Source organism: Streptomyces sp. NPDC086519 (genome assembly GCF_040686075.1).
GTDB classification, from domain to species: domain Bacteria; phylum Actinomycetota; class Actinomycetes; order Streptomycetales; family Streptomycetaceae; genus Streptomyces; species Streptomyces shenzhenensis.
In genome coordinates this window covers 1-57575 of sequence record NZ_JBFBJL010000058.1, presented here as the reverse complement: position 1 = coordinate 57575, position 57575 = coordinate 1, and the positions used below count along the sequence as shown (strand labels likewise).

40 protein-coding genes and 1 pseudogene are annotated in these 57575 nt (G+C 72.8%); 22 read left to right on the top strand and 19 right to left on the bottom strand.

Annotation, left to right across the window (positions count from 1 at the left end):
* The 5 genes from AB0P24_RS37365 to AB0P24_RS37345 all read left to right on the top strand — a co-directional run.
* Positions 1–2863 (top strand): SDR family NAD(P)-dependent oxidoreductase (locus tag AB0P24_RS37365; RefSeq protein ID WP_365801985.1); only part of this gene is annotated, 2863 nt, incomplete at its 5' end.
* Between the two features lie 29 nt (positions 2864–2892).
* On the top strand, positions 2893–8439 hold the full coding sequence (locus AB0P24_RS37360; protein ID WP_365801983.1) for a type I polyketide synthase: 5547 nt from the start codon (positions 2893–2895) through the stop codon (positions 8437–8439).
* A gap of 104 nt (positions 8440–8543) precedes the next feature.
* Positions 8544–11603, top strand: coding sequence for a beta-ketoacyl synthase N-terminal-like domain-containing protein (locus tag AB0P24_RS37355; RefSeq protein WP_365801989.1), 3060 nt, complete (start codon positions 8544–8546; stop codon positions 11601–11603).
* A 29-nt stretch (positions 11604–11632) separates the two neighbouring features.
* The gene (locus AB0P24_RS37350) at positions 11633–12421 is read left to right on the top strand and encodes an arylamine N-acetyltransferase (protein WP_365801981.1); all 789 of its coding nucleotides are present in this window, start codon (positions 11633–11635) and stop codon (positions 12419–12421) included.
* Positions 12422–12432: 11 nt separating this feature from the next.
* The gene (locus tag AB0P24_RS37345; protein ID WP_365801979.1) at positions 12433–14091 is read left to right on the top strand and encodes a bifunctional 3-(3-hydroxy-phenyl)propionate/3-hydroxycinnamic acid hydroxylase; all 1659 of its coding nucleotides are present in this window, start codon (positions 12433–12435) and stop codon (positions 14089–14091) included.
* Positions 14092–14221: 130 nt separating this feature from the next.
* Here AB0P24_RS37345 and AB0P24_RS37340 read toward each other — a convergent pair whose 3' ends face one another.
* Positions 14222–15859 (bottom strand): serine/threonine-protein kinase, encoded by a 1638-nt coding sequence (locus AB0P24_RS37340; RefSeq protein WP_365801977.1) that lies wholly within the window; start codon positions 15857–15859, stop codon positions 14222–14224.
* 184 nt (positions 15860–16043) lie between these two features.
* Between AB0P24_RS37340 and AB0P24_RS37335 the strand changes: the two genes are divergently transcribed.
* The gene (locus AB0P24_RS37335) at positions 16044–16838 is read left to right on the top strand and encodes an FHA domain-containing protein (protein ID WP_365801975.1); all 795 of its coding nucleotides are present in this window, start codon (positions 16044–16046) and stop codon (positions 16836–16838) included.
* Between the two features lie 55 nt (positions 16839–16893).
* Here AB0P24_RS37335 and AB0P24_RS37330 read toward each other — a convergent pair whose 3' ends face one another.
* The 3 genes from AB0P24_RS37330 to AB0P24_RS37320 form a co-directional block, all read right to left on the bottom strand.
* A complete protein-coding gene (locus tag AB0P24_RS37330) occupies positions 16894–17121 on the bottom strand; it encodes a hypothetical protein (RefSeq protein ID WP_365801973.1) in 228 nt (75 codons plus the stop codon).
* A gap of 34 nt (positions 17122–17155) precedes the next feature.
* Positions 17156–19600 carry an ATP-binding protein gene (locus AB0P24_RS37325; protein WP_365801971.1) on the bottom strand — a complete coding sequence of 815 codons (2445 nt, stop codon included), beginning with the start codon at positions 19598–19600 and terminating at the stop codon, positions 17156–17158.
* A gap of 81 nt (positions 19601–19681) precedes the next feature.
* Positions 19682–20416 carry a Crp/Fnr family transcriptional regulator gene (locus AB0P24_RS37320; RefSeq protein ID WP_365801969.1) on the bottom strand — a complete coding sequence of 245 codons (735 nt, stop codon included), beginning with the start codon at positions 20414–20416 and terminating at the stop codon, positions 19682–19684.
* Between the two features lie 171 nt (positions 20417–20587).
* On the opposite strand from AB0P24_RS37320, the gene AB0P24_RS37315 reads away from it, so the two are divergent.
* The 5 genes from AB0P24_RS37315 to AB0P24_RS37295 all read left to right on the top strand — a co-directional run bounded on the left by AB0P24_RS37315 (position 20588) and on the right by AB0P24_RS37295 (position 24758).
* Positions 20588–21331 (top strand): hypothetical protein, encoded by a 744-nt coding sequence (locus AB0P24_RS37315; protein WP_365801967.1) that lies wholly within the window; start codon positions 20588–20590, stop codon positions 21329–21331.
* Positions 21332–21340: 9 nt separating this feature from the next.
* A complete protein-coding gene (locus AB0P24_RS37310; protein WP_365801965.1) occupies positions 21341–21757 on the top strand; it encodes a hypothetical protein in 417 nt (138 codons plus the stop codon).
* Positions 21754–22956, top strand: coding sequence for a protein phosphatase 2C domain-containing protein (locus AB0P24_RS37305; RefSeq protein WP_365801963.1), 1203 nt, complete (start codon positions 21754–21756; stop codon positions 22954–22956). Before AB0P24_RS37310 ends, AB0P24_RS37305 begins: the two co-directional genes overlap by 4 nt.
* Positions 22953–24092, top strand: a complete 1140-nt coding sequence (locus tag AB0P24_RS37300; protein WP_365801961.1) for a hypothetical protein — start codon at positions 22953–22955, stop codon at positions 24090–24092. The genes AB0P24_RS37305 and AB0P24_RS37300 overlap by 4 nt, the downstream gene beginning before the upstream one ends.
* Positions 24093–24290: 198 nt before the next feature.
* Complete coding sequence (locus tag AB0P24_RS37295) at positions 24291–24758, top strand: hypothetical protein (protein ID WP_365801959.1); 468 nt, start codon at positions 24291–24293, stop codon at positions 24756–24758.
* Between the two features lie 434 nt (positions 24759–25192).
* Here the strand turns inward: AB0P24_RS37295 and AB0P24_RS37290 are convergent, their stop codons facing one another.
* Positions 25193–26095 carry a PfkB family carbohydrate kinase gene (locus AB0P24_RS37290; RefSeq protein ID WP_365801957.1) on the bottom strand — a complete coding sequence of 301 codons (903 nt, stop codon included), beginning with the start codon at positions 26093–26095 and terminating at the stop codon, positions 25193–25195.
* A 161-nt stretch (positions 26096–26256) separates the two neighbouring features.
* Between AB0P24_RS37290 and AB0P24_RS37285 the strand changes: the two genes are divergently transcribed.
* Positions 26257–27300, top strand: a complete 1044-nt coding sequence (locus tag AB0P24_RS37285; RefSeq protein ID WP_365801955.1) for a phosphatidylinositol-specific phospholipase C domain-containing protein — start codon at positions 26257–26259, stop codon at positions 27298–27300.
* 102 nt (positions 27301–27402) lie between these two features.
* Entirely contained in the window at positions 27403–27963 is a 561-nt protein-coding gene (locus AB0P24_RS37280) for a GH25 family lysozyme (protein ID WP_365801953.1), read from the top strand.
* Positions 27964–27999: 36 nt separating this feature from the next.
* On the opposite strand, the pseudogene AB0P24_RS37275 reads toward AB0P24_RS37280, so the two are convergent.
* From AB0P24_RS37275 to AB0P24_RS37265, 3 genes and pseudogenes are all read right to left on the bottom strand, one after another.
* Positions 28000–28428: pseudogene (locus AB0P24_RS37275) on the bottom strand (NADP oxidoreductase); the annotation flags it as partial.
* A 174-nt stretch (positions 28429–28602) separates the two neighbouring features.
* On the bottom strand, positions 28603–28815 hold the full coding sequence (locus AB0P24_RS37270) for an EF-hand domain-containing protein (protein ID WP_365801951.1): 213 nt from the start codon (positions 28813–28815) through the stop codon (positions 28603–28605).
* Positions 28816–28874: 59 nt separating this feature from the next.
* Complete coding sequence (locus AB0P24_RS37265) at positions 28875–29819, bottom strand: MerR family transcriptional regulator (protein ID WP_365801949.1); 945 nt, start codon at positions 29817–29819, stop codon at positions 28875–28877.
* Positions 29820–29876: 57 nt separating this feature from the next.
* Between AB0P24_RS37265 and AB0P24_RS37260 the strand changes: the two genes are divergently transcribed.
* Positions 29877–30509 (top strand): GNAT family N-acetyltransferase, encoded by a 633-nt coding sequence (locus AB0P24_RS37260; protein ID WP_365801947.1) that lies wholly within the window; start codon positions 29877–29879, stop codon positions 30507–30509.
* 23 nt (positions 30510–30532) lie between these two features.
* Here AB0P24_RS37260 and AB0P24_RS37255 read toward each other — a convergent pair whose 3' ends face one another.
* The 6 genes from AB0P24_RS37255 to AB0P24_RS37230 all read right to left on the bottom strand — a co-directional run bounded on the left by AB0P24_RS37255 (position 30533) and on the right by AB0P24_RS37230 (position 36935).
* Positions 30533–31726: a hypothetical protein gene (locus AB0P24_RS37255; protein ID WP_365801945.1), complete on the bottom strand. Its 1194-nt coding sequence runs from the start codon at positions 31724–31726 to the stop codon at positions 30533–30535.
* Positions 31726–32499: a polysaccharide deacetylase family protein gene (locus AB0P24_RS37250; RefSeq protein ID WP_365801943.1), complete on the bottom strand. Its 774-nt coding sequence runs from the start codon at positions 32497–32499 to the stop codon at positions 31726–31728. The genes AB0P24_RS37255 and AB0P24_RS37250 overlap by 1 nt, the downstream gene beginning before the upstream one ends.
* A gap of 125 nt (positions 32500–32624) precedes the next feature.
* Complete coding sequence (locus tag AB0P24_RS37245; protein WP_365801941.1) at positions 32625–33239, bottom strand: ATP-binding protein; 615 nt, start codon at positions 33237–33239, stop codon at positions 32625–32627.
* Positions 33240–33423: 184 nt separating this feature from the next.
* A complete protein-coding gene (locus AB0P24_RS37240) occupies positions 33424–34191 on the bottom strand; it encodes an enoyl-CoA hydratase-related protein (RefSeq protein ID WP_181806845.1) in 768 nt (255 codons plus the stop codon).
* Between the two features lie 112 nt (positions 34192–34303).
* Entirely contained in the window at positions 34304–35488 is a 1185-nt protein-coding gene (locus AB0P24_RS37235; RefSeq protein ID WP_365801938.1) for an Ig-like domain-containing protein, read from the bottom strand.
* Positions 35489–35699: 211 nt separating this feature from the next.
* Complete coding sequence (locus AB0P24_RS37230; protein ID WP_365801936.1) at positions 35700–36935, bottom strand: Ig-like domain-containing protein; 1236 nt, start codon at positions 36933–36935, stop codon at positions 35700–35702.
* A 306-nt stretch (positions 36936–37241) separates the two neighbouring features.
* Between AB0P24_RS37230 and glgX the strand changes: the two genes are divergently transcribed.
* Positions 37242–39428: a glycogen debranching protein GlgX gene (glgX, locus tag AB0P24_RS37225; RefSeq protein ID WP_365801987.1), complete on the top strand. Its 2187-nt coding sequence runs from the start codon at positions 37242–37244 to the stop codon at positions 39426–39428.
* 25 nt (positions 39429–39453) lie between these two features.
* Here glgX and AB0P24_RS37220 read toward each other — a convergent pair whose 3' ends face one another.
* From AB0P24_RS37220 to AB0P24_RS37205, 4 genes are read right to left on the bottom strand one after another with little or no spacing between them, the layout of a single operon-like run.
* Positions 39454–40116, bottom strand: a complete 663-nt coding sequence (locus AB0P24_RS37220) for a response regulator transcription factor (RefSeq protein ID WP_365801934.1) — start codon at positions 40114–40116, stop codon at positions 39454–39456.
* Positions 40106–41368 (bottom strand): sensor histidine kinase, encoded by a 1263-nt coding sequence (locus AB0P24_RS37215; protein WP_365801932.1) that lies wholly within the window; start codon positions 41366–41368, stop codon positions 40106–40108. The genes AB0P24_RS37220 and AB0P24_RS37215 overlap by 11 nt, the downstream gene beginning before the upstream one ends.
* A 22-nt stretch (positions 41369–41390) precedes the next feature.
* On the bottom strand, positions 41391–42125 hold the full coding sequence (locus AB0P24_RS37210; protein ID WP_365801930.1) for an ABC transporter permease: 735 nt from the start codon (positions 42123–42125) through the stop codon (positions 41391–41393).
* Positions 42122–43030 (bottom strand): ABC transporter ATP-binding protein, encoded by a 909-nt coding sequence (locus AB0P24_RS37205; protein WP_365801928.1) that lies wholly within the window; start codon positions 43028–43030, stop codon positions 42122–42124. The genes AB0P24_RS37210 and AB0P24_RS37205 overlap by 4 nt, the downstream gene beginning before the upstream one ends.
* A gap of 191 nt (positions 43031–43221) precedes the next feature.
* Between AB0P24_RS37205 and AB0P24_RS37200 the strand changes: the two genes are divergently transcribed.
* The 7 genes from AB0P24_RS37200 to AB0P24_RS37170 all read left to right on the top strand — a co-directional run bounded on the left by AB0P24_RS37200 (position 43222) and on the right by AB0P24_RS37170 (position 55653).
* Positions 43222–45135 carry an ABC transporter ATP-binding protein gene (locus AB0P24_RS37200; RefSeq protein ID WP_365801926.1) on the top strand — a complete coding sequence of 638 codons (1914 nt, stop codon included), beginning with the start codon at positions 43222–43224 and terminating at the stop codon, positions 45133–45135.
* Positions 45132–47018 carry an ABC transporter ATP-binding protein gene (locus tag AB0P24_RS37195; RefSeq protein ID WP_365801924.1) on the top strand — a complete coding sequence of 629 codons (1887 nt, stop codon included), beginning with the start codon at positions 45132–45134 and terminating at the stop codon, positions 47016–47018. The genes AB0P24_RS37200 and AB0P24_RS37195 overlap by 4 nt, the downstream gene beginning before the upstream one ends.
* Before the next feature lie 23 nt (positions 47019–47041).
* Positions 47042–49021 carry an ABC transporter ATP-binding protein gene (locus AB0P24_RS37190; protein WP_365801922.1) on the top strand — a complete coding sequence of 660 codons (1980 nt, stop codon included), beginning with the start codon at positions 47042–47044 and terminating at the stop codon, positions 49019–49021.
* A complete protein-coding gene (locus AB0P24_RS37185; RefSeq protein WP_365801920.1) occupies positions 49018–50760 on the top strand; it encodes an ABC transporter ATP-binding protein in 1743 nt (580 codons plus the stop codon). Before AB0P24_RS37190 ends, AB0P24_RS37185 begins: the two co-directional genes overlap by 4 nt.
* A 357-nt stretch (positions 50761–51117) precedes the next feature.
* On the top strand, positions 51118–53172 hold the full coding sequence (locus AB0P24_RS37180; RefSeq protein ID WP_365801918.1) for a M4 family metallopeptidase: 2055 nt from the start codon (positions 51118–51120) through the stop codon (positions 53170–53172).
* 251 nt (positions 53173–53423) lie between these two features.
* On the top strand, positions 53424–55070 hold the full coding sequence (locus tag AB0P24_RS37175; protein ID WP_365801916.1) for a M4 family metallopeptidase: 1647 nt from the start codon (positions 53424–53426) through the stop codon (positions 55068–55070).
* 70 nt (positions 55071–55140) lie between these two features.
* Complete coding sequence (locus tag AB0P24_RS37170) at positions 55141–55653, top strand: DUF1990 domain-containing protein (protein WP_365801915.1); 513 nt, start codon at positions 55141–55143, stop codon at positions 55651–55653.
* Between the two features lie 94 nt (positions 55654–55747).
* Here the strand turns inward: AB0P24_RS37170 and AB0P24_RS37165 are convergent, their stop codons facing one another.
* The gene (locus tag AB0P24_RS37165; RefSeq protein ID WP_365801913.1) at positions 55748–57007 is read right to left on the bottom strand and encodes an IPT/TIG domain-containing protein; all 1260 of its coding nucleotides are present in this window, start codon (positions 57005–57007) and stop codon (positions 55748–55750) included.
* Positions 57008–57575 lie beyond the last annotated feature (568 nt).

Genomic DNA, 57575 nt, shown 5'->3' with positions numbered 1-57575 from the left:
CCACACAACAACCCACCACACCCCCCACTGGCACCTCCCCACCACCCCCCACACCCCCCTCCCCACCTACCCCTTCCAACACCAGCACTACTGGCTGAAGCCGGGCACTCAGGCGGCCACGGACATCGGCGCGGTCGGTCTCGGCCGGAGCGGGCACCCCCTGCTCGGCGCGGTCGTGCGGCTGCCGGACTCGGACGGGGCGGTGTTCACCAACCGGCTGTCGCCGAGCAGTCAGCCCTGGCTGACGGAGCACTCCGTCTCCGGAACGGTCCTGGTCCCCGGCACCGCGCTGCTGGAACTCGTGGTGCGCGCCGGTGACGAGCTGGGCGAGTCGGTGGTGTCGGAACTCGTCGTGGAGGCACCGCTGGTGCTGCCGGAGTCGGGCGGCGTGCAGGTGCGGGTGAGCGTCGGGGAACGGGACGGCGCGGGCCTGCGGTCCGTCGCCGTGCACTCCCGGACGGAGGACACCCGCCCCGACGCGCCGTGGACCCGGCACGTGACGGGCTTCCTCGGCGGTACCCGGCCGCTCCCCACCCCTGTGTCCGCCCAGTGGCCCCCGGCCGGGGCCGAGGAACTGCCGACCGACGGTTTCTACGACGCCCAGCGCGCGGCCGGCTTCGAGTTCGGCCCGTTGTTCCAGGGGCTGCGCCGGGTCTGGGCGGCCGGCGACGAGGTGTTCGCGGAGGTGGCGCTGCCCGCGGACACCGAGGGCAGCGCGGACTTCCTGCTGCACCCGGCGCTGCTCGACGCGGCTCTGCACGCGGCGGCGTTCCTGCCCGGCCGTCTTGGCCCGGACGCACCCGCGCGGCTGCCGTTCGCCTGGGACGCGGTGACGATCCACGCGACCGGGGCCACCGCCCTGCGGGTGCGGGTACGGCCGTCCGGCGGCGACGACATCGCGGTCGAACTGGCCGACGCCACCGGCGCCCCGGTCGCCTCGATCGGCGGGCTGACCATGCGGCCCGCCGACCTGGAGCGGCTGCCCGGGCGGGAGACGACCGGCGACATGCTGCTGCGGACCGAGTGGCAGCCGCTGGCGGTGACCGTCGGTGCGCAGGCGCGGCCGAGTGCCGTGCTGGACCTGACGGCGCGGGACGCGGGGACGGACGTGGCGGAGCCGGTTGCCGCGCCTCGGCGGGCGCGTGACCTGGTCGCGCAGGCGTTGGAGGCGATCCAGCGGCATCTGGCGGAGCCGGTGCCGGACGAGCCGCTCGTGGTGCTCACCCGCGGGGCGCGGCGGGACCCGGCGATGGCCGCCGTGTGGGGCCTTGTCCGGGTGGCGCAGTCGGAGAACCCAGGGCAGGTCGTCGTGGCCGATCTCGACGAGGCGGCCGAGTCGCGGGGCCTGCTGGCCGCCGCGGTCGCCACGGGCGAGCCCCAACTCGCCCTGCACGCAGGGACCGTGTCCGTGCCGCGCCTCACACGTCAGGTGCCGTCCGGGACTGCTCGGGCCCTCGATCCCGAAGGGACCGTCCTGATCACCGGCGGCACCGGCACCCTGGGTGCCCTGGTCGCGCGGCGGCTGGTCGTACACCACGGAGCGCGGCGGCTGCTGTTGACCAGCAGGCGGGGTGCCGAGGCACCCGGCGCGCCGGAGCTGGTGGCGGAACTCACCGCGCTGGGCGCCGCGGTGACCGTCGCCGCGTGCGACATCGGCGACCCGGACGAGGCCGAGCGGCTGGTCGCCGGGGTGCCGGCGGAGCACCCGCTGACCGCAGTGATCCACTCCGCCGCCGTCCTGGACGACGGTGTGGTCACGGCGCTGGACCCCGCACGGGTCGACACCGTGTTCGCGCCGAAGGTCGACGGCGCGTGGCAGCTGCACCGGCTGACCGAGCATCTGGACCTGGCGGCGTTCGTGCTGTTCTCGTCCGCGTCGGGCACGGTCGGCAACGCCGGGCAGGGCAACTACGCGGCGGCCAACGCCTTCCTGGACGCCCTGGCCGAGTACCGCGCCGCACGTGGACTGCCCGCGCTGTCGCTGGCCTGGGGGCTGTGGGAGACGGCGAGCGAGATGACCGGCGCGCTGCTGGCCGGCGCGCAGGGGCATCTCAAGCAGGAGGTGCTCGCGATGACCGACGAGGAGGGCCTCGCCCTGTTCGACGCGGCCCTGCGCGGCACCGGGCGGGCGGACCTCACGACCGGCGCGGACGGCGGACCCACGACGACAGCCGCAGGGAGCGCGCCCGCCGTCCTCGTACCCATCAAGCTCAACCCCGCCGCGCTGGCGGAGGCCGGCGACCCGCCCGCCGTCCTGCGGGACCTGGTGCCACGGTCGCGGCCGACGGCTCGGCAGGCCGCCGATGCGGCCGCTACGGGCGACTCGCTGGTCGACCGGTTGCGGGCGCTGGCGCCGCGGGAGCGGTTCGCGCGGCTCCTGGACGCCGTCCTCGCGCACACCGCGGCGACCCTGGGGCACTCCGGGACCGGGGCACTCGACGAGCGGCAGGCGTTCAAGGACCTCGGCTTCGACTCGCTCGCCGCCGTCGACCTGCGCAACCGGGTCGCCGCCGGCACCGGGCTGCGGCTCCCGGCGACCCTGGTGTTCGACTACCCCAACCCGGGCGCCCTGACCGAGTACCTGCTCGGTGAGCTGGGCCTGGGCGACGAGGACGCCGGGGAGCCGGCGGCCGAGCGGGCGCTCGACGAGGTGCGCCGGCTCATGGAGTCGCTCGGCGAACGGCTCGCCGGACCCGAGGACCGGGCGCGGCTGGCGGCCGGGCTGCGCAGGCTCGCGGCCGAGTGGCACACCCCCGACGACCCGCACCTGCCGGGCTCCCCCGCCGCGGACGCGGCCGACCTGGAGTCGGCGTCCGACGACGACATCCTCCGGCTGGCCGAGGCCGAACTGGACCTGTCCTGAGCTCCGATCACCCGTAAAGGACCCTTTCCGTGGCCACTGATGAGAAGCTTCGCGAAGTTCTGAAGCGGACCCTTGTCGAACTCAGGCAGGCCCGCACCCGGCTGGAGGAGGCCGAGTCCCGGCGACAGGAACCCATCGCCGTCGTCGGCATGGCCTGCCGGCTGCCCGGCGGTGTCGCCTCCCCCGAGGACCTGTGGCGGCTGGTGGACTCCGGCACGGACGCGGTGTCCGCGCTGCCCGAGGACCGCGGCTGGGACGTCGAGGCCCTCTACGACCCCGACCCCGACCACCCTGGTACGAGCTACACCCGCGAGGGCGGCTTCCTGCGCGACGCGGGCGGCTTCGACGCCGAGTTCTTCGGTATCTCGCCCCGCGAGGCGGTCTCCCTCAACCCGCAGCAGCGGCATCTGCTGGAGCTGTCCTGGGAGGCCGTCGAGCGAGCGGGCATCGACCCGACGAGCCTGCACGGCAGCCGGACCGGGGTGTTCACCGGCGTGATGTACCACGACTACGCGCCACCGCTGCGGGAGGTGCCCCGCGAGCTGGAGGGGCTGCTGAGCATCGGCGACTCCGGCAGCGCGGCCTCCGGCCGGGTGTCGTACACCCTGGGTCTGGAAGGACCGGCGGTCACCGTGGAGACCGCCTGCTCCTCCTCCCTGGTCGCGCTGCATCTGGCGGTGCAGGCGCTGCGCTCGGGCGAGTGCGATCTGGCGCTCGCGGGCGGCGCGGCCATCATGGGCACGCCGGACGCCATGGTGCACTTCGCCCGGCAGGGGGGCCTCTCGCCCGACGGCCGCAGCAAGGCCTTCGCGGCGGCGGCGGACGGCACGGGCTGGTCCGAGGGGGTCGCGGTCGTCCTGGTCGAGCGGCTCTCGGACGCCCGGCGCAACGGGCACACCGTCCTCGCCACGGTGCGCGGTACGGCCGTGAACCAGGACGGCGCCTCCAACGGCCTGACCGCCCCCAACGGCCCCTCCCAGCAGCGCGTCATCCGCCAGGCCCTCGCCAACGCCGGGCTCACCGGGGCGGACGTGGACCTCGTCGAGGCGCACGGCACCGGCACCCGGCTGGGCGACCCGATCGAGGCGCAGGCCCTCATCAACACCTACGGCAGGGACCGCTCCCCGGAACGGCCGCTGTGGCTCGGCTCGTTGAAGTCGAACATCGGGCACACCCAGGCCGCCGCCGGCGTCGCCGGGGTGATCAAGTCCGTCCTGGCGCTGCGCCACGGCATCCTGCCCCGCACCCTGCACGTGGACGAACCCACCCCCCACGTCGACTGGTCCGCCGGGACCGTCCGGCTCCTCACCGAGCCGCAGGACTGGCAGGACACGGGACGCCCCCGGCGCGCCGCGGTCTCCGCGTTCGGCGCGACCGGGACGAACGCCCACGTCGTGCTCGAACAGGCGCCGGTCGAAGAGGAGGAGACGGCTCCTCAGGAAGGCGTACCGGCCGGGGCCTTCACGCCCTGGGTCCTGTCGGCGAAGACCCCCACCGCGCTGGCGGACCTGGCCCGGCGTGTCCACGACCATCTCGCCCAGGAGGGCGAGCGGTCCGGCGCCCCGGAGATCGCCGCCGCCCTGCTGCGGCGGGCACGTCTGGACCACCGTGCGGTGATCCTCGGCACCGGCCGCACCGAACTCCTCGACGGGCTGACGGCCCTCGCCGACGGCACGCCGGACGCGGACGTGGTGACCGGACGAGCCGGGCCGGGTAGCGGCCGCCTGGCCTACGCGTTCGCCGGGCAGGGCAGCCAACGCGCGGGCATGGGAGCGGAGTTGTACCGGGAACTGCCCGCCTTCAGCGCGGCCTTCGACGAGGTCTGCGCGGAGCTCGACCGGTACCTGGACCGGCCGCTGCGCGAGGTCGTCTTCGCACCACCCGGCACCCCCGAGGCGGAGCTGCTCGACACCACCGCCTACACCCAGCCGGCGCTGTTCGCCCTGGAGGTCGCCCTGGCCCGGGTGCTCGGGCAGTGGGGGGTGCGGCCGGACGTCCTGGTCGGCCACTCGGTCGGGGAGCTCGCCGCCGCGCATGTCGCCGGGGTGTTCTCGCTGCCGGACGCGGCCCTGCTGGTCACCGCCCGGGGCCGGCTGATGCAGGCACTGCCCGCCACCGGTGCGATGGTCGCCGTGGGCGCGCGCGAGGAGGCGGTGCTGCCGCTGCTGGCGGGGCACGAGCAGGCCGTGGCGATCGCCGCGGTCAACGGGCCGGAGTCGGTGGTGCTCTCCGGTGACGAGGACGTGGTGCTCGCCCTCGCCGAGCGGCTCCGGGAACAGGGCAGGCGCACCAAGCGGCTGGCGGTCAGCCACGCCTTCCACTCGCCCCATGTCGACGCGATGCTCGACGAGTTCGGCCGGATCGCGGCCCGCGTGGCCTATCACGCGCCCGCCGTCCCGATCGTCTCGGACGTCACCGGCGCCCTCGCCGACCCCGCCGAACTGGCCACCCCCGACTACTGGGTGCGGCATGCGCGGGCGGCCGTCCGATTCGGCGCCGCCGTGGCGACGCTGCGGGAGACGGGAGTGGGGACCGTCCTGGAGCTCGGCCCCGGGGACACCCTGACCGCGCTGGTGCGGGAGACCGCCGACGACACCGTGGAGGCGGTCGCATCGCTGGCACGCCGGCAGCCGGAGACCCGGTCGGTGGGCCGGGCGGCGGCCCGGCTGCACACCCGCGGGCACGCCGTCGACTGGGCTTGCCTGGTGCCGGCCACCGGCGCGCCGGTGCCGTTGCCGCCGTACCCCTTCGAGCACCGGCACTTCTGGGTCGAGCCGGTGCGCACCGCGGATCTGGGGAGGCTCGGGATCGGTGCGACCGGGCATCCGCTGCTCGGAGCGGCGGTCGCGCTGCCGGAGTCCGGGGGCGCGGTGTTCGCGCAGCGGATCTCGGTACGCGACCAGCCGTGGCTCGCCGACCACGCCGTCGGCGGCTCGGTGCTGCTGGCCGGCACCGCCCTGGTGGACCTGGCGGTCCGGGCCGGTGACGAGGTCGGGGCCGGTGTCCTCGACGAGCTGGTGATCGAGGCGCCGCTGGTGCTGCCCGAGAACCGCGGAGTGCACCTGCGGGTGAGGGTGGAGGACGTCGCCGCATCCGATGACTCCGGTGCCGCCGACGGGCTGCGGCGGCTGACGATCCACTCCCGGCCGGACGAGCCGGCCTCGGACGGCACGCGCGGTGCGCGCGGCACCTCGGAGGGCACCGGCAGCGTTCAGGACGGCGGCACCGCTCCCGACGCCGGATGGACCCTGCACGCCACGGGTCTCCTGTCCGCCGCCGAGCCCGCCGGCACCGGGTCCCCCCTCGCCGACCTGGGCGCCTGGCCGCCCGCGGACGCCGAACCGGTCGCCCTGGACGGCTTCTACGACCGCCAGGAGGACAGCGGCCTCGTCCTCGGCCCGATCTTCCGCGGTCTGCGCGCGGCGTGGACCCGCGGCGACGAGGTGTTCGCCGAGGTGTCCGTGCCCGGCGGGGACGTCGAGGGCTTCGTGCTGCACCCCGCGCTGCTGGACGCGGCGCTCCAGAGCGCGGGACTGCATCCCGCACGGGACGGGCAGAAGCCGGAACTGCCGTTCGCCTGGCGGTCGGTGGCCGTGCACGCCACCGGCGCCACCGCCCTGCGGGTGCGGCTCGGCGTCACGGACACCGGCGCCCTGCGCCTGGACCTGGCGGACGGCACGGGCGCCCCGGTGGCCACCGTGGGCTCCCTGGCGACCCGCCCGCTGCACGCCGAGCGGCTCACCGCCGCCCGCCCCGCCGAGGACGCGCTGTTCCGGCTGGACTGGACGCCGGTGCCGCTGCCGGAGGTTCCGGCCGGCGAGCCGCACGCGGTACTCGACCTCACCGCCGGCCCCGAAACGGCGCCGCCGGACCGGGCGCGCGCGTTGACCTCCGCCGCCCTGGACGCCGTACGGGCGCATCTCGCCGCAGCCGGTGACGGGCCGCTGGTCGTGCTGACGCGGGGCGCCGACACGGACCCCGCCGTGCGGGCCGTGCACGGGCTGGTGCGGGCCGCGCAGGCCGAGCACCCGGACGAGTTCGTGCTGGTGGACGCCGACGAGGCCTCGCGTGCGCTGCTGCCGGCCGCGGTGGCGAGCGGGGAGCCGCAGCTGGCCCTGCGGGCGGGCACGGCGTTGGTGCCGCGCCTGGCGCGGGTCCGGGCGGAGGCGTCCGAAGGGGTTGAGGGGTCCGGGGGGTCCGGGGCAGGTCGGCGCCGTCCGCCGGACCCCGACGGCACCGTCCTCGTGACCGGCGGGACCGGTGCGCTCGGCGCGCTGATCGCCCGGCATCTGGTCCGTCGGCACGGTGTACGGCACCTGCTGCTGACGAGCCGTCAGGGACCGGCGGCGCCCGGGGCAGCCGAGCTGCGGGCCGAACTCACCGGGCTCGGGGCCTCGGTCACCGTCGCGGCCTGCGATGTCGCCGACCGTGCCGCCGTGGCCGGGCTGCTGGCGGGGGTGGCCCCGGCGCATCCGCTGACCGCGGTCGTGCACACCGCCGGTGTCCTCGACGACGGCGTGCTCACGGCGCTGGCCCCGGAGCGGTTCGACACCGTGCTGCGGCCCAAGGCGGACGGCGCCTGGCATCTGCACGAGCTGACCCGGGACACGGACCTCGCGGCGTTCGTGCTGTTCTCCTCGGCGGCCGGCACTCTCGGCAGTGCGGGGCAGGCCAACTACGCCGCCGCCAACGCCTTCCTGGACGGTCTCGCCGCGCACCGCCGTGCCGTCGGGCTGCCCGGGGTCTCGCTGGCCTGGGGCCTGTGGGAGCACGCGAGCGGGATGACCCGCGGGCTGCGCGGCACAGGCCAGGACACCCGCGGACGCTACGTCCTGCCGCTGCCGACGGACCGGGCGCTCGCCCTGTTCGACCGGGCGCTCACCGGGGCCGCCGAGCGGCCGGCGCTGCTGCCGGTCGCACTGGACCTCGGTGCGCTGCGCAGGGCGGAGACGGTGCCCGCGATGCTGCGCGGCCTCATCCCGCCGGCCCGGCGCCGGGCGCGGGCGGAGCAGGCGTCCGCCGGGTCGCTCACCGACGAGCTCCGGCAGCTGCCCCCGGCCCAGCGGCTGCGCCGGCTGGGGGGCCTGGTCCGGTCGCTGGCAGCGCAGGCGCTGGGGCACGAGAGCGCCGAAGTGATCGACCCGGAGCGGCCGTTCAAGGACCTGGGCTTCGACTCGCTGTCGGCGGTCGAGCTGCGCAACCGGATCGCCGGCGCGACCGGCGTACGTCTCCCGGCCACCCTCGTCTTCGACCACCCGACCCCCGAGGCGGCGGCCCGGGAGCTCCACGACCGGCTCTTCCCGGAACCCGCCGGGATCACGGACCAGGAGGTGGACATGATCGACACCGACCGCGAGGAGCGACTGCGCCGGGCGCTGGCGTCCGTGTCGCTGCGACGGCTGCGGGACCTCGGGGTGCTCGCGCCTCTGCTGGAACTCGCCGACGCCGAGGCGGGGGCGCGGGCCGGCGCCCCCGCGGTGACCCGAGCGGCGGACCCGGCCGGCTCCGCCGAGCGGATCGCCGAGATGAGCGTGCAGAGCCTCGTCGCCAAGGCCCTCGGCCAGAGCAGGCGGTGACGGCGATGCGAGCGGAGCACGAGGCGCGGCCGCCGACGGCCGTCCGACCGGATGACGATGCGGAGAAGGCAATGAACACGGATGACAGCGCCGTCGTCGAGGCCCTGCGCGCTTCCCTGATGGAGAACGAGCGGCTGAAGCAGGAGCTCGCGGCGACCGCGGACAGTCTGCGGGAGCCCGTGGCGATCGTCGGCATGGCCTGCCGGCTGCCCGGCGGGGTCCGCTCCCCCGAGGACCTGTGGACGCTCCTCGACGAGGGCCGCGACGCGATCACGGGCTTCCCCGAGGACCGCGGCTGGGATGTCGAGGCGCTCTACGACCCCGACCCCGACGCGCACGGCAGGAGCTACACCCGTGAGGGCGGATTCCTGCACGACGCCGGGGAGTTCGACGCCCGGTTCTTCGGGATCTCACCGCGTGAGGCGCTGTCTATGGACCCGCAGCAGCGGCTGTTCCTGGAGACCGCCTGGGAGGTGCTGGAGCGCGCCGGGCTCGACGCGGGCGCCCTGCGCGGCAGCCGTACCGGGGTGTTCGCGGGCGTCATGTACCACGACTACGGCAGCGGACTCGCCCAGGTGCCGGAGGAGTTGGAGGGCTTCCAGGGCGCGGGTGTCGCGGGCAGCCTGGTCTCCGGCCGGGTCTCCTACCATCTGGGCCTGGAGGGGCCGTCGGTGACGGTCGACACGGCCTGCTCGTCCTCGCTGGTGGCGCTGCACCTGGCCGCCCAGTCCCTGCGCACGGGCGAGTGCGACCTGGCGCTGGCGGGCGGGGTGGCGGTGATGGCCACGCCGAGCACGTTCGTGGAGTTCTCCCGGCAGCGCGGGCTGTCCCCGGACGGCCGGTGCAAGGCGTTCGCGGCCGGCGCGGACGGCACCGGCTGGTCGGAGGGCATGTCCCTGCTGCTCCTGGAGCGGCTGTCCGACGCCCGGCGGGGCGGTCACCCGGTGCTGGCCGTCGTGCGGGGCAGCGCGGTGAACTCCGACGGCGCCTCCAACGGCCTGACCGCCCCCAACGGCCCCTCCCAGGAACGCGTCATCCGGCAGGCCCTCGCCGCCGCCCGGCTGACCCCGGCCGAGGTGGACATGGTCGAGGCGCACGGCACCGGCACCCGGCTGGGCGACCCGATCGAGGCGCAGGCCGTGATCAACACGTACGGGAAGTCCCGGGACGCCGAACACCCGCTGTGGCTGGGCTCGTTGAAGTCCAACATCGGGCACGCCCAGGCCGCCGCCGGGGCCGCCGGCGTCATCAAGGCCGTCCTGGCGCTGGGGCACGGTGTGCTGCCGCGGACCCTGCACGTGGACGAGCCGACCCCGCACGTCGACTGGTCGGCCGGCACCGTCCGGCTGCTGGGCGAGGCCCGTCCGTGGCCCGCCGTGGACCGCCCACGCCGGGCCGGTGTCTCCGCGTTCGGGGTGAGCGGCACGAACGCGCACGTCATCATCGAGCAGGCCCCCGACCTGCCGGACGCCGAGCTCCCGGAGGCCGCGGACGGTGACGTCCCCTGGGTGCTGTCGGCGCGCACGCCGACGGCGCTGGCGGAGCGGGCGCGCCAGTTGGCCGCGCACGCCGAGGCGCACCCGGAGCTGGACGCCGCGGCGCTCGGCCGGGCCCTCGCGACCACGCGGGCGGCGATGGAGCACCGGGCGGTGCTGATCGGCGTCGGCCGTGACCAACTCCTCGACGGGGCACGGGCCCTGGCCGCCGGCGCGACCTCGCCGCTGGTGGTGACGGGCCGGGCGACCGGCGGCCAGCTGGCCTTCCTGTTCTCGGGCCAGGGCAGCCAGCGCCTCGGCATGGGCCGTGAACTGCGCGCCCGGCACCCGGAGTTCGCCGAGGCCTTCGACGCGGTGTGCGCGGAGCTGGACGTCCGGCTGCCGCGCCCGCTGCGCCAGGTCCTCGACGCCGAGCCCGGCACCGAGGAGGCCCGGCTGCTGGACCGTACGGAGTTCACGCAGCCGGCGCTGTTCGCCTTCGAGGTGGCACTCGCCCGGCTGCTGGCCGCCCGGGGCATCGAACCGGACGTCGTCGCGGGCCACTCCGTCGGCGAGATCGCCGCCGCGCACCTCGCCGGGGTGCTCTCCCTCGGCGACGCCGCCGCCCTGGTCACGGCCCGGGCCGGACTGATGCAGGCGCTGTCCGCGCCGGGCGCGATGGTCGCGGTGCGGGCCGAGGAGGACGAGGTCAGCGCGCTGCTGTCCGGCCACGAGCACGAGGTGAGCATCGCCGCGGTCAACGGGCCCGAGGCGGTGGTGCTGTCCGGCGTCGAGGAGCGGGTCCTGGAGATCACGGGCGCACTGCGCGCGGTCGGCTACCGCACCAAGCGCCTCCGGGTCTCCCACGCCTTCCACTCGCCGCTGATGGAGCCGATGCTCGCGGAGTTCGAGCGGGCCGCCCGCGGTCTGCGCTACGAGCGTCCGCGCATCCCCGTGGTGTCCAACGTCAGCGGGAAGCTCGCCGAGGGCGACGACCTGGTGACCGCCGGCTACTGGGTGCGGCACGTGCGCACCACCGTCCGGTTCCGGGATTCCCTGCGGACCCTGCGGGCCGAGGGGGTGCGCACCTTCCTGGAGGTGGGGCCCGGGGACACGCTCACCGCGATGGTCCACGAGAACGTCTCCGGCGACACCGAGGCCGTGCCCGCCGTACGCCGTGACCGCGACGAGTCCCTCTCCGTGCGGGCCGCGCTGGCCGCCCTCCAGGTGCGCGGCCGGGCGCCCGCCGTGGCACCGCACCCCCGCCACGTTCCCCTGCCCACCTATCCCTTCGAACACAAGCGTTACTGGCTGGAGAGGACCATCGTGCCGCAGAACGACACCGCCGCCCTTGTCGAGGACCCGGCGCCGGACCAACCGGCGGAAGAGACAAGGACGTTCGTCGAACGGCTCGCGGAGCGCCCCGCCGAGGAGCGCCGCAAGGAGCTGATCGCGCTCGTCATCGACCTCGCCGCCACCGCGCTGGGCCACGACACCACCGACGAGTTCGACGAGGAGACCGGCTTCTTCGACCTCGGCTTCAGCTCGCTGACCGCGGTCGAGGTGCGCAACAAGGTCAACGAGATCTGCGGCACCGACGCCAACCCGATGCTGCTCTTCGACCACCCCACCCCCGGCATGCTCGCGGACCACCTGGAAGAGCTGCTGTTCACCGCCCCCACCCACTGATCCGACACCCTCGAAAGGCGGACCGAGCCATGTTCGACGTGGACACGTATCTGAAGCACCTGGGGTACACCGGCTCCCTAGAGCCCACTCCCGACACCCTCCGCGAGCTGCACAAACGGCACATGATGTACGTGCCGTTCGACAACTCACGCAACGCTGCCAAGGGCCTGGCGATCTGGGACGACGTGGACGCCGGGGCGGACTACTTCTTCCAGGCGCTGATCACCGAGGGCCGGGGCGGCATCTGCCACGAGCACTGCGGCCTGTTCCGCACGCTGCTCGCCGAGCTCGGCTTCGACGTCCGGGTCATCTCCTCCGGGGTGCGGGGCGCAGGCGACGAGTTCGGCCCCGACCTGGAGCACATGCTGGCCGCGGTGCGCCTGGACGGCGAGGAATGGCTGGTCGACGTCGGCTTCGCCGGGCCGTCCTTCACCGAGCCGGTGCGCGTCAGCGCGGACGTGCAGCGCCAGAACGGCTTCGACTACCGGGTCGTCGAGGACGGTGAGCACCTGGTGCTCCAGCGCCGGCCCGCTGGGCGCGACTGGCAGGCGGTGTACCGGTTCACCCTCCAGGAGCGCGACCTGTCCGAGTGGAAGGCCATCGCCAGCGGCGACAACGACGACCCGTACTGGCACTGGGCCGGCGAGATGATCCGTGCGGGCACGCTCATCTACGGCCGCGCCTACGAGACCGGGCAGCTGCTCCTGGTCGGCCGCCGCTTCCTGCGTGCCGAGGACGGCACGGACCAGGCGCGGGTGCTGGCCAAGACCGCCGAGTACGAGTCCGTCGTACGCCATGTACTGCGCCAGGACGCCTGAGGAGCATGACGATGAGCACGGACAGGGACGACGACACCCCCGGCGGGCCGGGGCGCGGCGCCGCCGGGTGGGACGCGGACGTCTTGATCGTCGGCGACGGACCGGTGGGCCAGACGCTGGCGATCCTGCTCGCCCGGCGGGGATGGTCGGTCACCGTGGTCGACCGGTGGCCGCAGCCGTACACGATGTCGCGGGCGGTGGCGTTCGACAGTGAGGCCGCCCGGGTGCTGGCCGCGCTCGGCCTCACCGGCTACATCGCCGACGAGACCGAGCCCTCGGGCCGGTACGTCTGGCAGAACGGCGACGGCAAGGTCCTGCTGGACATCGAGGGGTCGGCGCGGGGCTGGTGCCACTGGCCCGACTCGACCTCCATGTACCAGCCGGGACTCGAGGCCGCGCTCACCGCACGCGGTGGGCAACTGCCGACGCTGCGGGTGCTGCGCGGACACGAGGCGGTCGACGCGGCCGACCTCGGCGACCACGTCGAGCTCACCTGCGTCGGCCGGGACGGCGAGCGGCGGACGCTGTCCGCACGCTGGCTCGTCGGCTGCGACGGGGCGAACAGCTTCGTCCGGGACCGCATCGGCACCCCGATGCGGGACCTGGACTTCGCCCACGACTTCCTGATCTGCGACGTGGTCCTGCACGAGGAGCGCACGTTCGACCCGAACAACCTGCAGATCTGCGACCCGGTCCGGCCGCGTACGGAGGCCTCGGCCGGTCCCGGGCACCGGCGCTGGGAGTTCATGCGGCTCGCCGACGAGTCGGTGGAGGAACTCAACACCCCCGACAGCGCCTGGCGGTTGCTGAAGCTCTTCGACGTCACCCCCGACAACGCCACGCTGCTGCGGCACGCCGTCTACACCTTCCGCTCCCGGTGGGCGGAGCAGTGGCGCTCGGGACGCCTGCTGCTCGCGGGGGACGCGGCGCACGTCATGCCGCCGTTCGCCGGTCAGGGCATGTGCTCGGGCATCCGGGACGCGGCGAACCTGTCGTGGAAGCTCGACCTGGTGCTGGCCGGCCGTGCGGACGAGGCGGTGCTCGACACGTACGTCTCGGAGCGCGCCGCCCATGTCCGCCATGCCGTCAGGATGTCGGTGGACCTCGGCCGGGTCATCTGCCAGCTGGATCCGGCCGCGGCCGCCGACCGCGACATGGCGATGCTCGCGGCCCGCGAGCGCGGTGTCGGCCGCGGAGCGCCGCAGGCTCCCGTCCACCCCCTCCGCGACGGGCTGCTCCACCGCGCGGACACCCGCGGCAGCCTGACCGGCGGGCTCACTCCCCAGGGCCGCGTGCGCCGCGCCGGGACGACAGCCCTCTTCGACGACCTGATCGGCACGGGCTTCGTCCTCCTCACCACGGAGGACCCCCGCCCCCGGCTGAGCCAGGAGGCCCTGAGGGTCCTGGACCGCCTCGGCATCCGCACGGTGGAGGTGTCCCCTGCGACCGCTCCCACGACCACGGACGACCGGGTGCCCGACGCGGAGGCCGACGCCACGGTGGTGGACATCGACGCCACCTACATCCCCTACCTCACCGAGGCCGGCGCCACCAGCGTGCTCGTCCGCCCCGACTTCTACGTCTTCGGCCAGGCGGACACCCCGGAGGCCTGCGCGGCTCTCCTCACCGACCTGGCACGGCAGTTGGAGGTGGGGGCGCTGACCCACTGAGCCATGGGGTCAGGGCCGGACACCGGTCCGGCCCTGACCGGTGGGGCCGGCGGTGCCGTGCACGGCGGGCTCGCGGTGCACATCGTCGAGTGCTGAGGGGACGGGCGCCGGTCACGGTGGGGCGTCGGCTTCACCGCTTGACGGGGGTGTCGCCGTTCATGCCGAAGCGGGCCGAGCACTGCTCGTCGGACCGGTCGCTCGCGTTCCAGACGCAGATCCACATCGTGTGGCCGACGTCCGAGATGAAACTCGTCTTCGCGGCGCCCCAGGAGGCTTGGAACGTGTACGCGACGCCGTCGCTGCGGTAGAGCTCGGCCCCGCAGGTCTGGTTCAGGGAGGTGTTGAGCACGCCGGCGAGCTCGCCCGAGCCGTTGTCGTCGAGCCAGGCGGAGCAGGCGGCGTCGTTGCCGACCCAGGAGGTGTCCGCCTCGGAGCCCTTGACCTGGGCCGGGTCGTCGCCGCCGTTGATGCCGCTGATCGACGACGAGGTGAGGCGCGGGGCAGGCGCCGAGGACTCGGCGGTCGCGACGGGGCCGCCCGGCGGACTCGCGCTGGACGTGGTCGGCGGGACGGTGGTGTCCGTGCCCGCCGGGACGGCCGCACCGGCCGGGGCCGGGCGCGTGGAGCCGGCGGTGGGCGAGGCCGAACGGCTCGGGCTCGCGGAGGACGTCCGCGTCGTCCCGGCCACGTGCTCGACGGCGGCCGACGCGCTGTGGGACGGCTTCGCGGCGCTGCTCGGCGGAGGATCGGACGGCGTGAGTACGAACGCCGCGACGGCACCGAGGACGATGACCGCGGCGGTCGAGAGCAGGAGCAGGCGTTTGCCCGGGCGGCGGGGTGGCGCGGCGGGGGGCGGCACGGTCCCGGGCGGCGGATCCGCGTCCGGGCTCGGCGGCGGGACGGTCTCCAGCTTGCCGACCGGCGTCGCGGCGAAGGCACGTCGTGCGGCGATGCGTGCCATGACCTCGGGAGGCCAGGAGGGCGGAGGCACGGGCAGGTGCGCCTGGGCCGCCTCCGCCACCTCGCCGGCGGTGGGGCGGGCGCCACGGCCGGTGGCGAGACAGGACTCGACGAGGGCGGCGAGGCCGGCGTCCACGGCGCGCAGCGGCTCGGCGTCGGGGACGACGCCGGGCGTGCGGCCCGAGGCCGCGAAGAGCAGGAGCGCCCCGAGCGAGTAGACGTCCGCGGGCGCCGCCACGTCCTCGTCCCCGGCCTGCTGTTCCGGTGCCGAGAATCCCTGCGTTCCGTACGAGCCACCGCTCCTGGTGAGCCGCGCCTGGTCCGCGGCGCGGGCGATGCCGAAGTCGATCAGTTTGACGCCGTCACGCACCAGCATGACGTTGGCGGGTTTGACGTCGCGGTGCACGATCCCTAACGCGTGCACGTCCGACAGGTGAGCGGCCGCCTCGGCCAGCAGCAGCCACAGCGCCTCCGCGGGCAGCGGGCCGCGCAGCCGGACCGCCTCGTCCACGGTGAGTCCGGGCACGTATTCGGTGGCGAACCAGGGACGTTCCGCGGTGCCGTCGCTCGCCAGCACCCGCGGCCCGACCCCGGGCGGCACCCGGTAGAGGATGCCGACCTCGCGCGCGAAGCGCTCGCCGGCGACCAGCCGCGGCCGGACCCGCTTGACGGCGGCGTAGCCCTTGTCGGACGCCCCGAGGTAGACCTCGCCCATGCCGCCGACGCCGAGCAGGCCGATGATGTTGAAGCTGCCGATCTCCTGCGGATCGTCCGGACCGAGCGGTTCGGCGATCGTGCTATCGATCATCAGCAGTTCCCCGGCCGCTCGCGCTCACGGCGGGCAACCTATCGGACACACCCGGGCACTGCAACGCGAGTTGACGGCGAGTTGACAGCGAGGGAAGCCATGCCCGGCGTACCGGGCCTCGTACCAGGACCGGTCCTCGCGGTGCGCTCCTACACTGACGCGACCCGAGCCGGAGGTATGTGACATGGCGTACGGAAACTTCCCACCCCAGATGCTGCCGCCGGGCAGTCCGTCCGGCAGGGTGCCCGCCGCGCCACCGGGGACGATCTTCGTACTGGGTCCGGAGGGCGGATACGCGGTGCCGCCGCGCCGGTACACGCTGCTGTTCGGGCGCGACCGCGAGGACGTGCATGTGCCGGTCGGGGTCGACGACCCCACCGTCAGCCGCCGGCACGGCGTGTTCACCTGCACGGGCACGGACGGCGGCTGGTGGCTGGTCAACACCGGCAACCTGCCGATCGAACTGCCCGACGGCGTGCTGATGCTCACCGGCCACAAGCGGCTCATCGAGTCCGGCTACACCCCGCTGGTGATCAACTCGTCCAAGCAGCGTTCCCACCTGGTCGAGGTCCGCGTCGTGGACGAGGACGACCGGCACCCCCGCTCCACGAGCGGTGCGGAGACCGTGGATCCCGAGACGGTCTACGAGCTCTCCCCGCAGGAGCGGCTGGTGCTCACCGCGCTCGCCCGGCGCTATCTGGAGGGCCACGACGCCTTCCCGCTCCCGCTGGCCTGGGAGGACACCGCCCGCCTGGTCAACGCTTCCCCTTACGCGACCAAGACCTGGACCTACAAGTCGGTCGCGAACGCGGTCGAGGACGTGCGGGAACGGCTGCACCGCCGGGGCGTGCGCGGACTGCTGCGCGACGAGGTCGGCGAGCCGGTCGGCTCCACACTCAGTGTCAACCTGATCAGGGAGCTGCTGAAGACGGCGACGCTGAGCGCCCAGGACCTGGAGTTGCTGGCCGACAAGGACTGAGCGGATCGCAGGGTACGTGCCCCGGCCGGCGACCGGCCGGGGCACGCGGCGTTTCTCAGCCTTCCGCCCCGCGCTCGGCCGCGGCGTGGTAAGTGACGTGCATGGTGCCGTGCTCGACCGCGAAGACGGCTGCCTGGTCCGCCGCCGAGTTCTGCTGCCGCGGCTGCGGCTGCTCCTGCTCGGGGGGACGCGAGGTGTTCGTGACGCGGTTGTTGTCTCCTACGACGAAGGTGCCGGAGACGTCCCCGGTGTGGATGTCGCCGTGTGTGGATTCCGGTGGCATGGTGGGCCTTTCTTCAGGTGGGCCGCAGCGGAGGTCAGGCGCCGCAGTCGGTCTGCAGGCTGTCCGAGGCCGAGTTCATCGCCGTGACCTGACTCGACGTGTCGAACGCGGAACCCGTCGGGTCGTTCGCGTACGACTGATACAGGCTCTGCATCTGCTGGATGGCGGTCAGCATGCCGTCGAGGTCCGATTCCACGGAGCTGTCCTGGGCCTGCGAGACGGCTGTCCGCAACGTGGACTCGATGGAATCGAGGTCGCTGATGACGGTGTCGACGTCGGAGAGCACCGTGCTGTCGTCGGGAACGGCGTACGTCTCGCCCGAGTTGTAGGAGGCCATGGCGCTGTTGTACGAGTCGACCGCGGCGGACGCGACGGCGGCGTCGGTGTTGAACTGCTGGGTCTCCGACGACAGGTCGGAGATCACGGTCGCGCACACAGGATCGACGGTGGGCGACGTGTCCTCGGTGGGCACGGTGTCGTCGGCGGGCAGGGTGCCGTAGCTCACGTCCGGCGTGCTGACGGAGCTCGACGCGACGGCTGCGGAGGGGTCCGTCCGATCGTTCGCGTTGACCATGAAACCCACGCCCACCACGGCCGCGAAGCCGAGCGTGCAGGCGAGGGCGAGTGCCGACACGCCGCCCTTGGCACCCACCGCACCGGTGGTGGTGAGGGCCGCGGGGGCTTTGCCCGTCGCGGTCGTCGCGGTGTTCACGACGTGCGGTGACTTCGTCACGGCCGAGTGCGCCGCCGACAGGTCGATCCGCTGGGGTACCGGTGCGGCGGAGTGTGCGCCGGTCACATGGGCGGCGACGGACGGCTGTGCGGAGGAACGGGACAGGTCGACCACCGGCCTCGCCACGTGTGCGGGCAGGGCCGTGTGCGCGGGAGCCGAAGCGGCGTGCGCGGGCACGGTCGGGTGTGCGAAGGCGTGCGTGTGGACCGCGCCGTGCGGCGGCACCGCGCCGTGCGAAGGGACCGCGCCGTGCGAGGGGGCGAGCGGGTGGGCCGGCGGCGTGCCGGTCGACGCCGCGCCGACGGCCTGCTGGGCCGTCGAATGCGCGCGCAGGGCGGTGAGTTCCCGCCACAGCACCTCCGCCTCGAGCACCAGGGCCGTCGTCTGCGCGACCCGCCCGATCGCCCTTCGGCGGGTGCGCGCCTCACGCAGGAAGAACTCCTCGCCCTCCTTGTCCCCCGCGGTCCTCGCCGCCGCCCAGCCGGCTCCGAGCAGGCTGCCCCACGCGTCGAACTGCCGGGACAGCGCCAGCTTCGGCGAGGCGGCACGGGCCAGCGCCGCGCCGAGCGGCGCGTGTCCGCTCCGCTCCGCTCGCTGCACCGCGACGTCCAGGGCCTGGAAGTGCGCCGCGACGTCGTCCGGAGCGGTGTCCCTCGCCTCGACCCACGCGGTGAACGCCCGGCAGAGCCGATCGGCGGGAAACTCCGTCCTGCGCATCGTCAGGACGCACTCGGCGACATCCGGCGGACAGCAGTAGCCGGTCTCCGAGGCGAGCAGCAGGCCGTGTCGCACCAGGCCCTCGGCGAGCGTGCCGGAGTCCGGCCGGCCGAGCAGATCGTTGAGATGCCGGGGGGCCAGCTCGGCGCCGGACAGCGAGCCGAGCAGGTACAGCAGGTCGCGCTCCTGCGGCCGGAGTCTGTTCAGCAGCGCGGGAAGCAGTTCGGGGAGATCGGCGATGCCCGGCAGGCCCTTGCCGGTCGCGGCGGACAGGGCGATGCGCCGCAGCCGGAGCGGGTTTCCGTCCACCGCGTCGCACAGCGCGGGGACGATCCGTGCCTCGTCCGGCCGCAGCTCGCGGGAGAGCAGCGCCGCCACGAGTTCCTCCGCCGCCGAGGCCGTCAGCCCTTCGAGCCGGATCGCGTGCACGCCGTCGACGGCGGTCGGCCGCTGCGCGGTGAAGACGAACGTGGACTGCTCGGCCATGTCGAAGAGCCGGCGCAGGTCCTTCTCGTCGAGTCCCGCGTCGTCCAGGTAGATCCGCAGCCGCAGGGACTTCAGATGCTCCTTCAGCACCTCGAGGGACGGCTTGTAGTTCGGCGCGTCGAAGCTGATGTCGAAGATCGCCTGCGCGATGTCGTCCGCCGTACGTCCGCCGGCCTCGATGTAGGCCGCGCCTTCGGACCCGCGCGGCATCGTGCGCGCGAGGTGGCGCAGCAACGCGCTCTTGCCGACCCCGGACGCGCCCCAGACCTGCACCAGCTGACGTGTCTCGATCGCCTCGCGGAGTACGTGCAGGTCCCGCGCCCGTCCGATCAGCGGCTCGACGGCGGACCGCGGCAGCTGGGAGATCGGCCGGCGTCTGACCGGATCCGGCAGCGGCCCCCCGTGGACGGTGACGGCCGAACCGTACTCGGCGTTGATACTCAGGTTGTTCACGGTGTTGTGGCTGCCTACGACCATCGTCCCGGACACGTCGCCGGCCCGGATCCGCTCCGCGTCCCGCGGAACACCACTGCTCTCTGGCATCTGCTTCCCCCGTCCTCTCCAACGCCCGGGTCCCGGCACTCGGCAAGGCTGGCCTCGATCCGTCGTGCGAACCCGGCGTTTTTACGTGTTCGGCGAGATCGCCGGTGATCCGGCGGGCCCGGCCGCGACGGCGATCCGGGCGAGGTGATCCAGGTCGAGGATCGTGATCCTGCGGTAGCCGGTCACGACCGCGCCGGACTCCCGCAGCGCCCGCAGGGCCTTGTGGACGGACGACTCCGCCGCGCCGACCAGGGTGGCCATCTCCGGCTGCGACAGCGGGAGACGGGCTTCGTTCTGGCCGGGACGCCCGTAGGTGACGGCCAGGTGGTGCAGGATCCTGGCCAGCCGTCCGAGCACGTCGCAACCGGTGAAATCGACGATCCGGCCGGTCGCCGTGCGCAGCTTGGCCACCACGCTCGCGCTGAGCGCGAGTCCGATGGCGGGGTGCTGTTTCGTGCACTCCAGCAGTTCGGAACGCAGGATGTAGCGGGCCAGCACCTTGCCGCAGGCGGTCACGGTGCCGACGCGCGGCTGGCCGTCGATCCCGGCGAACTCCCCGACCAGGTCCCCGGCCATCCGCACGGCCAGCAGCGCCTCGCGGCCGTCCTGCGCATGCGCGGTGACCTTCACCATGCCGCCGAGCAGGAGCAGCGCGAAGTCCGAGGTGTCGGCCTCGCGGATGGTGATCTGACCCGCCGGGTAGGTCACGCGGTGGCCGAGTCCCATGAGGATCGCGCGGTCGCCCTCGTCGACCCGGCCGAGCAGCCCGGCCGGCGGCCAGTAGGCCGCGGCCCCTCGAACCCGTGTGTCGGTCATCGGCCCCCTCCCTTCCTCGTGCGGCCGAAACCGCACAAGCCGTATTAGTAGCCGTTCTACCCGGGGACCCCTCCTCTACGGTCTCGTCAATCATCTTGTCGACACCGGACAGCGCGGACGACAGCACATCGGTCTTCGAGCTGCCTGCCCCGTCGTGATCGCGGAGGAACTGTGAATCCGAGATACGAGTACCGAGCGCTGCTGGCGTGCGACATCGCGGGCTCCGCGGGCCGCGGCGAGCAGCGGCTGCAGGAGATCCGCCACGTTCTGCGTGCCGCGCTGTCCGACGCCCTGGGCGTGGCGGACCTGGACGTGCGGGACTTCGGGTACGCCGACACCGGCGACGGCTGCCGGCTCGTCGCCCCGGCCGCGCTGCCCAAGGCCAGACTGCTGTTCCCGCTGCTCCCGGAACTGGGCACACGGATCCGTGAGCACAACGGGCACGCCGGCGCGGCCACCCGGCTGCGGGTGCGGGCCGCGGTGCACGCGGGGGAGATCCGGCTCGACCCGGACGGCACCGTCTCCGGCGCCCCCTTCGAGGCGCTGGCCCGGCTGCTCGACTCGACCCCGCTGCGGCACGCGACGTCGGCCGGTACCGACGGCACTCCGCTGGCCGCGATCCTTTCGCAGCACTTCTACGAGGAAACCGTCGGGCACGGCTACGAGGGGCTCGAAGCCGACGCCTTCACCGCGGCCGACGTCCGGGTCAAGGAGTACGCCGCGCGGGCCTGGCTCTGGTACCCGGGCAGCCCCGTCGGGCCGCAGTTCGGTTCCGGCCTTGCCGCCGGCTCCGGCGAGCAGCCCGCACAGCCGGAGCCGCGGACCGCGGACCAGCTCGTCCAGGCCACGGGAAGCGGCACGGTCTTCGCCGTCTACCGGGGCGACCAGCACATCCGCCACAACGCCCGAGGTTGATACCCGCTGATGAACGAGGAACTCGCCGAGCTGGCCGCGAGCGGCGCCGGCGCTCTGGTCTCCGCAATGGGCACCGATCTCTGGCAGGAGGCGAAGAGGCTGATGAGCCGCGTCCTCGCCCAGGCTCGGAGCAGCCGGCGCGACGAGCTGTCCGTCGCACTGAACCGGCAGTCGACCGCCGCGAGGGGAGCGGTCGACGCCGGTGCAGTGGACTACTGGACCGAGGCTCTGTGCCAGCTGCTCGACCGGAACCCGGAGCTGGCCCAGGACGTCATGTCCCTGGCTTCGCTGCGAGGCCCGGAACGGCCGGACATCGTGATCCAGGTCAATTCCGCCACCCATTCAGGTGAGGTGTTCGCGGTGCAGCACGGCACTCAGCACGTTGCCTCCGGGCCGCAGTCCCGCGATTCCGGGGACCGGCCGTGAGCCGGGACGCCGGCCGGCGAGACGGCCTCATGGACGGACGGTTGCGGACGGTGCTGCTCGTGGCCGTCGTCATCGGGGCCTTCGTCGAGGTCAGCACGCCGCATCGGCGGTACGGCCCGCTGGTGGACGTGTTCGCCCTCGCGGCGGTCGGTGTCGTCGGCGCGGCGGCCGTGCTGGGGTCCGAGTCCATGGCGGCGGCGGCCCGGCAGCGGGACCGGCTCGCACCGGAACCCCGGCCCGGCACAACGGTCCCGGTCTGCCGCTACGTCGCCGGACCCGTGGCGCCGCAGTCCCCGCCCCCGAGGCCCCAGCCGTTCCTGCGGGAGCGGCCGACCGATCTCAGCGTCCCCCGCTTCGGCGACGGCGCCCGTGCCCAGGGCTACCCCTGGCTGCTGCCGGAGCGCACGGTGCAGAACGGGATCGCCGCCGACGAGGCCACGGTCGGTGCCTTCACCATCCGCGCGGCCTCCGTCATCGGGCCCGGCCACCGCTGCGGCCGGCCCGCCGAACCGCGCCAGGACTCCTACCGGATCGGGCGGAGCCGGGACAGCCGGTACGCGATCGTGGCCGTGGCCGACGGCCTGTCCAGCGCGGCCTGGTCCGACGCCGGGGCCACCACGGCCTCCAGCCAGGCCGTCACCCTGCTGCGCGAGCAGATCGGGACAGTGGGCTTCGGCGGCCTCGACGTCAAGGAACTGTACGGGCGGATCGCGGAGTCGGTCGCCGCGCACGCGGCCGGCCGTGGTGTCGCCGCCTCGCACCTGGCCACCGTGCTGATCACCGCGGTGCTCGCCGAGCCGGACGCGAACGGCGTCGCGAAGGCCTGGGTGGCGTGGCTCGGCGACAGTTCGGCCTGGACGCTCGACCCGCACGTCCCGCTGTGGCGGTTCTGCGCCGGCGAGGCCAAGGACCGCGCGGCCGCGGTGGTCTCGAACGAGGTCGCCGGGCGGCTGCCGGACACACCGCACCTGGCCAGGGACCACTACGTCACGCTGGCTCCCGGCGCCGCCCTCGCCCTGGTCACGGACGGGGTCGGCGACGCGTGGGCGGACCCGGCGGGCAACGTCAACGAGTACTTCGCGAACGCCTGGCGCTCGCCGGTCCCCGCCACGCGGTTCACCGCCGACGTCGGCTTCGACGCACCGCAGTGCCTTGACGACCGCACCGCTGTGGTGATGTGGAACGGTGGCCGGGCATGACAGAACCGCACCTCGTCGACGGCGCCGATGACAGTGCCGGCGACGGCGACGCCCCGGCGGCCGATCCGCGGGGCTGGACGTTGCCCCGGGCCGTGAGTGTCAGCGATCTCGGGCCACTGGCCGAGCCGGTCTCCGAACACAACGGCCAGGCCGTCGCCGTGCGGCCGCTGACGAACCATCCGGGCTGGCTGGCCAAGCTCTACCGGCCGGGCCAGCACCCGGAGGACGCCCATCGGCTCGACCTGCTGATCTCGGCTCCGGGCACGCTGCCGGAGGCGGATCGTGCGGTCCTGTACGCCGGCACCTGCTGGCCCGCGGCCCGGATCCACGAGCCGGGCAGTCCGGCGGTCGGCTGCGTGATCCCGATGGCGCCCGAGCAGTACCGTGCCGAGCTGCGGCGCGGCCAGTTCAGCGATCGGCGCTTCGTGGAGATCGACTGGCTGGCGAAGTCCGACGAGTCGATCCGGGGCGTCGGACTGCCGCCGCCCGGCTTTGCGGGCCGGCTGGCCGCCTGCCGCCGACTGACCGCGCTCGCCGCGATCTTGGAGAGGCTGGGCCTGGTCTACTCGGACTGGTCGTTCTCCAACGCCTTCTGGAGCCCGGATCAGCGTTCTGTCTACCTCATCGACGTCGACGGCTGTCAGCCGAAGAAGATGCCCGACCTCCACCAGCCGAACTGGGCCGACCCGCTCACGCCGCCGGGTACCGACGCGGACGAGTACACCGACCGCTACCGGCTCGGACTGCTCGTCGCCAAATGCATGACGGGCCAACGTGACGCAGGCGCCTTCCACACCGTCGCCGCGTCCCACTGGCAGAACCAGCCCGCCGTCTCCGAAGTACTGCTCGACATGCTGCTCGCGACCGACCGCGAGCGACGGCCCTCGGCCGCTCAGCTGGGTCAGGCGCTGAACGGCGGCCCCTATCTCAGGACCGTGCCGCGTCCGACACGCACTGCGCTGCCTCCGCTGCCCGCCCGGCCCCCCGTCCAGCAGTCCCCCGCCGACGCCCCCGAGCCCGTGAAGAACACCGAGTCGGCACCCCCCAAGGCGCCTGAGCCCGGCCTACAGGCCGGCTGGATTCTCGTCCTCGTCCTGGCCGTGATCCTGCTGTTCGTCATCGCCTCCAACCACTAGCTCAGAGGTGCACCATGTCACTCTGCCTGCCCACCTACGTGGTGATCGACGCGTCCTCGTCGATGAAGGAGCACGAGGCAGTGCTCAACGCGACCCTCTCCCGTCTGCACTACAACCTGGCGACGAATCCCCGGGTCTCGGAGTTCGCCCGCGTCTGCGTGGTCGCCTTTCTCCACCGATGTGCACGTGGTGATCCCGATGTCGGACATGGAGCAGGTGCCGGCCATGCCCGAGGTGCTCTGCGGCGGCCGCACGGAGTACGGCAAGGCCTTCGACCGGGTACGGGAGTGCATCGAACAGGACGTCAGCAACCTGAGGACGCAGAACTTCAGCGTCCTGCGGCCGACGGTCTTCTTCCTGACCGACGGCGGGCCGACCGACGCGCACTGGCACAGCTCCTTCCGCGAACTGGTGGACAGGGACTGGCCGCGCCACCCGCACGTGATCGCCTACGGCTTCGGCGGCGCGAAGCGCGACGTGCTGGAACAGGTGGCGACCAAGGCGCTGTTCATCGCCGACGGTTCGGACACCGAGTCGGCGCTGAGCGCCGCGATCACCGGTCTGCTCAACACCCTGATCGCCTCGTCGAAGACCGGTCAGATGCAGATCGCCACCGATGTCAAGGGCTTCGAGTACGTCCAGGTCGCCCAGGAGTACGTGGACTGATGACGGACGTCGACCCGCGTTCCACGGCGTCCCGGACACTGCGCGCCTCCGTCGGACTGACCGCGCTGGCCGCAACGCTGCTCGTCTGCGGCGCCGCGGTCGAGGCGACGGGCAATCTCCTCGACTCCTCAGCGCATGGGAGCGGTGCCGGCTCGCACCCGACGACCACCGCGCACCCGAGCCCCACCCGCTCCCGCGCCTCCGACAGGCCGCCGCCACACCGTCCGCCCCCGACCTCACCCACCTATCCGCCCAGGCCCACGACCACGACCACGACCACCGCCACACCCACACCCACACCCACACCCACACCCACACCCACAGCCAGCCCGTGGAACGGGTGGTAGAAAGCAAGACCGCGTCCGGTGGTGACGGCGTCGAGCAGGGCGTGCGGGGGGCGGGTGCCGGCCTGACGGTTCGCTCGGGATCGCCGGTCAGTCCGCGGTCAGCCACGCGCGCGTGCCGAAGGAGGCGCAGGCGCGGGAGGCCACCGCGGCCGCCCTCGCCAGCGCCTCGGCGAAGGCCGGGCCGTCGATCCGGTCGAGTCCGCTCAGGTGGTGGGCGAGGGCACCGTGCAGGACGTCGCCCGCGCCCAGCGTGTCCACCACGCGGGTCTCCGGGACGTCGACGAGGCCACCACCGCCGGGGCCCGCCCACACGATCGGCGCCCCGCCACCGGTGACGGCCGCCCAGGTCACCCCGTGGTCCCGGAGGAACTCCAGGGTCTCGGCGGTGGTGCCGGCACCGGGCGGCCGGAAGTCCGCCGAGCAGACGGCGATGTCGGTCGACGCCAGCAGCCGCTCCGTGCCCTTCTTCCAGCTGCCCGCGTCGAGGAGGGTGGGCCGGCCTGCCGAGCGGGCGACGTGCGCGACGTCGACGGCCAGTTCCATGTGATGCCCGTCGAACTCGGCGATGTCGCACGACTCCACCAGCTCCTCCAGGCCGGCCGGGGCCCGCAGCCGGTGCCCGGTGGCGTTGGTGGAGGCGACCGCGCGCTCGCCGGTCGACGCGGTCACCAGGATCGAGGAGACCGCGGGCGGGTCCACGCGCTCGGCGGCCAGGTCCAGGACGCGCACGCCGAGCGCGTCGAGGTCCGCCCGGACCCCGAGTGCCAGCGGATGGGAGCCGAGGCCGGTGAGCAGTCGGGGAAGGCCGCCCAGACGGCCGAAGGCCACGGCCGCGCCGGTGGCCGGACCGCCCGCGGCGGCCACCTGGTCACGGGCCGTCAGCTTCTCGTCCGGACCCGGTACCCGGTCCACCAGCTGGATGACGTCCAGGGTGCACAGCCCCACGAACAGACCCGTCACCCGTCGGCCGCCGCCCCGCACGGGTCCCATCCGCCAGCACCTCCTCGGGCCTCGGCACGCGGTCAGCGTACGTGCGGCCTGTCGAGCCGTGAGGGAATTCCGGAGGCCGATGTTCCCCCGGGGGCTACCGCCAAGTAACCACTAGCTTCTACGCTTCCGCCAACTCACCACCAACCCAAGGGAGTTGGGTCATGCGTGTACTGAGACGGCTGGCGGCGGTCGTGGGTGCCGGGGCCCTGTTCGTGATGGCGGGCTCCGCCGCGCACGCGGACACGGACCTGGACGCGGCGAAGTTCTCCGCGACCACCACCATCGGCACGCACAACGCGTACGAGAAGGGCAAGTACACCTACTGGGCGCAGGCCCTGGACTCCGGGGCGTCGCTGCTGGAACTGGACGTGTACGTCGACAGCATCAGCAAGCGGTGGCGGGTCAGCCACAGCAACCCCTGGGGCGACGACAACAACTGCGAAAAAGCCGGCACCCCGGCCCAGTTGTACAGCCAGAGCACCAGCCAGGACCTCGGCAGCTGCCTCGACAACATGGCGGCCTGGGAGCAGTTGCACCCCGACCACGCGCCCGTCGTCGTCAAGGTCGAGATGAAGGTCGGGTTCAACCAGACGATCGGCCTCGGACCCAGCGCGTTCGACACGCTCGTCTCGCAGAAGCTCGGCAGCAGTGTGTACAAGCCGGCCGACCTGCTCGGCTCGTCGTACGCCACGCTCGACGCCGCCGCCAAGGCCAATGCCTGGCCCACCCGTGACCAGCTCAAGGGCAAGTTCATCTTCGAGCTGATCCCGGGCACGGTGGAGAAGGCCAACCCGTTCGACCACTACTGGACGGACGAGGAGTACGGGGACCACCTGCGCGATCTGTACGCGGCCGGGAACATCTCGCAGGCCCAGGCCTTCCCGGCCGTACTCGGTGCCGAGAACGGGGATCCGAGGACCAGCAGGTACGACTCCTCCATCCAGCCCTGGTTCGTGTTCTTCGACGGCGACGCGGCGACGTACGTGAACAACGGCTACGACACGTCGTTCTACGCGACGAACCACTACATCCTGATCATGACGGACGCCGCCGGCGTCTCCCCTGCGATCTCCTCGACCAGTCCGACGGACGCCGAGGCCGCGGCCCGGCTGGCGCTGCTCGCCGCCGACCACGCCAGCATCATCACCTCCGACTGGTCGGCGAAGTCGGCGTCCGTGCTCGGCGGGGTGGCGGCCCGCGGCTGACAATTCACGCGCGCCCACGGGGATCCGGCACGCCGCGGCGGGGAATACGACATACGCAGTTGCAATTCGTGTCACCCCACTGGCACCCAGGGAGCCCCCCACATGCTGCACGGAATCGACGTGAGCGCGTACCAGTCGTCGAGCTACGACACGGATGGCCTCTCCTTCGTCTTCATCAAGGCGACGGAGGGGCATTCGTACGTCAACCCCAAACTCGCCGCCCAGGCCAAGACCGGACGCGACGCCGGACTGGTCGTCGGCTTCTACCACTTCCTCTGGCCCGGCAACCTCACCGCCCAGGCCGAGTACTTCGTCCGGCACGCCCCCGAGAGGGCGGGCGAGATCCTCGCCGTCGACTGGGAGACCACCGGCGACGGCACCCACGCGAGCCACGCCGAGAAGGACTCCTTCATCCGCAAGGTGAAGGCACTCCGCCCGAACAACCGGGTGATTCTCTACACGAATCGCACCTACTGGCTCACGGTCGACACGACCTCGTACACCGGTGACGGCCTCTGGATCGCCGACTACGTCAGCGCCGGCCACCCCCGCATCAAGGCCCACTGGCTTTTCCACCAGTACACCAGCGACCCGCACGACAAGGACGTGGCCGGCTTCGCCGACAAGGCCGCCCTCAAGTCCTGGGCGTCGAAGAAGGGCTGAGCTCCCCCGCGGCGGCCGGGCCCGGCGGCACAACGGTCAGCCGCGGAAGCCCTCCGGGCGTTCCGGGGACGCCTCGGCCAGGGCGCTGCGCACCCCTTCGACGCCCGCGCGCAGCCCGTACACCGGGGTGCCCGGCTGCTGGCGCCAGGAGTCGTCGATGCCGCCGTTGTCCACCGTGTCGAAGCCGAGTTCGTCGATCAGGGCGAGGACGACCCGCTTGGCGGCCTCGTCGTCGCCGGAGACCGGGAGGGCCTGGCGCCCGGGGTCCCCGGCGGGGCGGCCGCGGTCCAGGATGTCCTGGGCGAAGGTGCCGTTGAAGGCCTTGATCACCGGGTGGCCGATCTGCCGCTCGGTCCACCGGCTCTCCGTGATGCCCTCGTCCTCGATGCCGGCGATCCGGCCGTCCCGCTCCCGCGGGTAGTAGTTGTTGGTGTCGATCACGGCGACGTTCTCGGCGGCGCCGTCCGCCCGCGGCACCTCCGCCGCCGGGTCCGAGTGTCGGGTGACCGGACGACGACCCGGGGTGCGGCGGAGGCAGGCCCCGCCCCGCCGCCCGCGTCTGCCGGCGCGGTCCTGCCGGCGGTGGACCGGGCATGCGAAAGGGGTGCCCCGCTCCAGGAGCGGGGCACCCCCCTTGCCTCACTTGTCCAGGTAGGCCCAGAACTCGTCGAACGACAGGACCTTGTCGCCGTTGAGGTCGCGGGTCTTGATGATGGCCTCGGCCACCGTGTCGGTGACGTTCCAGTCGCCCCCCTTCGCGAGAGCGGACTTGAACTCGGCGGCGGTGATGAACCCGTCACCGTCCGCGTCGATCCGCTGGAACTGCTCGCGTGCCTCGTCGATGTCCGCCACCGATCCGCCCCTCTTGTTCGTTTCTCTGCTGCCGTACCGGCGTACTGTCGCAGGTCAGATTAACGGCCCGGCCAGGCCTTCAGTGCGGCGACCACCCAGCCGAACTCCTCCTCGTACCGCGGCGGTGCCGGCGCGCCCTTGATGACGGACGCCAACTCCCGGTAACGGGACACCTCGTTGCCCAGATCGATACGGCGCAGCACCGCCGCCCGGTCGGTGCCCTCCCCGAACACCTCGGTCAGCACGGCGTCCGCCTCCGGTGCCTCGGGGGCCACCCCGCGCGCTCGGGCCGCGCCGACGATGTCGAACAGCTTGCGGAGGAACCACTGCGAGGCACCCGCCGGGGTGTCCGGCCCCCGGTCGGCCGCGTTGAACTCGATCATCCTGCGCATCGCCGCCCGGAAGTCCGGGTTCTGCAGCAGCTCGGCCAGCTCCACCCAGGCGTCAACCTGTTCCGGGGTGGGTTCGTCGGGCAGCGCCACCCCGAGGGTGCGGGTCCGCTCCCGGATCCAGGGGTCGGCCGTGTCCAGCCCCTCGAAGACCTCCTCCACGAAGTCGTCCACGATCCGCTGCCGCTCGGCCGCCGACAGCCGTGCCAGTTTGTTCATCAGGGTCATCTCCTCCGCACTGGAACCACGTCGCGCCACGGTCGACAGCACTGCTCGGGTCACCTTCAGGGAGCGGATCTGCGCGTCCAGCGCCGCCACGTGCGCGGCCGCGACCTCGGCCACGGTCTGCTCGCCGGAGAGCACCGCACGCACATGCCCGAGCCCGAGCCCCAGCTCGCGAAGGGTGCGAATCAGCTCCAGGCGGGCGAACGACTCGGCGTCGTAGAGCCGGTAGCCGCCCGATGAGCGGGTCACCGGGGTGAGCACGCCCTCGTCGGACCAGTAGCGGATGGTGCGCACGGTCAGCCCGGTGGCCTTCGCCAGCTCGCCGATGGTGAGAAGTCCGGTGCCGCCTGCTGGGGGGTGTGGGGGGCCTCCCCCCGGATGACTCAGCATGTCTGCGAGTGTGGGCCTTCCAGCGGGTGGAGACACAAGAAGCCGAGGAGTGCGGTCGTGCAGACCTTGCGTGACATTCTGGACGCGGCGGCCCGGGGCGTCCTCCCCCCGCCCGACGGCCGTACGACGGTCGTGGCGCAGCCGTCCGCCCGGGACGCGGGCGTCCTCTCCTTCACCGCCCACTCGGTCGTCTTCGTCGACGAGGACCCGGAGTGGATCCACGACACCCTGCGCGCGACCCCCGCCGACGAGTTGACCGCGGCCATGAACGCGCGTTTCCTCACCGCCCTCATGGACCGCACGGGCCGGGAGCACGAGACGATCGACGCGCTGCTGGTCGCCGGCCCGCTCCCCGGCCGCCCGGACCTCCCGCTGACCGAACTGACCGGGCCCGACCACGCGCGGGTCGCCTACGCCCGGCGCCGCCGCGACGAGGTGCGCGCCTGGGCGGCGGACGGCGGGGTGGTGGTGCTCGGCCGCGGGGTCGCGGGACGCCTCGAGGTCTCCGTGGAGGTGGACGAGGGGGTACGGCAACGGGGGCTGGGCCGGGCCCTGGTGGCCGCCGCCCGGCAGCTCGCCGGGGAGCCCCTGTGGGCGCAGGTCGCCCCGGGGAACGCCCGCAGCGTACGGGCGTTCCAGGCGGCCGGGTACGTGCCGGTCGGCGCCGAGGCGCTGCTGCTCAAGCAGTGAGCCGACCCGGCTGTCGCCGATGGTCAGCGGAAGACGCCGGTGTGCCCGAGGGAGTAGCGGCCCGGCTGCGGGTAGACGGCGAGGCCGTGCGGGCCGCTGCCGACGTGGATGCGGGCCAGTTCGGTGCCGGTGCGGGTGTCGATGGCGTACACCTCGGAGTTGTACCGGCCGGACAGCCACAGCACCTTGCCGTCCGCCGACACCCCGCCCATGTCGGGGCTGCCGCCGCCGGGCAGCCGCCACTTGCCGGTCAGCCGGTTCTGGGCGAAGTCGAAGACGGAGATGGTGCCCTCGCCCCGGTTGGAGATGTACATCTCGCGGGAGTCCCGGCTGACGTACAGCCCGTGGGCGCCCTTGCCGGTGGCCAGGAAGGTCGGTCTGGCGAAGGTGTCGCCGTTCAGGATCCACATTCCGTCGGCCATCATGTCGGCGATGTAGAACCGCTTGCCGTCCGGGGAGACCTTGACGTCCTGCGGCATCGCGCCGTGGAACGGCAGTCTCTCCTGCCGGAGCACCCGCATCTTCTCGGTGTCCACCTTGAGCAGTTCGCCGCTGAACTCGCAGGAGACGATGAAGTACCGGCCGTCCAGCGAGAAGTCGGCGTGGTTGACGCCGTAGCAGCTGACCGGGACGGCCTTGACGGTCTGCATGGTGTGCGCGTCCCGGAAGACCAACTGGCGGTCGTTGGAGGCCATCACGATCGCGTATCTGCCGTTGGGCGTGAAGTACAGGTTGTACGGGTCGTGCACGGCGACCGGCTTGCCGACCCGGCCGGTCCTCGGGTCGATGGGGGTGAGGCTGTTGCCGAGGTCGTTGTTGACCCACAGGGTCTTCAGGTCCCAGGACGGCACGACGTGCTGGGGCTGCCGGCCGACCCGGATGGTCCCGGTCACCCGGTACGTCTTCGGGTCGATGACCGAGACGGTGTCGGAGTTGGTGTTCGGCACGTAGACCAGGGACGGGAAGCCTTTCACCACGGGTGAGAGGTTGCCGGGGCGGTCGGCGGCGTACACGTCCTTCGGGTCCAGGACCGGGGGCATGCCCGGCAGCCCGTCGACGACCGGCTCCGCCTTCTTCGCCGGCGGCTGCACGGCCGCGGTGGTGCCGGCGGCCGGCGTCCCGGGGCTCTCGGAACCGCCGCTGCACGCGGGCAGCAGCGCCAGGGCGGCGAGGACGGCACCGGTGGACAGCAGACGGGCGGCGTTCGTGGTTCGCATCAGCTGAACAGCTCCGTGGTGGTGACCGCGCGCAGTCCACGGCGGTCAAGTTCTTGGAGGACGGCGGGGAGGGCGGCGACCGTGTCCGGATACCCGAAGTGCATGCTCACCACCGAGCCGCCCGTGACCTCCGCGAGCACCTTGCGGGTGATGGCCGGCGCGCCGGGCCGGGTGTAGTCGAGCGAGTCGACGTCGTACGACAGCACGTGCGGGTAGCCGGCCTCGGCCGCGAGCCGGGCGACGAGCGGGGAGGCGGTCGGCGCCCTGGAGGGGCGGAACCACCTCCCGATCGATCCGGTGAGCCGCTTCAGCCGCTCGGCGCAGTCGGTGATCTCCTTGCGGGCGTCCGCCTCCGCCATGGCGTTGATGGAGATGTGCCGCTGGGTGTGGTTGCCCAGGTCATGGCCGCCGTCCAGGACGCGGCGGGCCATGGCGGGGTACGCGTCGAGCCAGCTGCCGACGGCCAGGACCGTGAGGTGGGCGCCGTGCCGCTCGGCGGTGCTGAGCAGCTGGTCGGCGAGGGCGGGGTCGCCCTGGCCGTGGAAGGTGAGGGCGACGGACGCGGCGCCGCGGGGGCCGTGGGTGATCTGGGAAGGCAGCCGCTCGGGGGAGGCCGGCGGTGACGTGGGGGCGGGGGTGGTGGGGGTGGTGGGGGGCGGTGCCGCGGTGGCCGTACCGGTGTTGCCGCAACCGGTGACGAAGGCGCCCACGGCGGTGAAGGCGGCGCCTGCGCGGAGGAGGTCGCGTCGGTTGGTGGGGGTCACCTGCACCATTTAAGGGCGAACAGGTAAGAAAATGGGCGATTGACCCGATAAGGTCCACATTTGCAGGCGGCGGACCGGTAGGGGCTGGTCGCGCCCACACGGCGGCAGCCGCACATCGGCACAGCCCCGCGCTCCTACGGGGCGCGGTCGGCCACCCGCATCTCGAACCACGTCGTCTTGCCTCGGGGCAGCAGGTCGACGCCCCACCGGTCCGCCAGCTTGTCCACCAGGAACAGTCCGCGTCCGCTGATGTCCGTCTCCTGAACCGGCATCAGACAGGGCAGCCCCCGAGACGGGTCGCGCACCTCCACCCGGATCCAGCCGGGGCGGCGGCGCATCCGCAGGCCGAACACCCGGGCACCCGTGTGCCGTACGGCGTTGCCCACCAGCTCCGAGACGAGTAAGACCGCGTCCTCCGTCATCTTGGGGCTGAGCCGCCACTGACGGAGGACGACGACCTGGACGAGCCGGCGGGCGGTCGCCGCGGACTCGGGGCGGGACGGCAGCGGAACCTCCGCGTCCGTGGGATTGCCGAACAGCTCGATCGCCCTGAGTGCCCGCTCGTCCTCGACCGCAGGCGACCAGCGCGCCGCGGCCGCACGGCTGTGTCCCCGCGGCTGTTCGATGCCCTCCAGCCCCGCCATGCCCCCATCATGGCCGCCCGGCGTGCCCTCCGGGGCCGTTCCCGAGGAATACGCCCCCGCAAAGCTTCCGCCCGATACCGGGCCTTTGGCATGTGCCGCAGGCATAGCGGCAGCCTGTGTATCCGTTCCGACCTGCGAAGACGTCCTATTGTCAGGCAATCGCCGACCCCCTCGACAAGGCGGGCTTAGGGTTGCCTTAAGGCTCCCAAAGTCCGCCCCATCGGGGGACCTGGAATCAGACGGCGCGTCAATTGCAAGTGGTTCGGGGGTTTTCACAGCAGGGCGAAGATCACAGGAACTTGGCCTTGCCCGGCCCCTCCTCCACGAAGCTCCGCATCCCGCGCTCCCGGTCCTCGGTGGCGAACAGTCCGGCGAACCAGTTCCGTTCGACGGCGAGCCCCGTCTCCAGATCGGTCTCCACGCCGGTGTCGACCGCCTCCTTGGCGGCCCGCAGCGCGATCGCCGGCCCCTGCGCCAGCTTCGCCGCCCAGGCGTGCGCCTCGGTGTAGACGTCGGCGGCGGGTACGACCCGGTCGACGAGGCCGATGGCGAGCGCCTCGTCCGCCTTGACCATACGGCCCGTGAAGATCAGGTCCTTGGCCTTGGACGGGCCGACCAGCCGGGGCAGCCGCTGGGTGCCGCCGGCCCCCGGGATGAGCCCGAGCAGGATCTCGGGCTGCCCGAGCTTGGCGTTGTCGGCGGCGATGCGGTAGTCCGCGCACAGGGCGAGCTCGCAACCGCCGCCGAGCGCGTACCCGGTGACGGCGGCGACGACCGGCTTGGGAATCCGGGCGACGGCGGTGAAGGAGTCCTGGAGGTCACGGGAGCGCAGGACCATGGCGGCATGGTCCATGTTCTGCATCTCCTTGATGTCGGCTCCCGCCGCGAAGACCTTCTCGCCGCCGTAGATGACGACGGCACGGACGTCTTCGCGCCGGGTGGCCTCCTCGGCCAGCTCCTTGAGCCGGTCCTGGGTGGCGACGTCCAGGGCGTTCATGGGCGGACGGTCCAGGCGCAGCGTGCCCACGCCTGAGGAGACTTCGAGGGTTACAGTCATGCCCCGCAGGTTAGCGGGCGTTCACCACCCCTGCTCCGGCGGCGCGGGGCCGTATCGGCACGCGGCTCCGCCGCGTGGGCGCGACCGGCCCCGCACACCCGTGGGCGAAGGACTACTTGGTCCACTCCTGCCAGGACATGTTCCAGCCGTTGAGCCCGTTGTCGGGCGACACGGTCCGGTCGTCGGAGTGCTTCACCGTCACCACGTCCCCGACGATCGAGTGGTCGTAGAACCACGCCGCCGGCAGCGCCCGGTCACCCCCGCCCCGGATGTCCCGCAGCCCCACACACCCGTGGCTCGCGTTGTAGTTGCCGAAGGCGTCGCCGCCCCAGTAGTTGCCATGGATGAAGGTGCCGGACGTGGTCAGCCGCATCGCGTCCGGCACGTCCTTGATGTCGTACTCGCCGCCGTAGCCGACCGTCTCGCCGTTCATGCGGGTGACGCGCAGCTTCTCGCTGATGACCATCTGGCCGTTCCACGTGTCGTAGCCCGGCTTGCCGGTCGTGACCGCGAGGGTCTTCACGACCTTGCCGTCCTGCATGACCTTCATCGTGTGCTTCTTGGCGTCGACGACGGACACCTGGTTGCGGCCGATCGTGAACTTCACGGTCTTGGCCTGCTTGCCGTACACCCCGTCACGGCCCTCGACGCCGTTGAGGTTGAGGGAGACGGAGACCTTCGTGCCGGACTTCCAGTAGTTCTCGGGGCGGAAGTCGAGGCGGTCGTTGCCGAACCAGTGGCCCTCGACGTCGACCGCCGGCTCGGTCTTGATGGTGATCGCCTTCTCCACCGCGGCCGGGTCGGTGATGCCCCGGGTGAAGCGGACGGAGAACGGCATGCCGACACCGACCGTGGAACCGTCCTCCGGCGTGAAGTAGCCGACGAACGTGTTCTTCGGGGTGAGCGTGGTGAAGCTGGAGTCCTCCGCCGACTCACGTCCGTCGGCGTCCTTCGCGACCGCGTGCACCGTGTACTTCGTGGAGTTGGCGAGGTGCGTCGAGGGCGTCCAGCTGACCCCGTCCGCGGCGATCGTGCCGTCGACCTGGTCGCCCTTGGCGTCCTTGACCTCGACGTCGGTCAGCCGGCCCTTGGCCGCGGTGACCTTGAGCACCCCGCTGGTGTCCACGCCGGTCGCACCGGACTTGGGGCTGATGCTGACGGTGGCCACGGACTGCTTGCTCGCCTGGGTGGTGGAGTCATCGGCGTTGGCCTTGCCCTGGTCCGCCCCCTTGGCGGAGGAGCCGCCCCCGCCGCAGGCGGTGACGGCCATGAGCAGGACGCCGGCGACGACCGCCATCCCCTGCTTCCTCCGCGCCCCCCGAACCGGCGCCCCCGATATCGGCCGCTCGTTCACAGTCGTTCTCCCCTCCCAGGGCCTGGTCAGGCCCACCCCGGCGCGTCAACCGCGCGCTCTGGCGCATATTAACCGCCGGGTTTTGAGGTTGGTGTTGGGCGAATGTCACCATTGCGTCGCAACTTATCGCCCCGCCGACGCGCCCCCCACCTGGTCACTTGACCGCGCTGCCGGCCTTCCACTCCTTCCACCCCATGTTCCATCCCCCCAGGCCGTTGTCGGGAGCGACCGTCTTGTCCTTGCTGTTGACGACCTCGATGACGTCGCCGATCAGGCTGCGGTCGTAGAACCAGCCCGCGGGCGTCTGCGAACTGCCGCCCTTCACGTCCCGCAGCCCCACGCAGCCGTGGCTGACGTTGACGTTTCCGGGGGCGTCCGGCGCCCAGTAGTTGCCGTGCAGGAAGGTGCCGGAGTCGGTGAGCTTGAGGGCGTGCGGGACGTCCGGGATGTCGTACTCGCCGCCGAAGCCGACCGTGCGGCTGTTCATGCGGGTGACGTCGTGCATCTCCATCACCACCATCCTCCCGTTGTAGGTGGTGTGCGCGGGCGCGCCCGCGGTGATCGGCACGGTGGCGAGCAGCTCGCCGTCCCGGCGGACCTCCATGGTGTGCGCGGCCGCGTCGACCAGGGAGATCTGGCTGCGGCCGACGGTGAAGGTGAACGTCTTGGACTGGAGGCCGTAGACACCTCGGGCGCCCTCGACGTCACGGAGGTTCAGGCCGACGGTGACGACCGTGCCGGGCTGCCAGTAGCGCTCGGGGCGGAAGTCGAGGCGGTTCCTGCCGAACCAGTGCGGGCGGACCTCGACGGCGGGCTTGGCGGTGACCTGGATCGCGCGTTCGACGGCGGCGCGGTTGTCGATGTCGCGGCTGAAGGCGAGGGAGACGATCATGCCGGTGCCGACGGTGGCCCGGTTCTCGGGGGTGACGTACCCGATGAAGCGCTCGCCGGGGACGAGCGTGGTGAAGGTGGTGTGGCGGGCGGAGCGGCGGCCCTCGCCGTCGACGGCGACCGCGTCGACGGTGTACTTGGCGGCGAGCGCGAGTCTCGGTTCGTCGGGCCGCCAGGTCGTGCCGTCCGCCGCGATGTGCCCGGGGACCGGGGAGTCCTGGGCGTCCTGGGACCTGACGACGCTGACGGACTCCAGGCGGCCGCTCGGCACCCGTACCGTCAGCCGGTCGCCGGGCCGTACGGACCTGCTGCCGTCGTCCGGGGAGATGCGGATGACGTCCCCGGGTGCCGGGGGTCTGCCGCCGAGGACGCGGTCGACGCCGAGCCCGTCCGTGCTGTTCGAGGAGCAGCCGGCGGCTCCCGCCAGCAGCCCCGCCCATGTCAGTACCGCGGCCAACGCGGCCCCCGCGCGCCGTGCGCGCCCTTGTGGATGCCTCACGTGCCGTTCAACGAGCGGGCATGCCCCTGGGAAACGTGAGTGCGACGCCGGCACTGGGCAGAACAGAGGGAAGGACGACGAGCTGGGGAGCCGCCGTGCCCGGGCGCGAGCTGTCGCGGGCACGTCCGTAGCGAGCCGCCGACCGTGCCCGGGACCGGGAGTCCGGGCGCCGTCGGCTGCTCGGACGCGGGCGGGTGGGCCCCGGTGGTCGGCGAGCCGCGGGACACATAAAGGGGCCGACAGGTGACGAGCGCAGCCGAGCAGCAGGGGGCACGGGCGCGGGCCCCGAGGGCGGACGGCGCCGCGGTGGAGGGGCCCGCGGTGAACGGGACGGCCCTGCCCGTGCCGTCGGCGTGGCCGGGGGCGTCGACACCGCTCGGCGCCCGGTTCCGGGTGGGCCCGGACGGGGTGGCGGGCACCAACTTCGCGCTGTGGGCCGCCGGGGCGGAGGCGGTCCGGCTGTGCCTCTTCGACGAGCAGGGGCGGGAGACCCGAATCCCGCTGACCGAACTCACGCACGAGATCTGGCACGGGTTCGTCCCCGGTGTGCTGCCGGGACAGCGGTACGGCTACCGGGTCGACGGCCGCTGGGACCCGTGGACCGGCGCCCGCTGGAACCCGGCGAAGCTGCTCCTGGACCCGTACGCGCGGGCGGTGGACGGCGAGTTCGCGCTGCCGCCCGAGGTGTACGGGCATGTCCGGGACTGGCCCGACCAGCAGGTCGCCGACACCGTCCGCGACGACCGCGACTCGGCGCCGTACGTCCCGAAGGGCGTGGTCGTCCACGATGACGACGACTGGTCCGACGACCACCGCCCGAAGACGCCGTGGGCGGACTCGGTCATCTACGAGCTCCACGTGCGCGGCTTCACGAGACTGCACCCGGGGATACCGGAGGAGCTGCGCGGCACCTACGCCGGACTGGCGCACCCGGCCGCGGTCGACCACCTCGTCAGCCTGGGCGTGACGGCCGTCGAACTCCTCCCCGTCCACCAGTTCGCCCACGAGGACCACCTGCTCAGGCGCGGCCTGAAGAACTACTGGGGCTACAACTCCGTCGGCTACTTCGCCCCGCACGCGGCCTACGCCGCCTCCGGTACGACGGGACAGCAGGTCGGCGAGTTCAAGCGGATGGTGCGGGCGCTGCACGCGGCCGGGATCGAGGTCATCCTGGACGTGGTCTACAACCACACCGCGGAGGCGGGCGAGCTGGGTCCGACGCTGTCCCTGAAGGGTATCGACAACCGGGGTTACTACCGCCTCCAGGACCACGACGCCCGCCGCTTCGCCGACTACACCGGCTGCGGCAACACCCTGCACGTGGTCCGCCCGCACGTCCTGCGCCTCATCACCGACTCCCTCCGCTACTGGGTCACGGAAATGGGCGTGGACGGCTTCCGCTTCGACCTCGCGGCGGCGCTGGCCCGCTCGATGCACGACGTCGACATGCTCTCCCCCTTCCTCGCCGTGATCGCCCAGGACCCGGTGCTGCGCCGGGTGAAGCTGATCGCCGAGCCGTGGGACGTGGGCTCGGGCGGCTACCAGGTCGGCGCCTTCCCGCCGCTGTGGACGGAGTGGAACGACCGCTACCGCGACGCCGTCCGCGACTTCTGGCGCGGCGCCCTCCCGGACGTGCGCGACCTCGGCTACCGCCTCTCCGGCTCCAGCGACCTCTACGCCTGGGGCGGCCGCCGCCCCTACGCCTCCGTCAACTTCGTCACCGCGCACGACGGTTACACCCTGCGCGACCTCGTGTCGTACGAGCACAAGCACAACGAGGCCAACGGCGAGAGCAACCGCGACGGCTCCGGCGACAACCGCTCCTGGAACTGCGGGGCGGAGGGCGAGACGGACGACGAGGGCGTACGGGCGCTGCGCAGGCGGCAGTTGCGGAACCTGCTGACCACCCTGTTGCTGTCGACGGGGGTTCCGATGCTGGTCGCCGGTGACGAGCTGGGCCGCACGCAGCGCGGCAACAACAACGCCTACTGCCAGGACAACGACATCAGCTGGCTGGACTGGAGCCTGCTGGACGACCTCGCCTGGCGGCCGCTGTTCGACCTCACCTCCCGCCTCATCCGGCTCCGCCACCGCCACCCGGTGCTGCGCCGCCGCGCCTTCTTCTCCGGGCGCGCGCACTCGGCGGACGGCCTGCGCGACCTGGCCTGGTTCACGGCCCACGGCGCGGAGATGACCGAGGGCGACTGGTACGCGCCGGCCGCCACCCTGGGCATGTACCTCTCGGGCCGGGACATCCCGGGCCGCGACGAGCGGGGCGCCCCGGTCCTGGACGACAGCTTCCTGACCGTCCTGCACGCCGGCGACCGCCCGGCGCGGTTCGTGCTGCCGGGCCCGCCGTGGGCGGAGCGCTACGAGGTGCTGGTGGACACCGCGCGGGAGGAGCAGGCCGAGGAGCCGGGGGTGGTGCACGAGGCCGGGACCGCGATCACGGTGCCGGCACGGGCGGTGCTGCTGCTCAGGGTGGCCGGCTGAGGCGGTTCCGGGCCGTCACCCGCCCTCACGGGCCGGTGGCGGTCTCACCGAGGATCCCCCGCTGGTACGCCGTGGCCACCGCCGCCGCGCGGTCGTTGACACCCAGCTTGGCGTACAGGTGGGTGAGGTGGGTCTTCACCGTGGCCTCGCTGATGAAGAGCTCGCGGGCGATCTCGCGGTTCGAGGTGCCCCGGGCCACCAGGGCCAGCACCTCGCGTTCCCGGGCGGAGAGCGGTCCGTTGCCGGGGGTGCCGGGCGCGCGGACGGCGGAGACCAGCCGGGAGGCGACGGCCGGGGAGAGGACGGTACGGCCCTGCGCGGCGGCGCGGACGGCGGTGAAGAGCTCCTCGCGCGGGGCGTCCTTGAGCAGGTAGCCGGTCGCGCCGGCCTCGATCGCGGGCAGGGTGTCGGAGTCCGTGTCGTACGTGGTGAGGACCAGCACCTGGGCGCGGGAGCCGAGCCGGGCCAGTTCGCGGATGGCGTCGACCCCGCCGCCGCCCGGCATCCGCAGGTCCATCAGGATCACGTCCGGGTCGAGGGTGCCGGCGAGCGCGACGGCTTCGACGCCGTTCGCCGCCTCGCCGAGGACCGTGAAACCGGGGGCGGACTCGAACATGCCGCGCAGTCCGTCGCGGACCACGGGGTGGTCGTCGACGACGAGCAGCGAGATCGGGGGCTCAGGTGTCATGGCGGACCAACGGTACGCGCGCCGACAGGGCGGTGCCGAGCCCCGGTTCGGACTCCACGGTCAGGGAACCGGCGATGCGTTCGGCGCGGGCGCGCATGCCGTCCAGGCCGAAGCCGCCGGCGCGGCTGCGGGCGGGCAGGGCGAGCGAGTCGAAGCCGACGCCGTCGTCGCGGATGTCCAGGATGACCTCGCCGCCCGGGAAGCCGCCGAGGTAGGAGAGGGTGACGCCGACGCGGGAGGCGTGCGCGTGCCGGGCGGCGTTGGAGAGGGCCTCCTCGACGATGCGCAGGAGGGTGGCCGCGACCTCCTCGTGCAGTTGCTCGGCGGTGCCGGTGAGGGTGAACTCGGCGCGGGTCGCCGTCCGTTCGCCCCATTCGGCGACCGTCTTCCGCAGCGCCTCGGGCAGGCCGTCGTGCTCCAGGGCCACCGGGGCCAGGTTGTGCACGGAGCGGCGGGCCTCGCCCAGGCTGTGCCGGGCCAGCGCCAGGGCGCGTCCCACGTGCTCCTCGGCCAGCTGGGGATCGGGGGTGTTGCTGACGACCTGGAGCTGGGCGATGATCCCGGCCAGCCCCTGCGCGATGGTGTCGTGGATCTCGGCGGCGAGGCGGCGGCGCTCGTCGGCGACCCCGGCCTCCCGCGCCTGTACCAGGAGCTGGGCGTGAAGCGCGGCGTTCTCGTCGAGGGCCTGCTGCAACGCGGTGTTGGTGCGGGCGAGTTCGGCGATTGTCTCGGCCTGGGTGCGGGCGTGCGCCTGCTCCTGCGCGTGGGCGCGGGTGAAGAGGGCGACCAGTCCGCAGTTGGCGCCGAACACGATGAGGAAGCCGAACCACCACAGCAGGCTGCGCGGCGGCATCCCGCCGATCTCGCTGCCCGCCATGGTGACGGCGGTCAGGAACAGGCCGGGCAGCAGCAGCCGGCGGGTCAGCTGGCGGGCGGCACTGTAGTAGCCGGTGACGGCGTAGAAGGCGAAGAACGGGTTGAGCCAGGTGAGCATGAACCCGAGCGCCCAGCGCACGAAGTACAGCGTCACACTCGTCCGGTTCGGCCCCGGCCGCCTCCGGGCGGCCCGCCCCCAGTACAGCTGGAGCAGCAGGGCCAGGACCACCAGGACGCCGGAGACCCACATCGCCGCCCGTGTCATGCCGACCACGCGGGCCGAGCCGACCGCCGTCACCACGCCCACGGCCAGCAGCGCGTAGGGCCCCCAGCGGTCGAAGGAGGCCCTGGTCGCCGGTTCCTCGGCGTGCGTCATGGCTCCAGTCTCCGGCACCCGCTCACTCCCAGCGGAACCAGCGGGCGGCCCCGGCCGTCAGCAGGATCGTCCAGGCCGCGAGGACGCCCAGGTGCTCCCAGCCGGGCCAGTGGCCGGCGGCGGCCTGGTCCAGGGCCCGGGCCGCCGCCCCGAACGGGGTCGCCTGCACCACCCGGGCCATGGCGTGCGGCATCTCCCGCACCGGGATCCACACGCCGGCGCAGAACATCATCGGGAAGAAGACCGCCGAGCCGATCGCGCCCGCGATCCTCGTGGTGCGGGACAGCGCCGAGACGACGGAGCCGAGGGCGAGGGCCGCCGCGGCCGCGAGCAGGAGCGCCAGTAGGTAGCCGCCGGGCTGCTTCGGCAGCGGTACGCCGAAGGCCAGCCGGCCCGCGAGCAGCGCCAGCAGCGCGGAGCCCAGCGCGACCGTGCCCTGCACCACCATCTGCGCGGACAGCAGCGCGGAGGGCCGTACGGGGGTGAGCCGCATCCGGCGCAGGACGCCCCGTTCCCGGTGGCCGGTGAGTGCCTGCGGCAGCGTCTGCACACCGGACATGATCAGGGCGATCAGCACGGCGACGGGGACGTAGGCGTCGACCGGGCGCAGCCCGCCCAGGGACTTGTCGGCCTCCCGGAACGAGGGGATCGAGCCGAGGATCACGAGCAGCAGCGTCGGGAACAGGAAGACCCAGAAGACGGCGCCCGGTTCACGGCGGAACAGCCGGAACTCGGTCCGCAGCACGGCGGTGTTCATGCCGCTTCCTCCTTCGTCAGGTCCAGGAAGGCGTCGTCGAGGGTCGCGTCCACGACGCGGAGCTGGTGGGCGGTGATGCGGTGCCGGGCGAGGAGGGTGATGACGGCGTCGACGGTCTCGTCGGTGCCGGAGAGCGTGATCCGGCCGTCCTTGCGCTCGACGGAGGCGAGGGCCGGGAGAGCGGTGAGGTCGTGGTCGTCCACGGGGGCGGACGGGGTGAAGCTGATGACGGTGGCACCGGCGCTCCGGCGGATCAGCCCGGCCGGGGTGTCCAGGGCGGCCACCCGTCCCTTGTCGATCACCGCGATCCGGTCGCAGAGCCGCTGCGCCTCCTCCATGAAGTGGGTGACGAGGAGGACGGTGACCCCGCGGTCCCGGATGTCCTCGATCAGCTCCCAGGTGTCCCGCCGGGCCCGCGGATCCAGCCCGGTGGTCAGCTCGTCGAGGACGACGACCCGTGGGTTCCCGACCAGCGCCAGCGCGATGAACAGGCGTTGCCGCTGGCCGCCGGACAGCTTGCCGAACCGGGTGGCGAGCTTGCCGGCGAGCCCGAGGCGCTCGGCGAGCGGCGCCCGGTCGAGCGGGCTCGGGTAGAAGGAGGCGTACAGCTCAAGGGCCTCGCGGACGGTGAGCTTGGGCGGCAGCTCGCTCTGCTGGAGCTGGGCGCCGAGGACACGGGAGACCTTCTCGTGGTCGGCGACCGGATCGAGCCCGGTCACCCGGACCCTTCCCCCGTCAGGCGCCCGCAGCCCCTCCACGCACTCCACGGTGGTGGTCTTACCGGCCCCGTTCGGCCCGAGGATCCCGAATATCTCGCCCTCCTCGACGGCGAGACTCACCCCGTCCACGACGGCCCGGCCGCCGTAGGACTTCCGCAGGTCTGTCACTTCGATGACGGTTGGCATGCCCCGAGGGTCCCGTCCGGCCCGCGCCCGCCGCATCGCCCGCCCCGCTCGAACCGGCGTCAGCCGATCGGCCGATGCGCCGGATCCGGTGGTACGACGGCTCGAACGGGCTGGTCGTAGGTCCAGCGGCGGATTCCGGTCCGGCCAAAACTCGGTGGGCGTTGTCAGTGCCGATCCGTAGGCTCGCCCTGATGCCTGCGAAACGTGCAACCGCCAAGGACCGCTCCGCCGTCCGTGTCCTGCTGCGCCTGTGGCCGTACGTACGGCCGGTGCGGATGCGGCTGTCCATCGCCGCGTTCGTGGCGATCGTCGCCTCCTGCACGGGACTCGTGATCCCCCTCGTCCTGAAGTGGATGGTGGACGGCCCGGTGGCCGACCGCGACCCGGCCGGGGTGTGGCTCGGCGCGCTGTACCTGCTGCTGCTCGGCATCGCGGAGGCACTCCTCTTCGGGCTGCGCCGCTGGCTGGTCGCCCGGCCCCTCTCCCATGTCGAGGCGGAGATGCGGGCGGACCTCTACGGCCATCTCCAGCGTCTGCCGGTCGCCTTCCACGACCGCTGGGCCTCCGGCCAGCTGCTCTCCCGGGCCACCACCGACCTGATGCTGCTCCGCATGTTCCTCGCCTTCCCGCTGACCTTCCTCCTGGTCAACGGGGTGACGATCCTCGTCGGCGTACTGATCATGCTGGCGCAGGACTGGACGCTGGGCCTGGTCATCCTCGGCCCCGCGATCCCCGTGATCTGGACGTGCGCGACCTTCGAGAAGCGGTACGCGGACGTGGCCCGGCTCGCCCAGGACCAGGTCGGCGACCTCACCACGGTGGTCGAGGAGAGCGTGCTCGGCATCCGCATCGTCAAGGGCTTCGGCCGCCACCGCAGCCAGGCCCACGCGTTCCGCGAACTGGTACGGACCCTGCGGGGCACGGAACTGCGCAAGGCACGGATGCTGGCGATGATCTGGGCCGTCATCGTGACCCTGCCGGAGGTGGCGATCGGGGCGGCGCTGCTGTGGGGGTGCGTCCAGGTCGCGGAGCACCAGCTGAGCGCGGGGACGCTGGTGGCGTTCCTGTCGACGGCACTGGCGCTGAGATGGCCGGTGGAGTCGATCGGCTTCCTGCTGGCGATGAGCCAGGAGGCCGCCACCGCCACGGAGCGGTACTTCGAGGTGCGGGACGCGTTGCGGGAGGGCGCCGACTCGTCGTCGGCCGCGGGTGCGCCGGGGCCGGCCGCGCCGTTCCCCGCGCCCCTTGCGGGGCGCTGTTCAGCCGCCGGTCGAGCAGCGCCCCGAAGGGGCGCGGGGAACGGCGCGACCAGCCCCCACCGGTCCGCACCCGACAACGGCCCTCTCTCCTCCGCCCCCGAACCCGACGGCATCCGCTTCGAGAACGTGCGGTTCCGCTACCCGGACGCGTCCCCCGACTCACCCCCGACCCTCGACCTGGTCGACCTGCACATCCGCCCCGGCGAGTCCATGGCCCTCGTCGGCGCCACCGGCAGTGGCAAGACCACGCTCACCGCGCTCATCCCCCGCCTGCACGAGGTCACCTCCGGGCGGATCACCCTCGACGGCCGGGACATCGCGGCCATGCCCCGCGCGGAACTGCGCTCCCTCGTCGCCGTGGCCTTCGAGGAGCCCACCCTCTTCTCCGCCTCCGTCGGCGAGAACGTGCTCATGGGAGCCGACGACGGCGCCGGCGCACCCGAGTTGGCACGGGCCCTCGCCGTCGCGCAGGCCGATTTCGCGCACGCCCTCCCCCAGGGCACCGGCACCCAGGTCGGCGAGCAGGGCCTCAGCCTCTCCGGCGGCCAGCGCCAGCGCCTCGCGCTCGCCCGGGCCGTCGTCGGCCGGCCCCGCTTCCTCGTGCTGGACGACCCGCTCTCCGCCCTGGACGTGCACACCGAGGCCGCCGTCGAGGCCGCCCTCCGTGACGTACTCGCCGACACCACGGCGCTGATCGTCGCCCACCGCCCCTCCACCGTCCTGCTCGCCGACCGCGTCGCCCTGCTCTCCGGCGGCCGGGTCACCGCCGTCGGCACCCACCACGAACTGCTGCGTACCAACGCCGAGTACGCCCACCTGATGTCCGGGGAGGATCACCGCCGATGACCGCAGCCACCTCCCTGACCGCCCACGACGAGGACGACGAACGCCCTCGCCCGGATCCGGCCGACCCCGGCGGGACCGCCGAGTCCCCCACCGGCGACCCCTTCGACCGGGACGTCCTGCCCACCCCGCCCGGCGCCACCGCCACCCTGCTGCGCTCACTCCTCGCCCCCATGAAGGCGCGGGTCGCCGGCACCACGCTCCTGCTGCTGCTCCAGCAGGCGGCGGTCCAGGCGGGCCCGCTGCTGGTGGCGTACGCCATCGACACGGCCGTACCGGCGTTCCGCCGCCACGACCACGGCCCGCTGTTCGCGGTGGCGGCCGGTTACGGCCTGAGCGCGCTGCTCGCCGGCGGCCTCCAGTACGCGTTCATCCGGGCGTCCGCGCGCGTCAACCAGGACGTGCTCCTCGACCTGCGCGGCCGCATCTTCCGGCACGCGCAGGCACTGAGCATCGACTTCCACGAGCGCTACACGTCCGGCCGCCTCATCTCCCGCTCCACCACGGACGTCGAGTCGCTGCGCGAGCTCCTGGCCGAGGGCCTCCAGGAGCTGGTCACGGTCATCCTGTCCTTCCTCTACATCTCGGCGATGCTGCTCTGGCTGGACCTGGGTCTCGGCGCGGTCGCGGTGGCCAGTTTCGTACCGCTGTACCTGCTGGTCCGGCTGTACCAGCGGCGCGCGGTACGGGTGTACAAGGCGCGGTCCACGGCGATCGCGGCGGTGATCGTGAAGTTCGTGGAGACGATGAACGGCATCCGCCCGGTGCGCGCGTTCCGCCGGGAGGCCGCCAACGACGCCGAGTTCGCCGTACTGAACCGCCGCCACGAACGCACGAACGGCGACGCGCTCCTCGAAATGGCGCGGTACGTGGTCGGCTCCCGGCTGGTGGCCAACACCTCGGTCGCGGTGATCGTGCTGTGGGGCGCCTACCGGGTGGCGTCCGGCTCCCTGGAGCTGGGCGTCCTGGCCGCGGCCGTCCTCTACCTGCGACGGCTGTACGACCCGATCGACCGCCTGGGCATGTTCCTCAACTCTTACCAGTCGGCCGCCGCCTCCCTGGAGAAGATCGCGGGCCTGCTGGCCCAGACCCCGTCCGTCCCGGAGCCCTCGGTCCCGAAGGAACTGCCCCCGCCGGCGGCCGAACTCCCCGGCCGCGAGGTCGTCTTCGACGGGGTCAGCTTCGCCTACCGCACCGGCGGCGAGGTGCTCCCCCGCTTCGACCTCACCCTCCCGGCCGGGCAGACGGTCGCCGTCGTCGGCTCCACCGGCGCCGGCAAGTCGACGCTCGCCAAACTGCTCGCCCGCTTCTACGACCCCTCCACCGGCCGGGTCCTCCTCGACGGCGTCGACCTGCGCGAACTGACCGTGCCCGAACTGCGGCGCGGGGTCGTGATGGTCACCCAGGAGGCGTTCCTGTTCTCCGGCACGGTCGCGGAGAACATCGCCATCGGCCGCCCGGACGCCACCCGGGCGGAGATCGAGCAGGCGGCGAAGGCGATCGGCGCCCACGAGTTCATCACCGCGCTGCCCGACGGGTACGACACGGACGTCCGCAAGCGCGGCGGGCGCATTTCGGCGGGGCAGCGCCAACTGGTCGCGTTCGCACGCGCCTTGCTGGCCGACCCCGCGGTGCTGATCCTCGACGAGGCGACCAGTTCCCTGGACATCCCCGGCGAACGGGCCGTGCAGCGCGCGATGACGACCGTGCTCAAGGGCCGTACGGCGGTGGTGATCGCGCACCGGCTGTCCACCGTGGAGATCGCCGACCGGGTGCTGGTGATGGAACACGGACGCGTCGTCGAGGACGGCCGGCCGGCCGAACTCATCGCCGGCACGGGCCGGTTCGCTGATCTGCACAGGGCGTGGCGGGACAGTCTCGCGTAGCCGCAAGGACGGGGGTTGGCAGGGTGATCGACGCCTACGAGGATCCGGGCACGCCCGACACGCGCGGCGGCTGGTCCTACCTGTGGTGGCTGGTGGCCCGCCAGCCGGGCCGCTCGCTGGCCGGGGCGCTGCTCGGCAGCGTCTGGCTGACGCTGATGGCCGGGACGCCGTACATGATGGCCCGGGCCGTCGACGACGGCCTGGTGCCGGGCCGTATGGCGGTGCTGGCCGGCTGGTCGGCGGCGATCTTCCTCCTCGGGGCGGTCAACGCCTGGGTCAGCATCATGCGCCACCGCACGATGACCCGGGTGCGGATGGACGCGTACTTCCGCACCGTCAAGGTGGTCGTCGGGCACGCGGTACGGCTCGGCGCCGAACTGCCGCGCCGGGCCGACGCCGGGGAGATCGTCACGATCGGCGTCGCCGACGTGCACACCATCGCCCAGGCGCTGACCGTCGTCGGCCCCGGGGTGGGCGCGGTCGTCGTGTACGCGGTGGTGGCCGGCCTCCTGATGCCGATCTCGCCCCTGCTGACCGGCGTGGTGCTGCTGGGGGTGCCGGTGGTGGCCCTGATCGCGGGCCCGCTGGCCCGGCGGCTGCAGGGCAGGGAGACCGAGTACCGGGAACGCCAGAGCGTCCTCACGGCCCGCATCGGCGACCTCGCGGGCGGCCTGCGCGTCCTCAACGGCCTCGGCGGCAAGGACCTGTTCGCGGACGCCTTCCGCCGCGACTCCCAGCACCTGCGCGCCCAGGGCTACCGGGTGGGCGCGGTCGCCAGCTGGGTCCAGGCCCTCGGCATGGGCCTGCCGACGGTCTTCCTCGCCGTGGTCACCTGGATCGCGGCCCGCATGGCGGCCCGCGGCGACATCACGGTGGGCCAACTGGTCTCGGTCTACGGCTATGTCGCCGTCCTGGTGGGCCCGGTCGCGTTCTTCCTCGACATGGGCTACCAGCTGAGCCGGGGCGTGGTGGCCGCCCGCAGGGTGGTAAGTCTCCTGCGCCACGAGCCCCGACCGGACGAGGGCACCCAGCAGGCCCCGGCCGAACCGGCCGTCCTGCACGACCCGGAGTCGGGCGTACGGGTCCGCCCGGGCCGCCTGACGGCCCTGGTGGGCGCCAGTTCGACGGAGACGGGGGCGGTGGTGGACCGCCTGGGCCGCTACACCCCGTCGAACGCGACGTGGGGAGAGGTACGCCTGGACGCCGTCCCCCTGCCGGAGGTACGCACCCGCATCCTCGTCGCCGACAACGACGCCCACTTCTTCGCCGACACGTTGCGCAACGCACTGGGCGCCTACGACGCGCCCCGAAGGGGCACGGGGTCACATCACCTGCGCGGCTGCCACAACGCGCCCCATAGGGGCGCGGGGCTGTACCGAATGTGCGGCTGCCGCCGCGCGGGCGCGAGCAACCCCGACGCACCCGCACCCACCGACGCACCTCAAGCCGCACCCCCGTCCCCACCCACCGACGCACCTCAAACCGCACCCCCCTCCGCACCCACCGACGCACCTCAAACCGCACCCCCCTCCGCACCCACCGACGCACCTCAAACCGCACCCCCGGCCGCACCCCCGTCCGCGGACCTCACCCAGGCCCTGCACGCCGCCGCGGCCGACGACATCGTCCAGGCCCTCCCCCACGGCCTCGACTCCGAACTCACCGCCCAGGCCCGCGACCTCTCCGGCGGCCAGCGTCAACGCATCCGCCTCGCCCGCGCCCTCCTCGCCGACCCCGAGGTCCTCCTCGCCGTGGAACCCACCTCCGCCCTGGACGCCCACACGGAGGCCCTCGTGGCGGAGCGCCTGCGCACCGCCCGCGACGGCCGTACCACTCTCCTCACCACCACCTCCCCCCTGATGCTGGCCCACGCCGACGAAGTGATCTTCCTGGTCGACGGCAAGGCCGCCGCGACCGGCACTCACGAGGGACTGCTCGACCGCGCACCCGGATACCGGGCCCTGGTGGCCCGGGACACGGAGGACGAGGAGGTCGTACGGTGACGACGAGCCAGCTGCCCGTCGCCGGCCGCGCCGACGTCCGCCGGGCCGCCCTCCGCCTGGTGAAGGCGGACCGCGGTGCCTTCGCCGCCGCCCTGCTGCTGAACGCGGCCGCGGCCGGCGCCGGCCTGGCCGGCCCGTGGCTGGTCGGCCGGATCGTGGACGAGGTACGGGCCGGCCGCGGGGTCGGCGCCGTGGACCACCTCGCCCGGTGGATCCTGCTCTGCTCCCTCGCCCAGCTGCTGCTCGCCCGCTCGGCCCGCTACCTGGGCCACCGCTTCGGCGAGCGGACCCTGGCCCGCGTCCGCGAGGAGTTCGTGGACCGGGCCCTCGCGCTGCCCGCGTCGGTCGTGGAGCGGTCCGGCACCGGCGACCTGACCGCGCGCGGCACGGGCGACGTGAGCACCGTCGGCACCACCCTGCGGGACGCCGGGCCGGAGCTGCTGGTCAACACGGTGCAGGCGCTGTTCGTGATGGGCGCGGTGTTCGTCCTCGACCCGGCGCTGGCCGCGCTCGGGGTGCTCGGACTGACCCCGGTCTGGCTCGCGCTGCGCTGGTATCTGCGCCGGGCCCGGGACGGCTATCTCGCCGAGGGCGCGGCGACCTCCGGGGTCGCGGAGATCGTCACGGCGACGGTCACGGGCGCCCGGACGGTGGAGGCGTTCCGGCTCCAGGAGCAGCGGATCACGGCGAGCCGGGACGCACTGGAGACCAACCGGAAGGCCCGCTTCTACACCCTGTGGCTGCGGACCGTGTTCTTCCCCGCCGTCGAGGTGTCGTACGCGGTGCCGGTGTCCGGCGTGCTGCTGGTCGGCGGGCTGCTGCACGTCGGCGTGGGCGTGGTGGTGTCGGCGGCGCTGTATCTGCGGCAGTTCACGGAACCGCTGGACCAGATCCTGATGCGGGTGGAGCAACTCCAGTCCAGCGGCGCCTCGTTCGCGCGGGTGGAGGGGCTGGCGCGGGCCCCGCGGGCGGTGGCGGACGGCGCGGCGCCCGCTCCGGCGGACGACCGGATCGACGTGCGCGGGGTGCGGTACGCCTACGAGCGCGGCGGCGAGGTGCTGCGCGGGGTGGATCTGACGGTGCGGCCCGGGGAGCGGCTCGCGGTGGTCGGGCCGTCCGGCGCCGGGAAGACGACACTGAGCCGCCTGCTGGCGGGCGTCGACGCGCCCGGCTCGGGCACGGTGACGGTGGGCGGGGTGCCGATCGCGGGGCTGGAACCGGAGCGGCTGCGCCGCCAGGTCGTCCTGGTCACCCAGGAGCACCACGTCTTCCTCGGCACGGTCCGGGACAACCTGCTGATCGCCGACCCGGCCGCGACCGACGCCGGTCTGTGGACGGCGCTGGCCGCCGTCGGCGCCGACGACTGGGTGCGCGGCCTGCCCGACGGCCTGGACACCCCGCTCGGCACGGGCGGCCCGGCCACCGACGGCTCCCGGGCCCAGCAACTGGCGCTGGCCCGGGTGGTGCTGGCCGACCCGCACACGCTGATCCTGGACGAGGCGACCGCGCTGCTGGACCCGGCGACCGCCCGGCACACCGAGCGCGCCCTGGCCGCCGTACTCGCAGGCCGTACGGTCATCGCCATCGCCCACCGGCTGCACACCGCCCATGACGCCGACCGGGTGGCCGTGATGGAGAACGGCCTGCTCACCGAAGTCGGCACGCACGACGAGCTGGTGGCGGCGGGCGGCGCGTACGCGGCGCTGTGGGCGACCTGGCACGGCGAGAAGGCGCCCTGAGCCGCGGTCACCGCCGCGGCCTCTGCCGCCCTTGACGCCCTTGACGCCCTTGACGCCCTTGACGCCCTTGACGCCCTTGACGCCCCCTCAACGATCCGCATACCGAACATGAACATCCGGTCAACGAACGATTTCCGGCCAAGTTCCTGACGCGGTCCTGACAGGTGGCGTTTTCTGCTGCCACTCTTCCCACGGCCGACTCACAGCAACCCCACAGATTCGCCCCACCGCTGCTGTCGAGCCGGGTACTGCACACGCACGTGGTTCCGCGTTCCGCCCAGTTCTGCCCGGCCGGCCCACCCGCCGTCCGGGTCTCCCCTGGCCGTGCGACCCGCGGCCATGCAGAAGGAGTCAGTGTTGAGAAGCAGTTCCTCGCGCAGACGCACCCCCCACAGCACCCCCCACAGCACGTACCGGCGCACCGCTGCCGTCGCCCTCGCGGGCGTCACCGCCCTGATCGCCGCCGCCGTCCAGTCGGGCACCGCCAGCGCCGCCCCGGCGGCCCCGCAGTCCGGCCGGGCCAACCCGGCCCACGCGGCCGTCAAGCTCTCCCCCTCGCAGCGCGCGGAGCTGCTCCGCGACGCGAGCGCCGAACGGGCCGCCACCGCCAGGGCGATAGGCCTCGGCGCCCAGGAGAAGCTGATCGTCAAGGACGTCGCCAAGGACGCCGACGGCACCCTGCACACCCGCTACGAGCGCACCTACGCCGGTCTCCCGGTGCTCGGCGGCGACCTGATCGTCGACACCGCCAGGTCGGGCGCCACCGAGCGGGTCATCAAGGCGAACAGCCACACCCTCAAGGTCGCCGACCTGACCCCGGCCAAGAGCGCGGCGAGCGCCGAGAAGACGGCCCTCGCGGCCGCCAGGACGCTGGGCTCCACCAAGTCCGCGGCCGACGGCGCCCGCAAGGTGATCTGGGCCGGCTCGGGCACCCCCGTCCTCGCCTACGAGACGGTCGTCGGCGGCTTCCAGGACGACGGCACCCCCAACCAGCTGCACGTCATCACCGACGCCGCCACCGGCAAGAAGCTCTTCGAGTACCAGGGCGTCGAGAACGTCACCGGCACCGGCAACACCCAGTACAGCGGGACGGTGTCGCTGTCGACGACCCAGTCGGGCTCGACGTACAACCTGACCGACGGCGACCGCGGCGGCCACAAGACGTACAACCTGAACCACGGCACCTCGGGCACCGGCACGCTGTTCTCCCAGTCGAGCAACACCTGGGGCAACGGCACCACGTCGAACGCCGCCACCGCGGGCGCCGACGCGCACTACGGGGCCGCGGAGACCTGGGACTTCTACAAGAACACCTTCGGGCGCAGCGGCATCAAGAACGACGGCGTCGGCGCCTACTCCCGCGTGCACTACGGCAACTCGTACGTGAACGCCTTCTGGGACGACAGCTGCTTCTGCATGACCTACGGCGACGGCTCCAACAACGCGGACCCGCTGACCGCCCTCGACGTGGCCGGCCACGAGATGAGCCACGGCGTCACGTCGAACACGGCCGGCCTCAACTACAGCGGTGAGTCCGGCGGCCTGAACGAGGCCACCTCCGACATCATGGGCACCGGCGTGGAGTTCTACGCCAACAACTCCACCGACGTCGGCGACTACCTCATCGGCGAGAAGATCGACATCAACGGCGACGGCACCCCGCTGCGCTACATGGACCAGCCCAGCAAGGACGGCGCGTCCAAGGACAGCTGGTACTCGGGGCTCGGCGGCCTCGACGTGCACTACTCGTCCGGTCCCGCCAACCACTTCTTCTACCTGCTGAGCGAGGGCAGCGGCGCCAAGGTCGTCAACGGCGTCAGCTACAACTCGCCGACGGCGGACGGCCTTCCGGTCACCGGTATCGGCCGGGACAAGGCGCTGCAGATCTGGTACCGCGCGCTCACCACCAAGTTCACCTCGACCACCAACTACGCGAGCGCCCGCACCGGCACCCTCGCGGCGGCGGGCGAGCTGTACGGCACCACCAGCGCCGAGTACAAGGCGGTGCAGGACGCCTGGGCGGCCGTGGCGGTCGGCTCGCGCTCCGGCGGTGGCGGCACGGGCACCTCGTACGAGAGCAGCACGCCCGTGTCGATTCCGGACAACGGGCCCGCGGTCACCTCGTCCATCACGGTCTCCGGCCGGACCGGGAACGCGCCGAGCAACTTGCAGGTAACGCCGAATATCAGCCACACCTGGCGCGGCGACCTGGTGATCGATCTCGTCGGCCCGTCCGGAACGTCGTACCGCCTGAAGAACTTCAGCTCGTCCGACTCGGCGGACGACGTGACGGACACCTACACGGTGAACGCCTCGTCCGAATCGGCCAATGGCACCTGGAAGTTGAAGGTCCAGGACCAGGCCGCGCAGGACGTCGGCACGATCAACGGGTGGAAGCTGACCTTCCCGTAACCGCAGGTTGCGCACGCGCGCGCCGGGCGCCGTCCAGGGGGAGCGTCCCCTCGGGCGGCGCCCGTTTTACATGGTCGCAACGTTCACCCAACACCTGCTTTTCGGCCAACATCACTTCAGGGTCATGACATGTACGCGACCTTGATGTCACTCTTCCATCACCCGTCGCACAGCACAGCAACTTCACAACCCCACAGTCGGGTCGGAAGCCCCAACTCCGCCCGAACTCCCCACATCCTGAAGGAGCTTGAGTGAGCCCCCGCTACGCGCGTCACAAGCGCACCACGCTCGCCATCGCCACCGCTGTCGCCGCCGGCGCCCTCCTCACCACCGGTATGACCGCGAACGCCTCGGCCGCCGACAAGCAGCCGCTGGCCGCCGCCCCCACCCTGCTCTCCAACTCCGCCCGCACCGCCCTCATCCAGAAGGCGGAGGCGAACGTCGCCGAGACGGGCCGGCAGATAGGCCTCGGCGCCAAGGAGAAGCTGGTCGTCAAGGACGTCGTGAAGGACGTCGACGGCACGGTCCACACGCGCTACGAGCGCACCTACGCGGGCCTGCCCGTCCTCGGCGGCGACCTCGTCGTCCACACCTCCAAGGCCGGCAAGACCGAGGGCGTCACCAAGGCGACCAAGGCGACCATCAAGGTGGCCTCCCTGAAGCCCCAGCTCACCGTGGCCAAGGCCGAGAAGGCGGCTCTCACCGCCGCCAGGACGCTGGGCTCCACCAAGTCGGCCGCCGACGGCGCCCGCAAGGTGATCTGGGCCGGCTCGGGCACCCCCGTCCTCGCCTACGAGACGGTCGTCGGCGGCTTCCAGGACGACGGCACCCCCAACCAGCTGCACGTCATCACCGACGCCGCCACCGGCAAGAAGCTCTTCGAGTACCAGGGCATCGAGAACGCCACCGGCACCGGCAAGACCCTGTACTCGGGCACGGTCAGCCTCACCACCACGCTGTCGGGTTCGACGTACTCGCTGACCGACGCCTCCCGCGGCGGCCACAAGACGTACAACCTGAAGCACACCTCCAGCTCCGGCACCGGCACCCTGTTCACCAACACCACGAACACGTGGGGCACCGGCACCGCTTCCAGCTCCAGCACCGACGTGACCGCGGCCGCGGACGCCGCCTACGGCGCGCAGGAGACCTGGGACTTCTACAAGAGCACCTTCGGGCGCAGCGGCATCAAGAACGACGGCGTCGGCGCCTACTCCCGGGTCCACTACGGCAGCTCGTACGTCAACGCCTTCTGGGACGACAGCTGCTTCTGCATGACCTACGGCGACGGCTCCGGCAACACCCACCCGCTGACCTCGCTGGACGTGGCCGGCCACGAGATGAGCCACGGCGTCACCTCCAACACCGCCGGTCTCAACTACAGCGGTGAGTCGGGCGGCCTGAACGAGGCCACCTCGGACATCTTCGGCACGGGTGTCGAGTTCTACGCGGCCAACGCCTCGGACCCCGGTGACTACCTCATCGGCGAGAAGATCGACATCAACGGCGACGGCACGCCGCTGCGCTACATGGACCAGCCCAGCAAGGACGGCGGCTCCGCCAACTACTGGTCCTCCTCGGTCGGCAACCTCGACGTGCACTACTCGTCCGGTGTCGCGAACCACTTCTTCTACCTCCTCTCGGAGGGCAGCGGTTCGAAGACCATCAACGGCGTCAGCTACAACTCGCCGACGTACAACGGCTCCACGGTCACCGGCATCGGCCGGGACAAGGCCCTGCAGATCTGGTACAAGGCCCTGACCACGTACTTCACGTCGACCACCAACTACAAGTCGGCCCGGACCGGCACGCTGTCCGCGGCGGCCGCGCTGTACGGCTCCGGCTCCGCCGAGTACAACGCGGTGGCGGCGGCCTGGTCGGCGGTCAACGTCAGCTGACCGAGCACCGAGCGGCACGGCGGGCCCCCGGGGAGAAGGCTCCCCGGGGGCCCGCCCTACGCTCTGTCCCATGTCCTTCACGTACGAGGCGGTCGGCGCCACCCGCGAGAACCTGGCCGCCTGCCCGCCTGGCTTCCACCCGCTGCATGTGCGCACGCGCATAGGCGAGGGCCAGGAGGTCTTCCACCGGGCCGCCGAGGCGGTCCTCACCTGGGAACTGCACCGCGCCCTCGGTGTGGGCATCGACGCCGCCGCCGACCGCGCGGCCCCCGGCGTCGACGTCACCGTCACCCTGGCCGGCCTCCTCAGGGCCCCCTGCCGAATAGTCTGGACGGCCGAGGAGTCCCGGCGGGCCGGCTGGGCCTACGGCACCCTGCCCGGCCACCCCGAATGCGGCGAGGAGGCCTTCGTGGTCGACCGCACGGGCGACGGCACGGTCTGGCTCACGGTCGCCGCCTTCAGCAAGCCCGCCAAGTGGTACGCCCGCGCAGGCGGCCCGGCGACCCGGGGGTTGCAGCACGCGTACGCACGGCGCTGCGGGGCGGTGCTCAGGAGGCTGTGCGCGGAGCAGGCCGAGGACTGACCGGCGATTCACGTCCGTCGGTGCCGCGGAGAGATCGCCGTGGGGGCCGCGGCCTGCCGCTCGGTCGGCCGCCCCGCTCGCCCGTCGTCGTGGATCAGACGTAGGTGTAGGGGAAGGCGTTGCTGTTGCCGGCCGGGGTGTGGACCTGGACGCTGACGCTTCCGGCCGCGTGGGGCGGAGCCGTGGCGACGACGAGGTTGTCCGAGATCACGGTGAACGCGGCCGGGTTTCCGCCGAAGGTCACGGAGTCGGTGAAGGTGAGGTTGGAGCCGCCGATGGTGATGGCCTCACCGCCCGACGTCGAGCCCGTGTCCGGGGTGAGCGACGTGATCACGGGGGTGCCCAGGTACGTGTAGTACGGGTTCCCGAGGCCCACGGTGCTGGTGCCGCCGGGTGTGGTCACGGTGACCACGACCGTGCCGGTTCCGGCAGGGGCGATCGCCGTGACCTCACTGTCGGAGACCACCGTGAAGCCGGTGGCGGGGTTCGCGCCGAAGTCGACGGCGGTGGTGAGGGCCAGGTTGCTGCCGGTGATGTCGACGCTGGTACCGCCGGACTCCGGACCGAAGTGCGGCTCCACGTCGAAGACGACGGGGGCGGCGACGTAGGTGTACGGCAGTGCGTTGCTGGTGCCGCCCGGCGTGGTCACGGTCACGTTCATCGTGGACGGCACTCCTGGGGGAGCGGTGACGGTGACCGAGGTGGCGGTGACGCCGGTGATGGTGGCGGGGGTGAACCCGAAGAGAACCAGCGTGGTGCCGGTCAGATTGGTGCCGGCGATGACGACGGTGTTGCCGCCCGCCATGGGCCCGTCGGGGGGAGTGAGGCTGCTGATCGTGGGCGCCGGAACGAAGGTGTAGGTGTAGGGGAGCGGGTTGCTGACACCCCCCGGCGTGGTGACCGTGACGTTCACGGTCCCGCTTCCCGCGGGCGTGATCACCGTGATCTGTGTGGGGGTGACATGGGTGATCGCGCCGGGACTCGCGCCGAAGAGAACCAGCGTGGCACCCGAGAGGTTGGAGCCGTTGATGACCACGGTGGTCCCACCCGCCGCGGGCCCGCTCGGCGGAGCCAGACTGGTGATGGTCGGAGCCGCCACCGCGGTGTAGGTGAAGGTCACGTTCTGGGTGCTGGTTCCCCCCGGTCCGGTGACCGTCACGTTGACCGTTCCGGTGCCTGCCGGGGTCGTGGCCGTGATCTGTGTGTCGCTCACGACGACGACGTTGGTGGCGTGAGCTGAACCGAACCTGACCGCGACGGCGCCGGTTAAACCGGAACCGGTGATCGTGACGGCGGTGCCTCCCGCCTGACTGCCTTGACTGGGGCTGACGCTGGTGACTACGGGTGGTGCCATGATGCTTCTTCTCCTTCTTGTGCCGTGCGGACGACCGCGCCCTGGCCGGACGACTGTCGGCCAGGGCGGGAGGGGCACCGTCGGCCGCGCCATGCGAGGCGGCCGACGGCGGCTGCGCGTGGTGCCGTACCCGCCGAGGTCGTCAGGTGCAGGTGCAGGCCCTTGCGGGCCCCGGCTCGCCACGGATTTCAGCGGAGGCTGCCTGAGCGAGGTGAGAGGGGACTCGTTTCCTCTCGTGCCCGGGCGCGAGAGGGCGAGTCGGGCGCGGAACGGGACGGGTACCAAAGTCACGGTGGTACCGAAGCGCTCACTCAATGCGAGTGAACCAAAAGAGCGATAAGCGCGGGAGGTGCAACAAGGTATTTTCGGAGGCTTGTGTGACTGTCTGAAAAAGCTTCGCAATTGCGCCCCGCACGCCGGAGCGCGCTCCGCCGGAGAAACGCCCCGCGCCCCTGGCACAGGCCCGGGGCGCGGGGGGGTCGGACCACCGGGGGGCACCCCCCCGCGCACCCCCGGCCGCCCGCCCGGGCCCGATCGGGAGAGCACACCGCAGAACACCCGTCACACA

Bases quoted from the DNA above. Each gene is read 5' to 3' on its own strand.
- AB0P24_RS37290 (WP_365801957.1), bottom strand. From the start codon at position 26,095: ATGGGACCCGTGCGGGGCGGCGGCCGACGGGTGACGGGTCTGTTCGTG.
- AB0P24_RS37245 (WP_365801941.1), bottom strand. From the start codon at position 33,239: ATGCCTGCGGCACATGCCAAAGGCCCGGTATCGGGCGGAAGCTTTGCG.
- AB0P24_RS37345 (WP_365801979.1), top strand. From the start codon at position 12,433: ATGAGCACGGACAGGGACGACGACACCCCCGGCGGGCCGGGGCGCGGC.
- AB0P24_RS37250 (WP_365801943.1), bottom strand. From the start codon at position 32,499: ATGGTGCAGGTGACCCCCACCAACCGACGCGACCTCCTCCGCGCAGGC.
- AB0P24_RS37235 (WP_365801938.1), bottom strand. From the start codon at position 35,488: ATGGCGGTCGTCGCCGGCGTCCTGCTCATGGCCGTCACCGCCTGCGGC.
- AB0P24_RS37240 (WP_181806845.1), bottom strand. From the start codon at position 34,191: ATGACTGTAACCCTCGAAGTCTCCTCAGGCGTGGGCACGCTGCGCCTG.
- AB0P24_RS37350 (WP_365801981.1), top strand. From the start codon at position 11,633: ATGTTCGACGTGGACACGTATCTGAAGCACCTGGGGTACACCGGCTCC.
- AB0P24_RS37200 (WP_365801926.1), top strand. From the start codon at position 43,222: ATGCCTGCGAAACGTGCAACCGCCAAGGACCGCTCCGCCGTCCGTGTC.
- AB0P24_RS37205 (WP_365801928.1), bottom strand. From the start codon at position 43,030: ATGCCAACCGTCATCGAAGTGACAGACCTGCGGAAGTCCTACGGCGGC.
- AB0P24_RS37255 (WP_365801945.1), bottom strand. From the start codon at position 31,726: ATGCGAACCACGAACGCCGCCCGTCTGCTGTCCACCGGTGCCGTCCTC.
- AB0P24_RS37220 (WP_365801934.1), bottom strand. From the start codon at position 40,116: ATGACACCTGAGCCCCCGATCTCGCTGCTCGTCGTCGACGACCACCCC.
- AB0P24_RS37300 (WP_365801961.1), top strand. From the start codon at position 22,953: ATGACAGAACCGCACCTCGTCGACGGCGCCGATGACAGTGCCGGCGAC.
- AB0P24_RS37195 (WP_365801924.1), top strand. From the start codon at position 45,132: ATGACCGCAGCCACCTCCCTGACCGCCCACGACGAGGACGACGAACGC.
- AB0P24_RS37310 (WP_365801965.1), top strand. From the start codon at position 21,341: ATGAACGAGGAACTCGCCGAGCTGGCCGCGAGCGGCGCCGGCGCTCTG.
- AB0P24_RS37320 (WP_365801969.1), bottom strand. From the start codon at position 20,416: ATGACCGACACACGGGTTCGAGGGGCCGCGGCCTACTGGCCGCCGGCC.
- AB0P24_RS37280 (WP_365801953.1), top strand. From the start codon at position 27,403: ATGCTGCACGGAATCGACGTGAGCGCGTACCAGTCGTCGAGCTACGAC.
- AB0P24_RS37165 (WP_365801913.1), bottom strand. From the start codon at position 57,007: ATGGCACCACCCGTAGTCACCAGCGTCAGCCCCAGTCAAGGCAGTCAG.
- AB0P24_RS37340 (WP_365801977.1), bottom strand. From the start codon at position 15,859: ATGATCGATAGCACGATCGCCGAACCGCTCGGTCCGGACGATCCGCAG.
- AB0P24_RS37295 (WP_365801959.1), top strand. From the start codon at position 24,291: ATGTCGGACATGGAGCAGGTGCCGGCCATGCCCGAGGTGCTCTGCGGC.
- AB0P24_RS37210 (WP_365801930.1), bottom strand. From the start codon at position 42,125: ATGAACACCGCCGTGCTGCGGACCGAGTTCCGGCTGTTCCGCCGTGAA.
- AB0P24_RS37215 (WP_365801932.1), bottom strand. From the start codon at position 41,368: ATGACGCACGCCGAGGAACCGGCGACCAGGGCCTCCTTCGACCGCTGG.
- AB0P24_RS37265 (WP_365801949.1), bottom strand. From the start codon at position 29,819: ATGCTGAGTCATCCGGGGGGAGGCCCCCCACACCCCCCAGCAGGCGGC.
- AB0P24_RS37325 (WP_365801971.1), bottom strand. From the start codon at position 19,600: ATGCCAGAGAGCAGTGGTGTTCCGCGGGACGCGGAGCGGATCCGGGCC.
- AB0P24_RS37285 (WP_365801955.1), top strand. From the start codon at position 26,257: ATGCGTGTACTGAGACGGCTGGCGGCGGTCGTGGGTGCCGGGGCCCTG.
- AB0P24_RS37335 (WP_365801975.1), top strand. From the start codon at position 16,044: ATGGCGTACGGAAACTTCCCACCCCAGATGCTGCCGCCGGGCAGTCCG.
- AB0P24_RS37330 (WP_365801973.1), bottom strand. From the start codon at position 17,121: ATGCCACCGGAATCCACACACGGCGACATCCACACCGGGGACGTCTCC.
- AB0P24_RS37170 (WP_365801915.1), top strand. From the start codon at position 55,141: ATGTCCTTCACGTACGAGGCGGTCGGCGCCACCCGCGAGAACCTGGCC.